The organism is Mucilaginibacter sp. (assembly GCF_028288105.1).
In the GTDB taxonomy this organism is placed as follows: Bacteria; Bacteroidota; Bacteroidia; order Sphingobacteriales; family Sphingobacteriaceae; genus Mucilaginibacter.
The window spans coordinates 1-46,901 of the sequence record NZ_JAQBOI010000301.1 but is presented as its reverse complement, the minus strand read 5'-3'; the positions used below and the strand labels follow the sequence as shown (position 1 = coordinate 46,901).

Sequence of the window (46,901 nt, the reverse complement as noted above, 5' to 3'; positions counted from 1 at the left end):
CAATATTGCCATCCCTGGTTACTTTGCCCTTTATTTCTTGTTTTTGTCCATTAGCTATTACCTTAAATGTTGGCAGCTTTTTATCATCCATACGCGCAATTACCAGGCGGCATGTCAGCCGGTTATCACCTAAAATAGTAAAGGTTATTGGCTTTCTTTTTTGGCCAATAAATGATGAGGTTGGATAATCTACATATACCATAAAGTTTTCGTTGGGTACACGCAAATAGTGCCGGGGCAATATCCCAAATGCATTACCTGCACCGTAAACTTCTTGGCCAACTTCGCCGTTTTTCTCCCAACCATCGTGCATATCTTCCAACGCTATCCAAAGCTTAGGGTCAACCTCCCCTGTCTTTACCTCGTCTGACAGCATTTCTTTTGGCAGCATAGGTGGATAATAATATATGGCACGGTCCAATAAATATTTAATATACTCGGCCACTAACATCGAGATAGATGGCAAAATATCTTCGCCCTCGGCATGCCTTAAATAATCATGCAGGGCGCAAAAAACCTCCTGTTCTTCATAAACCGCGGTATAAGGCGCATCGCTTAGCGGGAACAGGCAAAAGAACGACGGAAAATTTTTACCGTATCCATAATTACATTCCCACAATTTTACATTCTTAAATATATTGGCAAGGCACAAATAGCTTAGTTCTTTATATAATTTATTCCCGGTAATTTTTGATAACCGAAGCAAGGCACCGGCAGAAAAAGCGGTATTATTTGCCTGATAAAATAGATCGAAACCTAATCCCTGCAGCTTTTTAGCGGCTTTTTCGGCTTCGTTCAGGTAGCGCTTCTTACCGGTTAGTTCATAAGCCTGCAGCATAACATGCGCGTATAGGCCAGGCACATCATGCTCGCCGCCTTTGCCCGGTGCGGTTTCGGCCTTAATAACTTCCAGGGTATCCATTTTGTAAAATACAGGCCAGTCATATTTAAAATGATGTGCTACTTTAATAGAATATTCCAGCGAATCTAAAAAGAGCTGCTTGGCCACCTTCTCGCCTTTTAACGCTAATCGCGATAGGTTAAGTAAGGGGTGATGCAGGTACCAGGAATCCATAGTGAGTGGTTCTTTTTGCTCTTCTTCACCTTCCAGCTTATCAGCCGCGGCAGGCAGCCATCGCATAATAGTTTTTAACTTTTCATCATAAAAAGTTGGCAAAGCTTCCTTTATGATCTTGGTTACATCCATTTTTTTACCGCCCCAATCCACATAATCCTGCAGGGGGAGCAATACAGCTAACTGCACCATAATTTCTGGTGGGGTAACATAATCGCTTACATAGGCATTAAAATAAGAATGGCCCGCCACCTGGCTCCAGCAACCCGGGCTTTCAATTAAATCATGCAACCCCTTCTCCAAAGTTTCGGGCCAGTCCTGGTACTTCGTATCTGGCTTAGGCAATTGCAGATAGGCCTGGGCAAGCAGGTTAAAGTATTGCTCAACCATAGCCGCTTCTTTTGCAGGCACTTCTTCATCAAACACTACAATGGCATCTGATATGGTTATCTCTTTATCAGCCTGCAGCGGTTTATCTAATGTCGGCGGCAATGCAAATCCAAGTTCGGGCCATTCGCCGCCTACGGTTTCACCGGCAGATGTTTGGGTTTGCTGGCAATAATCGTTTAGCGCAGAAAGATTTTGCAGATATAATACTGAACCAGATTTAGGCCCTGTTATGCTAAAATAAACCATGCCCGAGCGTGTGCCTATTTGTTTTGCCCATATTTTACCGGCGGTATTATCCGGTTCACCATCCCTGCCGGGGATAATTATATCACGCGGCCAAAATGGTATCAGCAGATCGGTGCGGGGTTTTAAAGTGGTGGTGTATCGTAAAGTGGTTTGAGCATCTACAGGGAATTGAATATTAACCGTTATATCGCCAATAACAGAATTAAGGAATAACTTTATGCCATTATCATTCTCTCTCTTGTTTCTAACTTCTAAACCGCCATCAGGGGAATAAGCGGCACGAAAAGCTATTAAATTTCCTTTTGGCCATATTACCAATACCCAAAGCGAATCGGTTGTGCAATGAATGCTAAATGCAAAAGCACCGCAATTTTTTGTGTAGATGCATGGCAGCGTGTTATCTGTAAAAATACGATTAGCTGCTACTACCCAGGGTGATATTCCGTTCATGAGTGATATTAGGTTGTTCCATCAAAAAACAGTCTTTATTTATAATTGTTTTTAAATTATCGTATTAATTAAAATGTGAATCTAAATTAAACATCTAACGCTTTCAATATTTCTTTAATGGATAAATGCGCCCCGCAAACAAACTCATCGGCAGCACCATAATACATGGTTATAGTATCACCATCGGGCTCAACTATGTGGCCGTTAGTAAATACTACGTGGCCAAAAAAGCCACTTACTTCATAAGGCTCGCTGGGTTCCATTATTGGGTCAATGGTTCTGGCCAGCACTATTGACGGATCATTAAGATCTAACAAAACCGCGCCTAAACAATAACGGTGATTTTTAGTGGCGCCATGGTATATTTCCAGCCAACCCTTTTCGGTTTTAATGGGCGCTGCCCCTGCGCCTACCCGGGCGCCATCCCACATGCCCTCGCGGGTTTTAACAATGCATTTGTGGTTGCCCCAATGTTCGCCATCAGGTGATTGTGCAATCCAGATATAGTTACCACCAATATCCACGCTGCTTGGGCGGTGCAGAGCATAGTATAAGCCGTTTATTTTTTCTTCAAAAATGGCAACATCCTTATTATGCGGCGGCAATATCATACCATGAGATTGAAAGTTTTTCCAATCGGTAGTAGTGCGCATACCAACACCTACGCCACTATCACTTACGGCGGTGAAAGTGAGATAGTACTGCCCTTCCAGATATGTTACCCGGCAATCTTCAATCCCAAATGTTTGTAAAGGGCCTGTACCAAACAGCTTGTTGTAACCTTCCGGTTCATGAAAATGTACACCATCATCGCTGCAAAGTAAGCGCAGGTGCGATAAGGTGGTTAAATAATCTACACCTTTATACCTTACCACCCGGGCATCGGTAGCAATAAGGTCAGAATCATCGAGGGCAATTTCCATTATTTGTGTTTCGCCGGTAGCGGTAAGTATAGGGAATGATACATGTACCTTACTTTGCTGTGGCCGCTCGGCAACGCGTATCAGCAGCCATATTTTACCATCAAACCTGAAAACACCTGGGTTTAACAAACAGGCAATATGTAAGCCTTCGCTGGTAGCTTTTAAATCTTTTGGGGATAGTAGGGGGTTCTGCGGAAAACGTTTTGCAATATCTGCCATAAATATATTTGTTACATTTTTATAACATTTTAGCTTTGTAATAGTTTATACGTAACTTTATTTGTTAGGAACACTGCCTCTGCCGTTCCCTATATTATCCGTAGCTGTCTAAAGTTTCCTGATAGATAATTATATTACACTTATTAATTAATTTCACCTTTCCAATATAAATTAATGGATGCCGTAACTACCAATGCAGAAGAAATAACACATCTGATAGCAAACACGAAACTGCCTTATGAATTATTTGACAACTTACCTGTTGCTATTTATACCTGCGATAAGGATGGTTATATAACTTCATTTAATAATGCGGCAGTAAAACTGTGGGGAAGAACCCCCGAAACAAATAAAGAACTATGGTGCGGTTCTTGGAAAATATTTAAACCAAACGGGCAGCCATTACCACTGGATACCTGCCCTATGGCACGCACTTTAAAAGAGGGGATTGCTATTGAAGGTGAAGAAATAATTATACAACGGCCCGACGGCGCACTGATTAATGTATTACCCTACCCTATTCCGATATTTGATGCTAATGGCACTATTACGGGCGCGGTAAATACGCTTATTGATATTACCGAGCAAAGAAACAGCGAGCGCAAGCAGGCTATGCTGGCTTCGATAATAACAACATCAGAGGATGCTATAATCAGCAAAACCCTTGATGGGATTGTTACCAGTTGGAACTATGGCGCCGAACAGCTGTTTGGATATACGGAAAGCGAAGCTATAGGGAGATCAATTACCATGTTGATACCCCAGGATAGGTTGATGGAGGAAACAGAAATTCTTAGTAAAATAAGAAAAGGTGAAAAGGTAGAACACTACAAAACATTACGGATGACTAAAAATGGCGTGGAGATACCCGTCTCTTTGGCTATATCACCCATGGTAGATACTAAAGGAAATATTATTGGCGCCTCAAAAATTGCCCGTAACGTTTCTAAACAACAATTGGCCGAACAAACCCTTCAGCAATATGCAGAAAACCTGGAAATACTGAACACTGTGGGTAAAGTGATATCAGAAAAGCTGGACGTACAGGAAATATTACAAAATGTTACCGACGCTACCACTATGCTGTCAGGCGCGGCATTCGGCGCGTTCTTTTATAATAAGCTGGATGAGGAAGGTGAATCATATATGCTTTACACGCTATCCGGCGCGCCGAGGGAGGCGTTTGAAAAATTTGGTATGCCACGTAATACAGATGTATTTGCGCATACTTTTAATGGCTTGGGCATAGTACGGGTTGATGATATAACAAAAGACCCGCGTTACGGCCATAACCACCCACATTACGGCATGCCTAAAGGCCATTTACCAGTGGTGAGTTACCTGGCAGTACCGGTTGTTTCTAAATCGGGCGCTGTTATAGGTGGTTTATTTTTGGGGCACCCGGAACCCGGGCGATTCACAAAAGAGCACGAAATATTGATATCTGGTGTAACATCGCAAGCAAGTGTGGCACTTGATAATGCCAAGCTGTATGAAGAGATACAGGTACTTAACTCTAAAAAAGATGAGTTTATTGGGCTTGCCAGCCACGAGCTAAAAACCCCTATGACCAGCCTTAACGGCTACCTACAAATTATAGACCGCAGCCTGCCTGCTGATGATAAAAATAAACTATTTATACAAAAGGCCTTATCACAGATAAATAAATTATCAGGCCTGATATCAGATCTGCTTGATGTTTCAAAAATAGAAGCAGGCAAATTACCATTTACTTATGCCGCATTTAACCTGCCTCAGCTTATTGAGGAGGTGGTTGACCTGATGCAGTATTCTACAAAATCGCACCGGATAATTATTTGTTCGGATATTAGTGACTTGCTTGTTAATGCTGACAGGCAACGTCTTGAACAGGTAATTATCAATCTAATTTCAAACGCTATTAAATATTCGCCACAGGCCGATCACGTAAATATATCTGTATCCAGGCAAAACGATAAAGCCGTTGTGGCAGTACAAGATTTTGGTATAGGCATCAAAAAAGAACAGCATGACCGCATTTTCTCGCGTTTTTATAGGGTAGATGATGTAGCCTCACATATATCCGGCCTGGGCATTGGCTTATATATTAGCAACGAAATTATAACCCGCCACCAGGGCAAATTTTCTGTAGATAGCGAAACGGGCAAAGGGTCAACGTTTAAATTTGAGATACCATTAGAGTAATAATAAACTTGCTTACAAGACCAGATTGATCCGGATTTAACAAATTCGGATTTTTTTTACCTTTTTATTTGCGTAACCAAATGGTATCATATATATTTGCGTAACCAATAGGTTACAGATTAATATGAGAAGAGATGTATTCCAGGCCATTGCCGATCCTACCCGTCGCCAGATCATCAATTTGCTTGCAGGGCAGCAACTAAATTTGAATGCTGTGGCCGATAATTTCGACATAAGCAGACCTGCTGTATCCAAGCATATTAAAATACTTACCGAATGTGGGCTTGTTATTATTAAACAACAAGGGCGCGAACGTTATTGCCGTGCCGATCTTAAAAAGCTGGAACAGGTAGCCAAATGGACGGAGCAATACCGCACATTTTGGACCAGTAAGCTGGATGCACTTGAAAATTTCCTGAATGAAGAACCAATAGAAACAAAACCAAAAAATAAATAAAATGGATGCAAAACCACTGATAGTTGAGCGTACGCTTAACGCACCCGTTAACCGTGTATGGCAAGCCCTTACCGATAACGATAAAATGAAACAATGGTATTTTCAGCTGGAAAGCTTTGAGCCACGTGTTGGCTTTGAATTTAGCTTTTCCGGCCAGGGAAGCAAGGGCGAAAGCTATAAACACAATTGCCGCATAACCGCAGTTGAACCCGAAAAAAAACTAAGTTATACTTGGGTATATGAAGGCTTTGAAGGTGCATCAGAAGTTAGTTTTGAGCTTTTCCCCGAAGATGATAAAACGCTTGTACGCATAACCCATACTGGGTTGGAGAGCTTTGCAGGGCACGGACCCGACTTTGCCACATCAAGCTTCACACAAGGTTGGAACCATATATTGGGCATAAGCCTTAAAGAATTTGTAGAAAAAGAAAACTAACAATAAAGCCCGGCCATAACCGGGCTTTATTGTTAAAAAAAAGACCAGCGAAAGCTTACGCTTTACACTGGTCTCGCATTTATATGATTTGCTTTATTATCTGCCGGTTGTACGTGGCACAGTTGGTGCTGCCGGCGGAGTTGTAGTTGGCGTTGTAGGCGCTGCTTTTGGCGTAGCCGGAGGTGTGCCTGTTGGTGTTGTAGGTGTGGTCGGCGGCATAGTTGGTGCAGTCGGCGTGGTTGGTGTACCGGTTGGCGGCACACTTGGATTAGGGCTTGGCACAGTCGGTGTGGTTGGTGTTGGGGTTGTTGGTACCGTAGGGTTAGTAGGACTGGTTGGCTCTGTTGGATTTGTTGGTGTTGTAGGGTAACTTGGTACTGTTGGTGTAGTAGGTGTTGTTGGCGTAGTTGTGGTAGGTGTGGTTGTGGTAGGTGTAGTCTTTTTTGTTTTAGACTTTTTAGGCACAGTATCCTGGTTAACAGTTAAGTTACCTGTTAGTAATAAGGCTTTATCCGTATTATGGCTGGTGTTATTTTTTGCCGTGGCATAGTTAAAGGCGCATGCAGCAATTGCCGTCGCCATTATTAAACTTATCCTTTTCATAATATTTTATTATTTAATGGGTTATATTTATTAACTATTGAATAACATTTTTACCGGCAAATAGTTTCGATCACCATAAAAAAGAAAGCCCGAACCTGGTGGTACGGGCTTATCTAACCTTCTAAAAAATAGTTAATTATAGGTAAAACCTTCTTCGATAGCGGTTGAAATGGTTCACGTTATTAATAATATTTATCGCGCAGCCACATCGCCACTTTCACCAGTATTATTAACGCTGGCACCTCCACCAGCGGCCCAATAACCCCGGCAAATGCCTCGCCGGAGTTGATGCCGAAAACCCCGATAGCAACCGCGATAGCCAGTTCGAAGTTATTCCCTGCAGCAGTAAAGGCTATGGACGCGTTCTTGGAATAATCGGCCCCCATAAATTTGCCGGCAAAAAAACTTACCAAAAACATGATAGCGAAATATATTATTAGGGGTATGGCAATTCTTATTACATCAAACGGGATCTGAACAATTAACTGCCCTTTTAGGCTGAACATTACCACAATAGTAAACAACAATGCAATGAGTGTAATAGGTGATATAACCGGCAGGAATTTTTGACTGAACCACTCCGCTCCTTTTAGTTTAATAAGCATGTACCTGCTAATAAGGCCTGCCGCGAATGGTATCCCCAGGTATATCCCTACAGATTTTGCTATTTCACCAATAGTGATGTTAACTACCTCGCTTTTCATCCCAAACAAAGGCAGCAATACCGTTATAAATACATAGGCATAAACGCTATAAAGCAAGATCTGGAAGATGCTGTTTAGCGCTACCAAACCCGCCGCATATTCACGATTACCCTCCGCCAGTTCGTTCCATACAATAACCATGGCTATACAGCGGGCAAGGCCTATAAGTATTAGCCCCACCATATAATCCGGCTTATCGTGCAGGAAAACAACGGCCAAAACAAACATCAGTATGGGGCCAACTATCCAATTCAAAAAAAGCGACAAGCTTAATACTTTGGTATTACGGAACACCTCACCTAAACTTTCATATTTTACTTTTGCCAAAGGCGGATACATCATTAATATCAACCCAATGGCTAACGGGATATTAGTAGTACCACTGGAGTAAGAATTAATAAATACCGGGGCCCATGGTACAAGGTAGCCTATGGCAACCCCAACTCCCATTGCCAGGAAGATCCATAAGGTAAGGTAACGGTCTAAAAAACTAAGCTTTTTCCGGTTAGCTGCGGGGGCGCAATTACTGGCGGTCATGTTATGTAATATGTTCTTTTACAAAATCAGCGGTATAACCCTTTATCATATCACGCACACGCTTAAACTCGTTCATTACTTCTTCGGTTGTGCCGGTTGACTTTGCAGGATCGGGAAAGTTATAATGAAAACGCTGCACATTCCCCGGGAAATACGGGCAAGCCTCATTGGCATTATCGCATACCGTTATCACATAATCAAACGGAATAACCAGATACTCATCCACATGGTTAGATGTATGTGCCGATATATCTATGCCATCATTCGCCATTACCTGTATGGCTTTTGGGTTAACGCCATGCGTTTCTATTCCGGCACTGTAAACATTCGCTTTATCGCCGGCAAAGTATCGCAGGTAACCTTCTGCTATTTGGCTGCGGCAACTGTTGCCGGTGCACAATACTAAAATATTTTTCATCGTAATTTTAATTAGCAGCAACCAGAGCCCGGTTCACAGCAGGCAACTGTAGCAGCCAGGTTTTGTAATTGTATTTTGGGTTTAACTTCCGCTACAGGGGTGCAGCATTCTTCACCTTTATCGTTAGTACCACAGCTGCCGCCACGTTCAATAGCCTTGCATTGTACAGCATCCGGGCGCAGGTCAACAATCAGGTTATCGCCATCAATAATAATATCTTTAGGAAACATTTGGCGGGTATCAAACTGCGAATTGCCAAACTCAATTTTAACAATACCGTTGGGGTTTAACGGCAATGCCTTTTCTACCAGTTCAACAATTGATAGTGCTTTGCTTACCTGCATAGCCCTATCCTGCTGCTGGCCTTGCGGTTCCCATAGCTGAACAATTATCTCTGTCCAGGCATTCATAACACCACCACAATCAACAGATGTTATTGGGGCTTGTTTAATTTCGGTTATGTGGTAAGCCGCATCTACCCATTGGTTTTCGGCATATTGAAACTGTAAAATAAGCCCAGGGCTGGCCTGTAATTGTTGCTTAAAAGCACTCCATTTTAAGTATTCCATCGTCATGTGTTTTAGCATACTCTATCGCAATATTACGATTGATTTGGTTAAAAAATTTTAGCAGCACTTATTCACGTCCTTGTACGACGCGAACATGGTATTTATTTCCTTTTGTAAATTGTTCCAGGCTTTGGGCTCAATGCAATAACACACGCTCACCCCTTCTATTGTGCCCTGTATAAGGCCGGCATTTTTCAGCTCTTTTAAATGCTGAGAGATAGTGGCTTGTGCCAGGCCCAGTTCATCTACCAGATCGCCGCAAATACAGGCATTAGCTTTTATAATATGTTGCAAAATGGCAATACGCGCCGGGTGTGCAATCGCTTTTAATTGCAAGGCCAGCTTATTTTGCTCATCGTTAAATATATCCGTTTTGGTAATGCCCATGTTATCTATCGCAATATTACGATTAATATTTAAAATACAAGATTTTTTCTTTTTTTTATTCTGATGTCTATTGTTTATTAGGGTTATATTGATTAGTTACAGTATATTTTTACAGGTAATGTGGGCGTTGCCTGCGGCCCGGGCTTTACGCTCATACTGCACGGGCATTAGCCACAGGCCGGTATCCGCTTCAATCCCTAACGCTTTTTATATCAACAATTTAGCCTTATTTCAAAATAACCTTTGTAGCGCCATAGCCAAACTTCTCTTTACGTGCATCCATAAAGGTTTGCACTTTAGGGTGTTTGCTTAACAGCTTATGCAATTCGTGTTTTAAGATCCCGTTGCCTGTACCGTGTATAAAAGTAATATCGGGCATCTGGTGTACAATGGCAGCATCCAAAGCTTTTTTAAAGTGATCTGTTTGTATATTCAAGATCTCGCTGCTGCTTAAAAACTGGTGGTCATCGCGCAATTTTTCTATATGCAGATCAAGCTCGCTTACCGGTTTGGCAACTGTTTGCGGCTTTTCTTCAGCTGGTTTAAAAAAGCTCTCTTTTAGTTTCTCGGCATCAATAATAAGTTCCGGCTCATCAAGCTGTATCATCCAGCCTTGTTGTTTTATATAAGGCACCAGCTTTTTAGCGCCCGAAAAATCTTTGGCTTTAAATTGCTCGCTAACATTTAGAGGATTTACCGATTCCTGGTTCTGTTTAGTAAAAAACAATACCTGGAATATAAATTTTGGCCACAGCTGCAGGTCGGATAGTTTTGCTGAATAAATTTTTGCAACCCCATTCGGCTCAACAATACCTGCAAACTCTCCTTTAAACTGCTTTTGCTGCTCGGTAGTAACAGATGCAAGTAACTGGTACGATGTTTCGTTTATGATATATAAATGCACAAGCGCGTTTGCTTTTGCATCGGCCACTACAGCAATATGCACGCCTTTGCTTTTAAATTCGCCTGCAGGCACTTTAATATCGGCAACATATTCTTCGTCGTGGCTTTCGGCACCATGGCCGTGTACATAAGTTACCTTACTGGCCAATACAGGTATTTCAAAATCATCCTCAACAGTAACGCCTATCATTTGCTCATCAATAATGCGGGTTACATAGCCTTCCAGCTTTTCATCAACAAACCGTACAAAATCGCCTAACTTATATCTCATTTTACAATAATAAGGAGCATTTATTAATATACCATAACACTAAGAATTAAACTTACATTTACTTAAAGAATCCTTTTTTAACAAAGAAAATTGATACTGTGTTTTCCATGTCACCATTAATTTTTATGCTATGGCACCTATTACCCCTCCCGCTCCTGACAATAATTATTTAAAGAAAATTTTCCTGCATCATTTAACCAGGATATACAATGGCAAACGCTTTTTACAGGAACGTACAAGCAGCCTTTTCAATCTGGCATCTTTTAAATCCCTTGAATTGGCTATAGGTGAATTTGGCGGTGACGTTAAAAACCAGATCAAACGCATGGAAGCTATTTATAAGCTAATAGGCGAAACACCATCCCCGGAGGTTTGTAACCCAATTAAATCTATAGTTAGAGATGAATTTTGTTTAGATGATGGCCAGGATATACCCTTACTGAACGATCTGGATATTATGCTTTACCTGCAAATATTGGAACATATTAACATCACATCGTACCGAATGCTGATAATGATAGCTAAGCTGTTAAAGTATAATGAGGTAACGCAACTGCTGACCGAGAACTTTGATGAATCTGCCGATAACGACATGCTATTTACGCTGATAGCTAAGGAATATATTACGAAGGATTAAAAGGATTGCTATATAAATACGAAACCGGACCATAAGCCCGGCTTCGTATAGTTATTTAATACCCCTACTAAAATAACTTACACAAAGGAAAATAATTTATGCCCCCCAAGCAAGCATTCCTTGTAACAATTCGTTTACCTAAGCAGTCTAAGGTTTACTGATATATATTCTACATTTGTTCTGTTGATCTTACAAAAAACTTATCATTTATTATGTTCAAAAAAATTCTGTTAACTGCAGCGTGTAGCATAGCGCTGTTACAATTACATGCGCAAAGCCTTTACATGCCACGTGATATTAAAAAGGCATACAATAATGGCACCCGCAGCGCCGATGGCAAACCCGGGGCTAAATACTGGCAAAATCACGCCCGTTACAACATCTCAATAACCGCGGCACCTCCGCTTAGCACAGTAAAAGGTATCGAAACCATTACCTACTTTAACAACAGCCCTGATACCCTAAAAAGGCTGAACATGAAACTGATACTAAATATTCACCGCCCGGGCTCTGCCAGGATGGGCGATGCCAGCCCGGATTATTTAACATCGGGCATTCAAATAGATAGCTTTATAGTTAGTGGCCAAAAAAAGGCGTGGAATAACGCGCAGGCAGCTACAACTAATCAGCAGGTTACCATACCAAAACCTTTAATGCCGCACGATTCGGTTAAGATGACCATTGCCTGGCATTTTGATGCTTCAAAAGAAAGTGGCCGCGAAGGGCAGATAGATTCGACAAGCTATTACCTGGCTTATTTTTACCCCCGTGTATCTGTTTATGACGATTACAATGGTTGGGACAGGGTAGCATTTGTTGATGCACAAGAGTTTTACAACGATTTTAACGATTACACCCTTAACGTAACCGTACCAAAAAACTTTGTGGTTTGGGCTACCGGTACTTTGCAAAACCCAACACAGGTACTGCAAAAAGAATTTGCTGATCGCCTGCAAAAGTCAATGACCAGCGACAGCACCATACATGTGGCTACTATTGAAGAAATTACCGGCAACAAGGTTACCACCCAAAACGCCATGAACACCTGGACATGGACTGCTACCGATATCAGTGACGTAGCTGTAGGCTTAAGCAACCATTACATTTGGGATGCAGGCAGTGTTATTGTTGATAGTAAAACCGGCAGGCGCTCGAGCATGCAGGCTGCTTACTCTGTTAAGGGTACCGATTTTAAACAATCTGTACAATATGGCCGTAATGCATTAGGTTGGTTCAGTCATAACTGGCCGGGTGTACCTTATCCGTTCCCTAAAATGACGGCTTTTCAGGGCTTTGCAGACATGGAATACCCAATGATGGTGAACGATAGCCAAATGGGCGACCCAAGCTTTGCACAGCTTGTACAGGACCATGAGATAGCACATACCTGGTTCCCTTTCTACATGGGTATCAACGAAACCCGCTATGCCTTTATGGACGAAGGTTGGGCTACTACTTTAGAATACCTGATTGGTACTGCCGAAAAAGGCAAGGAGAAAGCCGACGCGTTCTACAAACAGTTCCGTATTAACAGTTGGATCAACAACCGGTCGAGCAACCAGGATATTCCTGTTATTACCCAAACAAGCGAATTAACAACCGGTTATGGCAATAATGCTTATGGCAAGCCATCGTTAAGCTATTTAGCATTAAAAGATATGCTTGGCGATGACCTATTCAAAAAAGCACTGCACGGTTATATGGACAGATGGCATGGTAAACACCCCATCCCATGGGATTACTTTAACTCGATGAGCAATGTATCGGGCCGTAACCTTACCTGGTTCTTTAACAACTGGTTCTTTACAAATTACTATAACGATTTGGCCATTAAAACAGGTGTTACCGGTAAAGATGGTTATACCTTAACCGTTGCCAATATTGGCGGTTTCGCTATCCCGTTTGATGTGGTGATCACTTATACTGATGGCACTACTAAAACTATCCATAAAACCCCTGGGGTTTGGGAAGCCAACCAAAAACAAACACTGGTTACTTTTGCATCCGTAAGAGGTAAAAGCCTTAAATCGGTAACGTTAGATAACGGCATATACATGGATGCCAATACCAGCGATAATACCTGGGCACCTAAAGCTAAATAAGGCAGCCTGCTTTAATATTGAAACGCCCGCCGAAAGGTTGGGCGTTTTTTTTATTTTAATAAACCATGTCATTTCGAACGAGGTACGAGGAGAAATCTTGTTACTCCGTGCTTTTTCGTATGAACGGTCGGCAAGGTGCATTGAACAAGATTTCTCCTCGCCCTACGCTCAACCCCTGCCCGTGCTCGTTCGAAATGACATAGTTTGTTATAGCATGGTGGTTATAGATCCTTCGTTATCACTCAGGATAACAAAGTGATGCACAAAAAAAGCCCGGCTAATAGCCGGGCTTTTACACATGTATATTTAAATACCTTACGCGTTCTGGATAGAATTATTCCAGTCGTTAGCGGTACCTTTTACTTTTGATTTTGCGCTATCAGCGCCACTTTCAGCATAATCAGCAGCTTTTGATTTCGCGCTATTAATGGCATCTTCAGCATTACTTGCCGCGCCCGAAAACTTTGATTTTACCGAATCAACCGCATTACTGCCGTATTCTTTAATATTATCTGCAGTAGATTGCGCTTTGTTCTTTGCTTTGTCAACAAGGTCATTTACATAATCAGCAATATCGCCTCTTAGTTCTTCACCTTTTTCTGGGGCCAATAATAGTCCTAAAGCGGCACCCGCCGCAGCACCCACTAAAAGTGCTGCTATAATTTTTGCTTGATCTTTCATATTATTTACTTTTTAGTAGATGTTTTGTACCTAAGTAACAAATACCATACCGCTCTGTTTAAATAATTTACAAATAGTTTAAAGCCAAACCATCCGCATTGGTATAAACTTACAAGCTACACAAAGAGGTAGTATTTGTATTTTTGGTGATATGAGTTTGGAAATATTATCGGATCTACTACGATTAATATACTTCAGGAAAATATTTTACCTGGTAACGATTGTACTGGCTGCTATACTAATCGTACTTAAATATAAACTACTAAGCTATACAGACCGGAAGGAGAATTTACCAAAACGGATACTAAGGCATATGTTAGATACCTTAATACCTTTTGTGCTGGCCTTAATTGCAATAGCATCGATAATGTTTTGGATAAGCGGAAACGACTGATGGTTCAACCATCTATAAGACAAAAAAAAACATCCGCCTTAATGGGCGGATGCTTTCTGTAACATTTAGTGGATTAATATATAATTAAACAACTTTTACGTTTACTGCGTTTAAGCCTTTTCTTCCGTTTTCTACTTCGAACTCAACTTTATCGTTTTCACGAATTTCGTCAATCAGACCTGTTGAATGAACAAATACGTCGGCACCACCACCATCTGGGGTAATAAAACCAAAACCTTTTGTTTCATTGAAAAATTTTACTGTTCCTTCTTTTTGCATTATTTTATTTATTAAAGTGCGCAAGGTAGTTATAATTATCCACATTAAGTGCAAAAACCCGCAAAATGCAGGTGGCATTAGAATATAGCTGCATCATATTTACTTAAATATTAATATAGATTTTTTAATTAAATAGTGATACTTTGTATCATTATTTAATTACCTGCGTATAGATATATAACATATCTTACCAACTAAGCCTTAACATTTGAAACCTATCTACATTTTTTTGACTGTGATCTTCTGCCTTGGCTTGTCATCATGCGCCAGGCGTGTTTATTTCCCGGCTATTTATCAAAATGATATCCAATACATGGTTAAACCACATTCTACCGATTCTGTTAAAACAGGTATTTATGCCGCGGGTACTTATTTACTTCAGGAAACCTTGAGTTCCGGGGGCAGTATAAATAGTGGATTGCTTAATATATACCGTTCTCATACTGTTCCTAATTTCAACTTCAGCTATGGCATATTGGGCTTTTTTGGAAGCTATGCTAAGGACAGCTCCGACACCCATATTACCGCCGGAAGTAAATCATTTACAGGCTTTGGTGTAAATGGCTCTGTATCTTATTACAAAAACTTTGGTGAAGTAGACTGGCGAATAATTGGTACCGACCTGGTTTACACGCATGAGAGTGGTAATTATCTCAATTTTCGCAGGGCTATTGCACACGACCCCGACGTGATCAGTGCAACACAGGCAGGCTTGTTTACCTATGGCATATTCAGTGAATTAGCCATAAAGCCAAACCAGAACTTAAACGTGGGGGTAAAATTGTTCTTCAGTAAAACGGCAGGTAAAATTACCCGTACAGATTTGTATGACAATCAATATTTCGATTCCATAATAGGGACTACCGGTTCTTTAGGGTACAAAAAAATAACAGGCCACGCAACGCTTGCTACCACCAGGCTGTTTACAAATGTATCTTTTCAAATGGGCTTAGCTTACCGGTTCTGAATAAACAGATTGCACATGATCGCGCAGGTTATAGTTAGATGCCATCACCTCGCCATAAGCACCCGCTGTGCGGATGGCTATCAGGTCGCCACGATATGATTGCGGCAGGTCAACATCTTTCCTAAAACAATCCGTACTCTCACAGATAGGACCAACAACGTCGTATTTTATTTGAGGTGCGGGGTGCGGGGTGTCCGGTGCGTCTGCTCCTTCACTCTTCGCTTCACTGTCCCTACTCAAGTTCTCAATAGTATGATACGCCTGGTAAAGCATCGGCCTCATCAGCTCCGTCATACCGGCATCTAAAATCAGAAAGTTCTTTTTCTGCCCGTTCTTTACATAAAGCACCCTTGATATCAACGACGCTGATTGTGCAACCAAAGCTCGGCCCAGTTCAAAATGCACCTCCTGTCCCGGTTTAACATTCAAAAACTTGCTGAAAACTTTAAAATAGCTTTCAAAATCGGGGATGGTGTTAGTATCAGGGTTGTAATAATCTACCCCAAGACCACCACCGGTATTTAATATTTTAATGGCAAAGCCGTGGTTTTCAAACCAGTCCTGCATTTCGTTAATGCGGATGCACAGGCTGCGGTAAACTTCCATATCGGTAATTTGCGAACCTATATGAAAGTGGATACCTAAAAATTTCAGATTAGCACATTTGCGAAGCATCTCGGCAACATCATTTAGCTGCCAGGTATTAATGCCGAACTTATTCTCGTCCAGCCCTGTAGTAATAAAGTGGTGGGTATGCGCGTCAACATTAGGGTTAATACGGATAGCGATACCGGCAACCTTATTTTTGGCTTTCGCCAGATCATTAATGATCTCCAGTTCCTGTACCGATTCTACATTGAAGCAAAAAATATCAGCATCAAGCGCTAAATTGATCTCTTTATCAGACTTACCTACCCCCGCGAATACCACTTTGCCCTTATCAAAGCCATGCTCCATTGCCGATTTTACTTCGTTACCGCTTACGCAATCGGCACCAAAACCAAAAGACTGGATCATATCAACCACTTTGGGGTTAAAGTTAGCCTTCATGGCATAATGCACATGGAAACCATATTTTGATGATGCATCCCTGCAGGCATCAAGGGTATTGCGCAAAACACCCATATCGTAATAATAGAATGGGGTTTCTGTATCGTTAAAGCGCTGTATTGTATTGTTATTGAACATCTTTTGTTAAGTCAAAATTAAAAAGTCAAAAGTCAAAAATTGACTGTCTAAAAAACCGCGTTATTGCGAGGAATTAGCTTCACCCTGCCCTTTCCAAAGAAGAGGGTTCTAAAAGCTTTTCTCCTGCAATACGCCGGACGTATTGTATATTAAGCCCTCTCCTTGGAGAGGGTTGGGTGAGGCTCTTAAAACAGCCTGCTGTGCAAGCTTCTTAGCACCTCTGTTTTTTCTTCTGTTTTAACCAGTAGCGACATATTATGATCGCTGCCACCGTATGATATCATCCTAACCGGGATATGTTTAACAGCCTCTAAAACGCGGGCTGCGTAACCATGCTTTTCGGCGCCAAAATCACCTACCACACAAATAATAGTATGGTTCACATCAATTTCAACCGAGCCAAAAGCGCCCAGTTCGGCAGTTATCTCACCTAAATAGGTAGTATCATCAATAGTTAAAGATACCGCCACTTCAGATGTGGTTATCATATCTATCGATGTACGATACCGCTCAAACACCTCAAATACGCGGCGTAAAAAGCCATGTGCCAGCAGCATACGGCTACTTTGTATCTTAATAGCGGTGATGCCATCCTTAGCGGCAATAGATTTTATTTTATCCTTTTCGCTGGTATTAGTTATCAGCGTACCGGCAGCCTGCGGGTCCATTGTATTTAACAAACGTACAGGGATCTTATATTTTTGCGCCGGGAAAACACTTTGCGGGTGCAGTATCTTGGCACCAAAGTAAGCAAGCTCGGCAGCTTCATCAAATGATAGCTGGGCAATCGGTTTGGTATTGCTCACAATACGCGGATCGTTATTATGCATACCGTCAATATCTGTCCATATCTGCACTTCCTCGCTGTGGATACCCGCCCCTATTAATGACGCGGTATAATCGCTGCCGCCACGGCGCAGGTTATCAATTTCGCCAAAAGCATTACGGCAAATAAAACCCTGGGTAATAAAAAGGTTCACATCCGGGTGTTTATCCAGCAGTGGTGTAAGCTCGGTAGTGATGTGGTCAACAATAGGCTCGCTATCCTCATCCGTTTTCATAAACTCCAGCGCTGGCAGTAATACCGATGGTACACCAATTTCTTTCAGGTAAATATGATACAACGTGGTTGATAACAACTCACCCTGTGCCAGTATAATTTTATCTTCTATGGGGGTAAACAGGTCGTTAGCAAAACTGCTTAATAACCTAAAGTGATAATCAATAACTTCTTTACCCTGTTCTAATGTTTCGGGCTTCTTTAAAAGCTCCTTTATAACAACCTCGTACTTATCCTTTAATGTTGCAATTAAAGCTGCCGCCTTTGCCTTATCATTTGTAAGGTAGGCATGGCCAATTTCTACTAAATTATTGGTAGTGCCCGACATGGCCGATAACACTACAATTTGCCTTTCCTGGGGGTTTATTATATCCAGTAGCTTCTGCATACGAGCGGCACTTCCGACCGATGTTCCGCCAAATTTTAAAACTTTCATTATTTGTTTCCGTTTACCATAAAACATTAATATTCTTGTATGAATATTGAGGCGCTAAAAATAGGATTTTAAACCACTTATATCTAAGATGAGCAAAATAAAATTTGGAACAGACGGTTGGAGAGCGATCATTGCTGACGACTTTACTGTTGAAAACGTAAAACGGGTGGCCTATGCAACTGCATTGTGGCTAAAGCAAAACTTCGAAAACCCAAGCGCCGTGATAGGCTGCGACCCGCGTTTTGCAGGGCCACTATTTGCCGATGTAACCACAACTGTGCTTGCATCGCAGGGCATTAAGGTTTTCCGTGCCGAAAACATGTTTATATCTACCCCAATGATATCGTTGGGTACCGTGCGCAAACAGGCATCGGCAGGTATAATAATTACGGCAAGCCATAACCCGCCTGCATACAATGGATATAAGATAAAAGCATTTTACGGTGGCCCGGCTACCCCCGATGATATTGAAAAAGTAGAATCGCAGATCCCGGAAACCATTAACCTGGAGCTAAAATCGGTTACCGATTATGTAACCGAAGGCCTGGTGGAATACATCGACCTGGAGGATATGTACGTAGAACATGCCGAAGCCAACTTCGATATCCCTGCCATTCGCGATAGTGGCTTACAGTGGGCTTACGACGCCATGTACGGTGCCGGGCAAAATGTAATGCGCCGCCTGTTCCCGGATATTACTTTTCTGCACAGCGATTATAACCCAAGCTTTGATGGCCAGGCCCCCGAGCCTATCCAGCGTAACCTGCAGGAGTTTGAGCAGTTAATTAAACTATCTGAAGGTGAAATTGCATCTGGTTTAGTTACCGATGGTGATGCCGATCGTATTGGCTTATATGATGGCGAAGGTAACTTTGTTGATTCGCACCATATACTTTTATTGCTGATACATTACATGCACAAAGTAAAAGGCGAAAGCGGCGAGGTATATTCTACCTTTTCGTGTACCAGCAAAATTCAAAAACTTTGTGATGCTTACGGGCTGAACAATACGGTTACCAAAATTGGCTTTAAATATATTTGCGACCTGATAGTGAATAGCGGCAAACCATTTATGGTTGGCGGCGAAGAATCTGGCGGTATAGCGGTTAACGGTCACATCCCAGAGCGCGACGGCGTTTGGATAGGGTTAATGATATGGGAATTTATGGCAAAAAGCGGCCGCAGCTTAAAAGACCTTGTACAGGAAATTTATGATGTGGTAGGTAAATTCGCGGTAGAACGTTACGATTTGCATGTTACCGAAGAGAAGAAACAACAGATCATCAGTAACTGCAAAAGTGGCTATAGCGCCTTTGGCAACCTAAAAGTTGACAGAACCGAAGACCTGGATGGTTATAAATTCTTCTTTGAAGATGAAACCTGGGTAATGATCCGCCCATCGGGTACCGAGCCTGTACTACGTGTATACGCTGAAGCACCAACCACTGCCGAATCTATCCGCATACTGGATACCGTAAAAGCAGAATTGTTGAAATAAACCGGGATTTACCCGATTTAACGGATTTATAGATTTTAAAAGGCTTGCTTCGGCAGGCCTTTTTTGGTCTCACCCTGCCCTCTCCAAAGGAGAGGGTTCTAAGCCAATCATCTTCAGCTCCCTCTCCTTTGGAGAGGGTTGGGGTGAGGCTTCGTCGCAATGCAAAAACTTTTTCCTAACTTCATGGTGATATATCATCCAATCCGCGCACTTATAATAAAACGCAGGTATCATGGTAAAAATGATTAATAGGGAACAATTACTGATGGAGCTTTATAAAAGCGCCTTCCCCCCGGTGGCTAAATATGTGGCCAGGCTGGGCGGCACGCTTGATGATGCTAAGGATGTTTTCCAGGATGCACTGGTGATCTATTACGAAAAAGCAGTTGCCGGGGATTTAGTCGCAAAGGATAATAAAGCCTATCTACTGGGCATTGCCAAACACCTTTGGTTTAAAAAGTTCCGGGAAGATAATAACACGCTGCCTTTACAGGATGACCTGCTAAACATAACTGATGAAGCCGACCAGCAGATCTCATCCAACAAAGTTTTACAATACCTGGAAACCGCCGGTAAGCGATGTATGGAGCTACTTAGCGCATTTTATTATCATAAGCTACCCATGAAAGATATTGCAGGTCTGTTTGGTTACGCCGGTGAACGCTCAGTAACCGTGCAGAAATATAAATGCCTGGAAAAAGTAAGAGAAACCGTTAAAGAACAATCATTGACTTATGCGGACTTCATTGAATAACATAAAAGAGGTAGACGACCACCTGCTTGGCCTTTCTGCTCCGCAGGATAGCCTACTGTTCGAGGCGAAGATTATTCTGAACCCCGAATTGCAATTGAATGTGATGTGGCATAAGCAAACCCTTAACCTGGTGCAGCAATATGGCCGCGAACAGTTATGTGCCGATATTGAGGCCGTTCACAACAAGCTTTTTACCCGGCCCGAGCACCTAATCTTCAGGCAAAATATACTGCGCTTTTTTAAACGCTAATCTAAAATTTATAAAAATGAATACTAACGAGTTCCGCAAATACGCGGTAAGGCATTGCTATGTCCAAAGTTTACATGTGGATAGATTTATAGCCCAGGTAAATAACACCCGTATTACCAGCCAAACACCCGCCATTATGGAAGAGCGACAAATGAATATCACCCAAATGGATGTGTTCTCGCGCCTAATGATGGACCGGATCATATTCCTGGGGACAGCGGTGGACGACCACGTGGCAAACATTATACAGGCGCAGTTGCTCTTCCTGCAATCTACCGATGCTAAACGCGATATTCAGATCTATATCAATTCGCCGGGTGGTTCGGTATATGCCGGATTGGGCATTTACGATACCATGCAGTTCATCTCGCCCGATGTGGCAACCATTTGTACGGGCATGGCAGCATCCATGGCGCAGGTATTACTGTGCGCAGGCACACAGGGCAAGCGGGCTGCTCTGCCCCACTCCAGGATAATGATGCATCAGCCGTCAGGTGGAGCGCAGGGCGTGGCATCAGATATCGAAATAGCTGCCCTGCAAATTGCCAAAATGAAACAGGAACTTTCCGAAATCACCGCCAAACATACCGGGCAGGATTACGAAACCGTTTACCGCCTATCCGACCGCGACCATTGGATGATAGCCGCCGAAGCCCAGGAATTTGGAATGATAGATGAGATTTTGGGTGCTAAGGAGTAATTAAACGATTATAGATTTGACAACTTTTAAAAAGTTGTCAAATCTTCCCTGTTCAGGATGACAAAAAAGCGAGGGGTGTCATCCTGAGCTTGTCGAAGGACGCGCGGTATGCATAGTCCGCCAATGGTTCGACAGGCTCACCATGACATCGTTCCCGCATGCAAAGTAACGCAAGGTCCGCGATGCTATACCTTGTAGCGACAACAATTAAATCATAAATAATGGTGGCGATATTTTGTCAGTAGCCAATTTCAATACAAGTGATTAACAGCCGTTTACAGGCGTTCAGGGGGCGGCCACGGCCGTGAACATGAACACTTCTCACCTTCACTACGTTCAGGATGACAAATAAATCAGCCATGCCAATTTCCCTTAATAATTTAACAATTACCTTTACTTTCTCTTCAAAAAATAATCGCTTACTTTGGGTTTAACAACAGTGTTCCCATGAAGAAACTTCTTACCGCTGCCCTCCTGCTAACTTGTATCATTTATAAAACATCGGCGCAAAACAACAGTGTGCTCACCACAACCGCTAATTACTCCGAACTACAGCAAAAATTTGTCGACCTAAAATTCGGCATGTTCATCCATTTTAACATGCCTACCTATATGGATGCCGATTGGCCTGATCCGGAAGCAGCCGTGTCCAACTTCAACCCTAAAAAACTAAATGCCGACCAATGGGCTAAAGCGGCAAAAAGCGCTAACATGACCTACGGTTGCTTAACTACCAAACACCACAGCGGCTTTTGTATTTGGGATACCAAAACAACAGATTATAATGTGATGAACAGTCCGCTGAAACGCGATGTGGTAAAGGAATATGTAGATGCGTTTCGTAAGAACGACCTTAAAGTGATGCTGTATTATAGCATACTGGATACGCATCACAAATTGCGCCCGCATACCATCACCCAAAAACATTTTGAGATGGTGAAGGCCCAGCTTACCGAATTGCTTACCAAATACGGCAAAATAGAAGCTATTATTATAGATGGTTGGGATGCCCCATGGTCGAGGATCAGTTATGATGATATCAATTTTGAGGATGTGTACCACCTGATAAAATCTCTCCAGCCGGATTGTGTGCTGATGGACTTGAACGGCGCCAAATATCCTGCCGAAGGCTTGTTTTATAGCGATATTAAAACCTATGAAATGGGTGCCGGTCAGCGTATTTCCAAAGAGAATAACATTATGCCATCGCTAGCTTGTTTGCCGCTCCAAAGCAGTTGGTTCTGGAAAACAAACTTCCCTACCACGCCTGTAAAAGATGCCGCCAAAATGGTGACCGAGCTAACTACATTGAATAATGCAGATTGTAATTTCATCCTGAACGTTGCACCAAACCGCGACGGGTTATTTGACGATAATGCTTTAGCCGCACTTAAAGAGATAGGTAAACTTTGGAAAAACGACGGCCCGGCACCAAAGCTGGCCGCTACGGGTTCGCCTATTATCTCTTCTAACCTGGCTAAAAACAAACCGTCAAACTCCAGCTGGAGTGATGATATGAACATTATGGATTTTGCCAACGATGACGACTTCACAACATCGTGGACATCAAATGCAAGTGTTAAAACCCCATGGTACGAAATAGATTTTGGGCATGACACTGAGTTTAACGCTATTGCTTTAACCGAGGCAAAACCAAACATAACCAGTTATCATTTAGAATATCTGCATAATGGTGTTTGGAAACCAATTTTGAACGGCAATACTATCTGCCGCGTAAAGATCCACCGCTTTAACCGCGTTTGGGGTACTAAAATACGGGTAACTATTGACAAGGCCGACAGCCGGGTTTCTATAGCCGAGTTTGGGGTTTATAACGAGAGAAGATAGGTTTAACCTCTTAAGACGCGAGGTATCGCGTCTCTACGAAGAAATTTAATGTAGAGACGCGATACTTCGCGTCTTTTTTTAAAAGGAATAAGTAACAATTACATCATTTAAATGCCTTATTTAAACCCATTACGGTATATTAAGTCCTGCATCAAAAAATTTAAAGGATTGCCCGGCATCTTCAACAACCACACTACTGATATATCCCGGTTGAATACTAAAGCTATTTAATATCCAGTTTTTATCGGCCCCTGTTAGCTTATGCTGAAGCGGATGTTCGCCGTTAAGCGCCGGGGTTATTTGCAAATGCTCGCCTAAACCCTGCCCGGTTGCCTTCAAAATGGCTTCCTTGCGTGTCCATAGGGCGAAGAACCTTTCTGCAGCGTTTTCCTGGTTGATGTAAGTGGCTTCTTCTTCGCTGAAATTATCCGGCAGGATATCCTGAAATTTAAAAGTTTCATCAATAAACTCCACATCGGTTCCTACCTGTGATGTAGCAATGGCCAATACTATCCAATCGCCGGAATGTGAAAGGTTGTAATGGAAGGGATTGCCATCTTTACTAAAAAGATGCGGTTTCTTATTATCACCCAAAACAAATTCGAGCTGTTGGGGTGGTGTATTTAAATACCAACCCAATATTATCCGCTGTGCGCCCCTGCTAACAATAAACCTATCGTGATCTTTCCGCTGCAGATATTTACCCGCACGTACAAGCTCTGCGGGGTTAAGCAGTGCTTTAAACTTATTTAATGAACTTAAGTTCTGGCTGATATTGATGCGCCATATGTGTACCTCGCTGTTATTGATAGCAAGGCTTTGCAAAGCCTTTTGCCAATTAACATCACTTAAATATTGGTTATTTATTTTGCCCAAAACCTTTTTGTTACAGCCTTACTGCCCCTGTTTTAATTGATCTTATCAAGGCAATCTTGTAATATTTGCGCGAATACCTTATCGTTTGGCTCTTTAAATATGGTGTTATGCTCACCCGGAACCTTATGAATATTCACCCCGTTTAAGGCATAAGGTTTCCAGCCCATATACTCATAATCATCCAGGTAGAACGATCTTACTTCGGCCCGGAAAAGCTCGATAGACGTATTATATGGTTGTATCTTATAATGCTTTTGCGCGATGTTGTTCATCTCGTCTATTTTATTGGCATAACCAAAAAAGCCGGTCTGTTGCTGTTCCTTACCAAATTTCAACTTCCATAACAGCCTGGTTACACCGCGCTTAACAGCCTTTGTACGGGTTTTAATGGTCTTTTCAAACCCATCCTTAAACAACAGCGCATGCCATACCTTACGGCCAAAATATAACCCGCGTTTAACATTCTTCACCAGCCAGGGGTCGTAAAATGGGGTACGGTAAGCATAGGTATCAAACATGGCCAGCATCCTTACCTCTTTATTAAGCGCTTCCAGCTGCCTGGTCATCTCATAGGCAATTATCCCCCCAAAAGAGAAACCAGCCAGCGCATACGGCCCATCCGGGTTTTGCACCCTTATGGCTGATATGTAGTGCGCTGCAATGTCTTCTATCCTGCTTAGTGGTTCGTCAACACCGTTAAGGCCTTTAGCCTGCATACCGTAAACCGGCTGATCTTCATCCATATGTTTGGCAAGTGTGTTAAAAAGCAGCACATTTAAGCCGGCACCATGCACAATATATATGGGCACTTTAGTACCATTTGGCTTTATCGGCACCAATGAATCCCAGGTGATAGATTTGCCATCCATCTCCAACATCAGCGACAGCTTTTCTACCGTAGAATTCTCGAACAAAATAGCCAGCGGCAGGCGTTTACCTGTCTCTTTCTCTATCCGCGCCATAACTTGTACAGCTATCAGCGAGTGCCCACCCAGCTCAAAAAAGTTATCGTGGATGCCAACCTTTTCAATCTCCAAAAGCTCTATCCATATATCGGCAACCAGTTTTTCAATATCTGTACGCGGGGCAATGTATTTTACAGTTTCAACCGATGCGATATCCTGAGCGGCCAGCGCTTTTTTGTCCACTTTGCCATTGGGGGTCATTGGCATGGCATCTATCAGTACAAAATTATCAGGCACCATATAGTCCGGCACCGACGAACGCAAGTTGCTGCGCCACTGTTGTACCAGCTCGTTATCATGCTGGCTATGAGTATCTTTTAGAATAATATAAGCCACCAATTTATCAACGCCATTGTTATCGGCACGGGCAATAACAACTGCTTGTTTTATGGCATCTTCTTTAGCCAGGTTAAATTCGATCTCGCCTGTTTCGATGCGGTAACCACGGATCTTCACCTGCGCATCGATACGCGACAGGTACATCAAATTACCATCCGGGGTGAACGTCCCGAGGTCTCCGGTGCGGTACATTTTCGCCCCTGGTTCGTCCGAAAACGGATCTGAAACGAACTTTTCTGCCGTCAGTTCGGGCTGGTTCAGGTAGCCATGGGCAATGCCTTCGCCGCCTATATAAATTTCGCCGACGGCACCGGGTACCAGCGGGTTTTGGAACTTATCTAAAATGTAGATCTGCGTATTATTAATTGGTTTACCAATGCTGATAAAAACATCGTTCGCGGTGATCTGTTTCAGTGTGGACCAAATGGTGGTTTCTGTTGGACCATAAACATTCCATAACGAGGTTGCCCTGTCCAGTATACGCTGCGCCAGATCCATTGGTAAGGCCTCGCCCCCGCAGATCACTTTTATTTTCTCTTTATCCCAACCCGCTTCCAGCATTATGCGCCAGGTATATGGCGTGGCCTGCATAACGGTAATTTTTTCTTTTTTGATGATGCTCAGCAACGCGTTACCATCTTTAGCGGTTGCGGCATCGGCCAGCACTATTTGCGCGCCGGTTATCAGCGGCAGCCAAAGTTCCAGCCCGGCAATATCAAAGCTGATGGTGGTTACAGCAAGCAATTTATCAGCAGGGGTAAGCCCCGGTTCTTTTTGCATGCTGCACAAAAAGTTAACCACGTTATGGTGCTTTATCTGCACCCCTTTTGGTTGCCCGGTAGAACCCGAAGTATACAAGATATAGATCAGGTCTTCCCCTTTTACTTTAACGTCAGGGTCGATGGCTGGATAGTTATTGAGGCCCGCCCAAATATCATCCAATATAATTTCTTTGGCGTTTGATAAATACTGACCTTTATAAGTTTCGGAGGTAAGCAATACCACCGCGGCCGAATCTTCCAACATGTAATTAATGCGGTTGATAGGGAATATCGGGTCGAGCGGGATATAGATGGCGCCTGCTTTAATAATGGCCAGCAATGCCACCACCAACTCAACCGATCTATCCAGCGAAATGGCAACTTTATCATTCAACTTTACGCCGTTCTCTATCAGCACAGCCGCCAATTGGTTAGCCTTTTGGTTTAGCTGTGTATAGGTAAGTTCTTCGTTATTAAACTTAAGGGCGATGTTATTTGGATATTGCGCCGCGGTTTCGCTGATGATCTGGTGAAGCGATTTCTCTTTAGGATAGTCAACCCTGGTATCGTTCCATTTATTCAGCTGCTCCTTTATCATGGCAGCATTCATCACCGGGATCTTGCCAATAAGCGTATCCGGCGACCTTACTACCTCGCGCAGCAAATGCTCCAGCTCATCCATAAAACGTTTTATGGTGGCCAGTTCAAACAGTTGTGTATTGTACGACCATTCAAAGGTCAGCGTGCCTTTATGGTCGGTAATATTCAGGAAGATCTCAAACGTTTCGTACTCGCGCGGATTATTGATGTAACGGTGTTTAAGGTTATAGAAGCCTATCCCCTCGTCCATCCCGATATCGATATTAAACACTACCGGCACCAGCGGCAGGCGCGATGGGTCACGGGCGAGGTTCAGCTTTTTAAGCAGGCTGCCAAAGGTATACTGCTGGTGGTCATAGGCATCCAGTACGGTACTTTTACGTGCCTTCAGGTACTCTACAAACGATTGGTCGCCTTTGGGGAAACTTCTTAAGGGCAGCAAGTTTACGCAATGCCCAACCAGGCCAAAATTACCGGTAGCTGATTGCCCGGCGGCTGGTAAACCAATAATTATTTCTTCCTGCCCGGTTATCTGATGCAGAAAAACTTCGAACGAGGCTAAAATAGTGGTAACAAAGCTGCTGCCGGCTTTGCGGGCCAATAACTTCAAATCATTAACCAATGCGGCATCAAGGCTAAAATCGGCGCGGTTACTTTTGTAGGTTCGTGGCGACGGCCTTGGGTTGTCTGTAGGCACATCCAGCAGGTGGTTGCTGCCTTTAAATTGATTTATCCAGTACCCTTCGGTTTCCCGATGCTCAACACCATGCGAAGCTTCAATTTCTTCTATGGCGTACTGACTAAACTGCGGTGCGGCTGCTAATTCCGGCGTTGTATTTTGCGCGAATGCAGAGTATAGCTTACTCAAATCCTGCATAATAATCCCTACCGACCAGCCATCGCACACAATATGATGCATCAGCATTACTACATGATGCTCATCGTGGCTTAGTTTTAATATAGCGGCCTTGTATAAGGGGCCGTTGATCAGGTCGAGCGGGGTAATTGCCAACTGGCGGTTATAGTTCTTTATGAAAAGCTTGTTCTGCTCATCGTCTTGTAAGGATAGGTCGTGGTACTCAACGTTTATTTCGGGATTGTTGTAAACAATTATATTCGCGCCATCGGCACTAAAAACGGTACGCAATGCTTCATGGCGGTCTGATAATGCCTGCAATGCCTTAAGCATGGCTTCTTTATCAAAATTGCCGGTTAGCACAATGGATGCAGAATCGTTATAAGCACAATTGGCATCGTTACCCCCTATAAGGCAGGATGTCCAGATCTCTATCTGCGGCTCTGTAGCCGGGGCAACCAATAAGATCTCGGGCCCTGCAAATGGGTCAAATTCATCGTGACTAACAGGAGGGATATATGTAGCAGTCTGATCCAAATTATTCGCCGTTTAATTTAAATTGTAAATACTTGCCCGGGGCATTTTCATCTTTTATAAACCATGCAGGGTTGCCATCTTTATCGCGGCCAAGCTTAGCACCTTCTATAGGCGGCTGGTTCGCGTTTATTATTGCCGGGGCTGCCGGTGTAGCCAAAGTTATAACAGGCATGGCAGTTTGCGCTTTAAAAAATCCTGCTTCTATCATTTCGGCAATGCTCTCGTTAAATTTCGAGATCATGGTGTCTATATCCCCTTCGGTATGCGCATCCGTCATAAAGCAAGGGAAGCCATCCAGGATATGAATACCTTTTAAACGCATTAGCGTAAATAGTAATTCGCTGTAAGGGATATCTTCTAAAAATTTCAATCGCCATAATGAACCATAGCCTACCACCGTTAATGGCAGGTTCTCCTTTTTACAGATGGCATCCATACCATCTTTTAAGCGGGTAGCCAAACGGGTTAGCTTTTCCTGCAAAGCAGGGCCCCGATCCTTCATGTATTGTAAGGAGGCTTTTGTTGCGGCAAGGGCAAGCGGATGGCGCACAAATGTTCCTGCAAAGTAGGTTACCCCTACTTCCGGCACAGAATCATCACCAAACTCCCAGTAACCGCCGTCGAGCGCGTCCATATATTCGGCTATGCCGCAAATAGCGCCAACGGGCATTCCCCCGCCAATAACTTTACCATAGGTGCCAATATCGGCTTTAACGCCAAACAGCGCCTGTGCCCCACCCGGATGGAAACGAAAACCGCTTATCACTTCGTCAAATATCAAAGCTATTTTGGTATCAGCCGTAACAGTTCTTAATTTTTTAAGGAAATCTATAGGCTGAAATTCCGGTCTGCGGCTTTGTACGGGCTCTACCAATACAGCGGCAATTTCGTCCGCTCGTTCTTTGATAATACGCAGGGATTCATCGGTGCCATAATCCAGGATCAGCATGTTCTGCACGTTAGCGGGCAAGATGCCTGATGCAGCGGGAACAGTTTTTAGCTTTTTGGTACCGCGAACAATTACCTCGTCCATAATGCCATGATATGAACCGCTAAAGGCAACAATAAGCGACCGGCCGGTTACCGTCCTGGCGATACGCATAGCGCCCAATACAGCTTCCGAGCCTGTATTACACAAACCGGCACGGTCAAAATTGGTAAACTCGCACATCATTTTGCAAACCTCGCCTGCCAGTTCATGCTGCGGACCTATCTCGTAACCCAAATCTATTTGGGCTTTTACAGCTTCTTTCAAAATATCGGGCTGATAACCTAACATATTGGAACCGAATCCGTTTAACGCGTCGATGTATTCGTTACCATCTAGATCCCAAAGGCGGCTGCCTTTAGATCTATTGATAACTATTGGGTAAACCACTTCTTTGGTCAGTGGCCTAAAGCCGCTTACCACGCGCGGGTCGGCCATGTAGGCACGATGCTGCTGGGTTTGTTCTTTGCTTTTTTTGGTTTTAGCGTTATATTTTTTTGTCAGATCGGCAAGGAAGGCCATTTGCTTATCGTCCAGTTCCTGTACCTTTCTTTCGATACGGGCGGTGGCGCCAAATGGTTTTTCTATCTCCACCATTTCTTCCGGCGTTATATCCGATTCCTGCTCTAATGTACGGGGCGCTATCGGTGCACCCTTCATGTCATTAAATGGCGGCGGCGAAAGGATAATCTGAGCAATTTTTACATCTGCTCCCTGCAAATAGGCGATCTGGTGCGCTAGAGATTGCAGTTGCTGCGATATGTTATGTAATGTAATGCTACTGTTTCCGTTTGATGCAAACAATGGAGGAGGTATTTGTGCCGGGCGCTCAGCCTGCTGTGGTTCAAATTGACCCGCAGGCAGGTTCTTATCCAGGAAATCAGCTAACAGATTAATAGAATTATACTCTTCAAAAAGTTTCCTGAAGGTGATAGCTACATTGAATGTTTTTTTAAGATTAGTGGCAATTTGCGTTAGCAATAACGAATCGAAACCAATCTCGGGGAAGCTCAGATCTGCAGATGCTTTATCTATTTCGATACCCGAAGCATCTTCGAAAATTTCATGCAGTTTATCGGCCAGCAAATCTTTTCTCATTATATTATTTGGGGTAATATTTTCTTGTGTAAGGGTTTGTGGTGCATCCGGCACTATTTCTTCCGGCTGGTAGTTCACTGTTCCTGTTTGATTAAATACGACAGGTTCAACCCAATATTTTTTATGATCGAACGCATAAGATGGTAGCCTTAATTTTTTACGCCGATCTGTGTAAAACGCATTCCAATCCGGCTCTACACCGTTTAGCCATAGCTGGCCAAGGGCTTTTATTACCGATTGATACTCGGGCTGATCGTTACTAACTTCGATACCTGCGACAGTAGCAGCAGGGTTATCTACCGTTTGCTGGGCTGTTAGTGTAGCCAGTGTACGGCCGGGACCAACTTCTAAGAACAGCCGGCCGCTGTCTTCTGTTAATGTATCGATAGCATCAGCAAAACGGACTGTTTTACGTAAATGTGCTGCCCAATATGCAGGGTCGGTAGCTTCGGCTTCGCTTAGCCATTTACCTGTGGCGGTAGATACAACGGGCTTAACAGGCGCGTTTAGCTTTACCGATCTAACAATCGCCTCAAACGGTGCCACAATATCATCCATCATGGCCGAATGGAAAGCATGGCTGGTTTGCAACAATCTGCCGGGGATCCCTTTTTCTTCGATCGTTTTGGCAAAGGCTGCAACAGCATCTTTTTCGCCGGCCACAACAGAGAGTTTATTGCTGTTGATAACGGCTATAGAAAGGTTATCCGGTAAGATCTTCTCCAACTCGGCAGCGGTAATACGTACCGATAGCATATCGCCTTCGGCAACCTCACTTACCAGTTTGGCGCGTTCTGTAATTAGTTTCAAAGCATCCGGCAGGCTGAATATCCCCGCAAAATGCGCGGCTACAAACTCGCCAATACTATGCCCGGTAAATACCGATGGCTCGATGCCCCAACTCATCCACAGCTTAGCCATAGCGTAAGAGGTGATGAAGATAGCGGGCTGGGTGTAATATGTATTCTTTAGTTTCTCAGTCGCATCGGCGGAATTATCAGCATAAATAACATTGAGAATATCCTGGTGACCTGTACCTTCCAGCAAGGCAACGCACTCGTTTATTGCATCGGCAAAAACAGGTTCCTGTTCATAAAGCTCACGGCCCATGTTTAGATACTGCGCACCCTGCCCGGGGAACATAAATACGATTTCGGTAGCTTTTTCTTTTAGTGTTTTTGAGTTGAATGGGTCACGCTTAAACTTAGTTAGCTTATCCAGCAGGTCTTGCCTGTCGGCAGCAAGTATAAAATTTCTTTCTTTAAAATCTGTACGGGTGCTGTGCAGGCTATAGGCGATATCTGCTATCTGTGCTTCCGGATTTTCCTGTATATAGTGGAATAGCCTATCGGCCCATTTAGATGCGCTGGTTGCTGTTTTAGCCGACCAACTGATCAATTGCACCGGGTGACTATCGCCTACCGGTTGTTCTTCCCTGTAATACTCTTCCAGTATGGTGTGCACGTTTGTACCACCTACCCCAAACGAACTTACCCCTGCCCTGCGTTTACCGTTGCTTTGCCAATCGGTAAGTTTGGTATTCACATAAAACGGACTGTCCTCAAAATGAATGTTAGGGTTGGCTTTGGTAAAGTGCAGCGTAGGCGGAATCTGTTTATGGAACAAGGCCAGCGTAGTTTTAATGAAACCAGCCACACCCGCCGCTGCCACCAAATGGCCCATATTACTTTTTATAGAACCTATGGCGCAGTACTGGTTCTTATCTTGTTTGCCAAAAGCAAGGTTTAATCCTTCAATTTCTATCGGGTCGCCTAACGATGTGGCCGTGCCGTGGGCTTCTACATAAGTTATTGTCGACGGGTCGATATCCGCATCGGCAATAGCCATTGCAATGGCTCCTGCCTGCCCTGTTGCGCTTGGTGCAGTAAAGCTACCTTTGCCGCCGCCATCGTTATTTAAGCCAACGCCTTTTAAAACGGCATAAATGGTATCGCCGTCACGTTCGGCTTCTTCAAGGCTTTTTAATACTACAACACCCGCGCCATCGCTAAACACTGTACCGTCGCTTTCGGCATCAAATGATCGGCAATGCCCATCGGCGCTAAGCATAGTGCCCTGCTGGTACAAATGCCCGCTTTTTATTGGCGAATTGATAGATGCACCACCTGCCAGCGCCACATTACACTGCCCGTTACGAATGCTATCAGCAGCTTGTGCAATTGCTAACAATGAGGTAGAACATGCGGCATGCACACTCACTGCCGGGCCATTCAGGTTAAGCTCGTAAGCGGTGCGGGTGGCTATATAATCTTTTTCGTTTATGGTTGATACCAGGAAACTGCCAATGTTCTCAATTTTTTCGGTATTGGACAGTACGTTATTAGTGTAATAAGTATTGTTACCTGTACCCGCAAACACCCCTATCGACCCTGAATATTTAGCCGGCAAATGCCCGCTGGTTTCTAATGCTTCCCAGGCCAGTTCAAGAAACACCCGGTGTTGCGGATCCATCAGTTCGGCCACTTTGGGGCTGATACCAAAAAATGCGGCATCAAACCCTTCCGAGTTTTCTACTATACCACGCGCTTTAACATAGTTTGGCGCATTGCGAATAGCAAACGGGATGCTTTGATCGAGCTCTTCATCAGTGAAAAAGGATGTAGTTTCACGCCCTTCGGTCAGCACTTTCCAAAGCTCATAAATATTATCGGCGCCGGGGAAACGGGCTGCCATGCCTATTACGGCTATATCGTTGTTGTTTTTATCTTTTTTGGGTTTGTTGGCCATTACTTTGGCTACTACCTTGTTGCCGTCAATGTAACCGGCTATACCGTTAACTGTTGGATATTGGTATAGCTTGGTTATGGGCAGGGTATAATTGTGCTGCTTTTTTAGGCTCGCAACGGTTTTAAGCGCCAGTATGGAGTTACCGCCCAGCTCAAAAAAGTTATCGTAAATACCCACCTTATCCAACTGCAGCAGTTCGGCCCATAGGGCAGCGATATGTTTTTCGGCAGCGGTTATGGGGGCTTTGTACAGTACAGAAAGCTCGGGCCTTTGCAGATCCGGGGCGGGCAGGGCGTTGCGGTCTACCTTACCACTGGTTGTTTTAGCAAAGCCATCTACCCAAACAAATGCCGATGGCATCATATAGTCGGGCAGTTTTTGTTCTATGCTATCGCGAAGAAAAACAAGATCTTTTTTAACACCTGATGATATCAGGTAAGCCACCAGTCGTTTTTGACCGGGTACATCCTCGCGGGCCACTACAACAGATTGCTGGATACCTTCCAGTTGGTTTAGCAATACTTCTATCTCGCCAACCTCTACACGGTTACCACGAATTTTAACCTGTGTATCGCGGCGGCCAAGATATTCTATAGTGCCATCGGGCAGGTAGCGGCCTAAGTCGCCGCTGCGGTAAATGCGGGTTGGTTTACCTGAATCATCTGCCCATTTAATGAATTTTTCGTCGGTCAGATCGGGGCGGTTAAGGTAACCATACGCCAAATTTATACCGCTGATGCAAAGTTCGCCCTGATCGCCTTTGGCGACTTCGTTAAGCTGTTCATCCAGTATATGAATGGTTACATTATCCATCGCTTTGCCAATGGTTGGCAATAAAGGCCAGTTTTCGGCGGGGCCTTCCATTTTTAGGGCCGTGCTGCAAACGCTGGCTTCGGTTGGGCCATACATGTTGTAGAACACGCAGCCCGGCAATGCCTGGAAGAATCTTAATACCTGCGGTGTTATTTTTAACTGCTCGCCTGCGCTTATCACTTCCTGTAACGATTGCGGGAAGTACTGTTCGGCATCGGCCGCTTCGGTAAAATATTGCAGGGCTACAAAAGGAACGTTTATACGGTTCACCTTTTGCTCGTCTACATAACGTAAAAGCTTTAATGGGTCAATACGGGTTTCGTCCTCTACCAAAACTAAGGTACCGCCTATGCACAGCGTACAAAAGATCTCCATTACCGAAGCGTCAAATATCAGTGGAGAAAATTGCAGTGTTTTATGCCCCACACCCAAATATGGCGAGATGCGTTTATGCCAGTTTATTAAGTTAATCACACCTGCATGCCCAACGCAAACCCCTTTCGGTTTACCTGTTGAACCGGATGTGTAAATGATATAAGCTACTTTGGTTTTAGCACATTCGCCCACATATGCAGACGAGCTTACCGACTTATCGGAGACGATAACATTTTTAATTATCGGCTCGAAAATCGCGCTATCCTTTTCAGGTACCAAAATGGTATCCATACCACAATCGGCAACAATGTCCTGCAGGCGATCGGCCGGGAAGGTTGGGTCGAGCGGTAGGTAAGCTTTACCGGCTTTTAAAATGGCAAGCAGGCTAATAATGGTTTCTATAGAACGGGTGGAGCTTACACCAATAACAAGCGAGGCTGGGGAAACTGACAGGATAGTTTTGGCCAATTCATCAGCTTTGGCGTTTAGCCCGGCGTAGGTAATTTTACTATCGCCAAATTGTACTGCTGTAACCGCCGGGTATTGCTGCGCCTGCTGTTCAAACAAATAATGAATCAGCACATCATCAGTTGAAATATTATTATACTTATTATCAGTAAGAATGTCCATTAAGCTAAATAAGTAGGTTAGGTTTCATCTAACCTTATAGTTACTGCTACGCAGGTTTAAAATCGGGTATAAGTTATAAAATTAAACTTTATGGACTTGTAACGGGAGTCAAAAAAATTCATTTAATTTTCATTTAAGTGAATTTTATTATTTGATCGTATAGCCCATAATTACATAACCATGAGTTAATATATAGCTAATACTGGTGGGGAAATTATCCTTTTGTTATTTAAATACTATCTGGTCGGGTTGTGCCGCCACAATTTCAGGACGATTTTTGTGCATTTCGAACACACCGGTAACGCACATATTCTTCCCTTTTAAATTAGCCCAATCCAGCGTTATTTTATTTCCTTTTACGGCTATAATATACTTTTGGTTTGGATAATTACCACCCATATTTATTAGGGTAAGTGTATCACTGAAGATCTTTACAGAAGATACTACATCACAAAGGGTTTTGGTTTTACCCAGATTGCTTTTAAACTCTTCGGCATTAAAGGTTTGTGCCGATGCTTTAAACGCAAAAGCAGAAGATAAGATGAAAAGAAATAGTAGTTTTTTCATGCCTTAAGATAATACTAATTATTACAAAACAGAAAACTTAATGTTTGCTTAAAGATGATACCTTCCTGCTTGAAGCAGCTCAATTAATGCATAAAAAACAATCTGATTAGCCGCTATGTTATTTAGGCATGAGCAAAAAGCACCAGACCATACCCAACGAACCGGAGGAAATGCCTGTAAAAAAAGACAAACCCGAAATAGAGCAACCTATTGACCCCAAAATACCCGAGGTGCCTCAGGAAAACCCTGATGAATTACCGGATGAAGTCCCGCCTGAAGAAAATAAATAGTACAAGAGTCATGAGTACGCCCAGCTTTATCCCGGGCCGCATATCCGCGCCGGTTGAAGAAGTCGCAAGTAATATTTTTTTTAAAAAAAAGCATATCTAAATTGCATAGAGGGTCTTTTATAGCGTCCTCATCAAGACGATGACTTAGTTAATATCCAATAACAACAGACGATGAAGGCAGTAGTATAACCAATATTTTTTACTATAGATTATCTATCTCGCTTATACTGACAATTTATTGTCACCACTAAAGTAACTTTAGCTCCCTAACTTTGTACCCATCATATGAGAAAGTTGAATGGCACTATTCCTTTTACCTTGGAAGCACCCATGGTAACTGCTCCCTGCCCACTGGCTGCCTCAACCGCTTGTTTCTGTCCTATATTTTAAGGGCTATCCGTGGCACTTTCGCATATTACTCTAACTCTACAGCAAACCCTTCCTGTAATTACATTCAGTAAAAAAAGATTGCTCTTAAGGTACCCAGCGATTATTCTGCGCTGTGTGCCAAATAGCGCATAGTGGGCAATGATACGGATAGAGACACACCTGGCTAAACAGGTTTTCCGTGGGGATCGGCAGTACCCCGATCCTCATCGTCACCACATCTAAAAACTTAAATTAATAAATCTTAACAATCATAAACAACATTTAAATTATGTACACACTAACCGAACTTGAAGAGTATTTCTACTTAAAGGGATTAACTTTTAACCGCGATGAAATAATGGCCCTGTTGCCGGCAATTGCCAGTGGCGATCTTGGCCCGGCTTTGCCAACAACCATTCCTTCCGAATTGGTTGCGGGCAAATCCTATTCATTCACTCAGAGCGGGACCTACGAGAATTTCCTCGACCAATCAGGAAACCCCATAGTTATACCGGAACCAGCCGACAATGAAGTGATCATGAACGGGAGGCTTTATTCCAATGGAACATACTGGATCCCGTCATATTCTGTACCAACGCTTCCTACTACTACCGTTGCAGCCGGCTCTGTTACACCAGGTAAAACATCGTTTGTTCTACCCAAAAAGAACCTGTTTAATCTTGCTGACCCAGGTGTTGTGCTTGGCAGTTTAATTAACTATGTTACAAGTTTACCGAACGCGAATGCTTCGTATAATGTAACCGCACCAATACCTGTTATCGGTTCAACATCTTATACCATGAGTTATAAAACTCATTTCTGCTGGTATGATAGCAACCATGCATTTATAAGCGGAGAAACTTCAACAGGTGTTGCAAACTATAATGTTGTTAGCCCGGTCAATGCTGCCTATTTCCGGTCATCAGTTCAGGTATCAAAATGGCCCACCTGGCAGTTTGAAGCCGGAGGTGTCGCTACAGCATTTGAAAGGTTTACATACATGGTACATGCTACAGATAATATCCCCTTCGATTTCGCAAGCTATTTACCCGCCATAAAAGACGATCTAACATCTATCAACCCAACAGAAGTGTTATCGGCCAAACAGGGTAAAGTATTAAATGATAAAATAGCGGCAGTTGGTATAGTGAATCCCTGGGCAGTTTATGCTGGGGCAAACACCGCGAATGAGTTGCTTATTAAAGCCGCTGTTAAAAAGATTGCTTTAGCGGGGCCTGGTATAGTACCTGCCAAAACATACTATTTAGCCCGGATGGCTTATAAGCTTACAACCGGAGTTAATGATATCTATTTTCGGATACAGGATCAGGACGGGGTTATCGTTGCATTCTATCAATTTGCGTCAACCGCCGGCGACGTTGGCCTAAAAGAATACACATTTACCTATACAGGAAACACAGCCAAAATTACAATTGACTGGACTAATATCCCTTTAAACTTTACTTATATCACCGGCACAAATGTGACCATGCAGCTTTCTGCCGGAGCATACGTTTTCAGCAATCTGTTTATCGGTGCAAAGGTTACAGGTGTTTTACCTGCTACCGCAGCCGGCGATGCTGTTAATTATGAACAATTTTTGGCGGCATCCAACCCAATACAATTGAAGCAGACTAAAAACTCTTACAAGCGGGTTGGAGATGTATTATATATTGGTGCTAAATGGGATGATGCCAATGATATCATTATAAAGTTTGCCCTGTCAATGCTTAACAACCTGATGACATTTAACAGTGTGGGGCTCACGGCAAATGCTACTAAAACACCACTATTAACCGCCGATAGGTCGACCACAACCATATTGGTCAGTGACTCATCTGATTATATCGGGCCTATTCAGATAGATGGTGTATTTGTTGGAGGTGGTCACCTGCAGGACGAGAGCGGCATTACTACAGCCAAAAACAATTCTTTCTCCTTTTTCGCTGATGGTTACGAAATATTAGACGGTGATAATTTTTTTGCAGATGAACTTGTCATTAATGTTGTTAATGAGATCTACAATCCAAACACCTTAAGCGCGGTCGTTAAAGATGTCAATGTAATTGAAAAGGTCACATACAAAGTAAAGAACGGTAACATAGATATTTTTTTAAGACATGACTTTCCAATTGCAACCCATATAACAACGTACTACGGTATGCAGAGTGTTGGTCAGCTATGGCAGGATAAAATATATTTTTCTCATTCTGCACTGCCCGATGTAACCGACAAGGTCGCAAATGTGAAATCGGGTGCAAGACTTGCTTACCCCAACGTTGAGAAAATAATATTATGTAACGCAGATAAAAGCATCTGTCAATCTATGTTTTTGGATAAAACATTGGGGTTGGGGTCTAAATGCTCTACCAATGCTTTCGTAACTGCCACTGATAGCCTGGCCTTTACTACTGACAAAAACAAAACTTATTTCCGTTTGATCAGTGATGCCCGTATCTGCGCCGGCGAATTTCGCACCTGGCGGGGCACTTATACCTGGTTTAAACAATTGCCATTAACCAACGCCAATACGCTTTTTGGTTTTGTTGTAAAAAGGGGGAATGACACACTGGTTATAGCGGATTTTAAAGGTGCATCACCAAATGAAAAAATAACCGTCCCCGAAAAATACAAGCTAAACGATGTAAATATCTTACAGTCAAATGAAGGGTGTAATATGGAATTAATAGTTGGCCCTGATGGTGTTGATATCTCAACTATTAACGCCGGTACCGTGGTTGCCAAAATTTCCTAACTAAGTACTTATGTAAACTATCCGCCATATAAAGAGGGTGTTTCCAATGGGGCAGCCTCTTTTCTTAATTAATCAGGTAAGATAGGTATAGAAATTGAGGCAATTACAAAGGTATCGATAACGAGACATGTGGTTAAAAAGCCTAATTAGCGTTATAACCCCGAAAATTATAACTTTCTTAGTATATAACATATTACTTAAACATGTGCTCAAGTAGGACGCTGGGATAGCGGACATGGGAACTCTTTTCATCAAACCGACAATAAATCTAATAACAAAAACAAAAAAAGCCCCTCTAATTGCTTAGAAGGGCTTCCTGGGTGATCCCATCAGGATTCGAACCTGAGACCTACTGATTAGAAATCAGTTGCTCTATCCAGCTGAGCTATGGGACCATCGCGATTTTTTCGCGGTGCAAATATGCGAATTTTGGATGAAATAGGCAACAGCTATCGTATTAAACTGAAATTACGTTTTTTTACCCTTAAAAGATCTTAATTATTAAAGCTGATAAGCTATCGGCCGGTCGCCAATGATTGATTGTAATTGCAGTTTTTAAACAGGTTTTATTGCCCGTAAATATATTTAGTGCTACAAAAAACACCATCAATAAATTTTTGTTAAAATATTACATATAATTGTATCTAATTATAAACCGGCGCTAACAATTTAAATAGTGCCTTATATGTACAACAGACAGATATTATTTTATTGAATAACTTATTAATTACACTTTTTAGCTAAATTTTATTTTAGGGTAAAAAAGTTGAAATCTATATATAAAAACGTGGTTTTGGCTTGCTAAATATTGCTTTTTTACTTTTTAAAACTAAGAAGTGTTTTTTTTACAATAAGTTAATCATACTTTTAACCCAATTTTTTTTTAAAAACTTATTTTATGATCATAATTGCTGACGGTGGCTCCACCAAAACAAACTGGTGTTTAGTTACCGAAGATGGTAAAAAGGTGTATTTTAACACTGAAGGCTATAATCCTTATTTTTCAAGCACTGATTACATCATTCAATCGTTAAAGGAAAGCCTGCCTACCGATTTGGAGAAGGGTAACATTACAGAAGTTAATTATTACGGCGCCGGCTGTTCAACTCCTGAAATGCGAAAGGTTGTTGAGGATGCCATGCAGGCAGTTTTTACAAAATCGAAAATTTATATTGGCCACGATCTGCTTGCTGCAGCACGTGCCCTATTGGGTAACAACGAAGGCTTTGCAGCCATTTTAGGTACCGGCACCAATACATGTTTATACAATGGCCGCGAGGTTATTAACAACATTGATTCGGGCGCTTACATACTGGGCGATGAAGGTAGCGGTTGCCATATTGGTAAAAAATTACTGGTTGATTATTTACGCGGCTACATGCCAGAGGCTGTACGCAAAAACTTTTGGGAAACCTTTAAGCTTACGCCTGATGATATAAACGAAATTGTTTATACCCAGCCAAGAGCTAACCGCTTTTGCGCAAGCTTCAGCAAGTTTGTTTATGATAACATTGTAAACATTGAATATTCACGCAACCTGGTGCGTACTTCTTTTGAAGACTTTTTCCGCAACCTGGTTACACACTACCCCGATTATCAAAAATATACTTTTAACTGTATAGGATCTGTAGGTTATAACTTCCGTAACGTATTGGAAGAGGTTTGTACTGAAAACGGCATGACCGTTGGTAACATCATCCGCTCGCCTATAGATAACCTGGTTAAATACCACTTAGAATTAGCGCCAAGCCAGCTTTAATAGTTGGCAGTTGTTAGTTTGCAGTTAGCAAACCATAAAGAAAGCCGGTAAGTAACTTACCGGCTTTCTTGTTTATATATTTTAAGTAGCAGGCTGCCAACTGCAAACCGCCTACTGCAAACTACTTATCCAAATTCAGATCATTCTGGAAGATCTTGGTGTATTTGCGGCGATCAAACTTGTAAAGCTTGGCTGCACGGTATGATACACCTTTTTGCTTTTCGTCCAGCTCTTTCAAAAAGCCATAACTCAGCATTTTTTTGCGGAAGTTACGTTTATCCAGCTTTTTGTTCAGCACCGCTTCGTATAACGATTGTAATTGTGTAAGCGTAAACTTCTCTGGTAGTAACTCAAAAGCTATAGGCTGATAGTTTAGCCTGCGGCGGATCTTGTTAAAGCCGGTTTCAAATATTTCGGTGTGATCAAATGCCAGTTTAGGCAGATCATTTACCGGATGCCAGAACGCGTTTTTAGCATACTGCGTTATCGGCTTCACTTCCTTTTGGCCGTTAATGCGTATCAACGCATAGTAAGCAACGGTTATTACGCGCCCCTGCGGGTGTCGGTCAACTTCACCAAAGGTGTGAAACTGCTGCATGTGCAGGTCGCGCAGGCCGGTAAGCTCATATAAAATACGCTCGGCAGCATCATCAATGCTCTCATCCTGTTCAACAATATATCCCGGTAAGGCAAGCCAATCCTTAAAAGGCTCCTCATTACGTTCTATAAGTAATATTTTAAGTTCTCCGGCCTCAAAACCAAATATGACACAGTCTATAGAAAAAACTGAGTTAAATGTAGGTAACTTTACTTCCAAGGGATTGATCTGTTAGGTTAATTGTGTCTAAATATATATCCTTAATTTTTAATGTAAAAATAATATAAATAAATTTAATGGTGTAAATTTGACACAGTATATTCGCAGCTACAAATTTACTTGTGTAAAGATGCATAAAATTTCAAAAATAGCAGTTCTTACTTCAGGTGGTGATGCCCCCGGCATGAACCCATGTATAAGAGCTGTAGTACGTACCGCTATCTATAATGGCCTGCAGGTTGCAGGTGTTCGCCAGGGTTACCAGGGGCTTATCGACAATAACATGTACGAGATGAACACCCGCTCGGTAAGTAATATTTTAAATCTTGGTGGTACCATTTTAAAAACTGCCAGGTGCCTGCCCTTCCGTACAGAGGAAGGAATGGAACTGGCCTACCAGAATCTTAAAGCTGCCGGCATTGATGGTATTGTGGTTATTGGTGGTGATGGTACTTTTACCGGTGCGTTACGTTTTTCAAGAAAATATCCGGATATAGCTGTAATAGGCGTACCCGGCACTATTGATAATGACCTTTATGGCTCTACCTATACTTTAGGATTTGATACCGCTACCAATACTGTGATTGAGGCCATTGATAAAATACGCGATACTGCCGATGCGCACGACCGCTTATTCTTTATCGAGGTGATGGGCCGCGATTCGGGTGCTATTGCCCTGCGCGCGGGTATATCCTGCGGCGCCGAAGCTATTCTGCTACCAGAACGTGACACCGCTATTGATAACCTGATAGAAAACCTTAAAGCGGGCCAATACAATAAAAAATCATCGAGCATTGTAATTGTTGCCGAGGGGGATAAGAGCGGTGGCGCTTATGACCTTGCCGAGGTTGTTAGAAAAGAGGTTAAGTTTTACGATATAAAAGTTACTATATTAGGCCACTTGCAACGTGGCGGTAGCCCGTCTGCATTTGACAGGATTTTGGGCAGCCGTTTAGGATACGCCGCTGTTAATGCCATGATAAATGGCGACACACAAATGATGGTTGGGCTTGAAGCTAATCACATAAAATTAACGAGCCTTGAAGAGGCGCTAACCCAGCATCAGTTTAAACTTGAAGAAGACCTGATGCAGATGGCAGATATATTATCAATTTAAATGATTGCAGTTGTTTATAGTGGATCTAACAATGCCGGCTGGCGATTAGCCGATAAGGGACGAACGATTGCCTCGTTCAATACCAATGCCATTAATCCCTATTTTAACGATGAAAAATACATCGTACAACTGTTCAACAAAAACATTAATCTTATCCACCACGCCGAAGGGATAAAACGAATTTATTTTTTTGGTGCCGGTGCGTCGTCAGACGAGCTTAAGCAGGTTGTATATAATGCTTTTGCCACATTTTTTAAATTTGCTAAAATAAGCATAGCGCATGATATTGATGCTGCCGCAATTGCTTGTTGCCGTAACATGCCGGGTATTGTAAGCATTTGCGGAAGCGGATCAAATGCTGCCTGGTACGATGGAAAAAAGGTAAAACCAAACAATTACGGCTTGGGCTATATATTAGCAGACGAGGGATCTGGCAATTGGCTGGGCAGGCAACTCATAAAAGGCTTTATGAACGAAACGCTTCCGGCAAACATTCGCAAAAAGTTTATACAGCGGTATGATGCCGATCGTAAAACATTGCTGGAAAAGGTTTATCGTCAAAAACAACCGGCGTTGTTTCTTAGCTCGTTCAGCGATTTTTACCTGGAGAACAAACAAGACGCCTATCTTAAAAACATTATCACAACCGGCTTTAGCAAACTGATAGATACTTACCTGGTACCTCTGCATAAACAGCACCCGGAAGCATCAGTACACTTTGCGGGCACGGTAGCAGCCAATTTTCAGGAATACCTGTATGAGGCTGCACAGGGTACCGAAATTAAGATAGCAGATATTATAAAAGAACCCATAAACCATTTATTGACGTATTATTCAAACAAAAATTAGAAAATCATGAAAATAGGAATCAACGGCTTCGGCCGTATCGGTCGCTTAGCATTTAGGGCCGCAATTGAAAGACCAGATGTTGAAGTTGTAGGTATCAACGATTTAGTTGAGCCTGACTACATGGCTTACATGTTAAAATATGATTCAACTCACGGCCAGTTCAAAGGCACTATCGCTGTAGAAGGTGGCCATTTGGTAGTTAACGGTAAAACCATCCGTGTAACTGCTGAAAAAGACCCTGCAAACCTTAAATGGAATGAAGTAGGTGCAGAAGTTATTATTGAGTCTACAGGTTTATTCTTAACCTTAGACACTGCACAAAAACATATTGATGCCGGCGCTAAAAAAGTGGTTATGAGCGCTCCTGCAAAGGATGATACCCCTACATTTGTAATGGGTGTAAATCACAAGCTGCTTAAAGCAGAACAAACTATAGTTTCAAACGCTTCATGTACCACCAATTGTTTAGCGCCTATTGCTAAGGTATTGGATGATAAATTTGGTATCGAAGAAGGTTTAATGACTACTGTACACGCGGTAACAGCTACTCAAAAAACAGTTGATGGCCCGTCTGCAAAAGACTGGAGAGGTGGCCGTGGTGCTTACCAGAACATCATCCCTTCATCAACAGGTGCTGCTAAAGCGGTTGGTTTAGTTCTTCCTCAGTTAAAAGGCAAATTAACCGGTATGTCGTTCCGTGTTCCGGTTGCCGACGTTTCTGTTGTTGACTTAGTTGTACGTTTAAAAACTCCAACTTCATACGAAGGTATTAAAGCCGCTATGAAAGAAGCCTCAGAAGGCGAACTTAAAGGCATTTTAGGTTACACCGAAGATGAGGTTGTATCTGAAGATTTTAAAGGTGATGCACGCACATCAATTTTTGATGCAAAAGCAGGTATCGCGCTAAACGACAACTTTGTTAAGGTTGTATCTTGGTACGATAACGAGTGGGGTTACTCAAACAAATTGATTGACCTTGTTCAGGAAATTGGCAAACTTTAAGTTTAGCTAACCCTAATATTAAAGCCCTGCGATTTATCGCGGGGCTTTTTGTTTAATCCCCTTTCCCCCAATTGGCGGTATCCTCACCACTAATTTAACAACCTTCCCCAATTGGCGGTGTCCCCACCGCCAATATGCCAAGCGATACACTTTTGTCAAAATTATTATATTCGTCTATTTTATGAATTAGATGATAAAAATTTAATTGGTTAACGCATTACATGGATGAGTTTTAAAACAAAAAGTGGCAGTGAGGACACCGCCACACGGTATATTATAGTAGTAGCCTTCTATCCCCCAAAACATTCTCCCCTCTTTCGCACTTATTATACTGCCTATGAAAGATATTATCAACCATTTTAAGATCACCAACACCAAAAATTTCTCGTTAGATAAATTTGATACCTATGAGACTGCTGGTTATCAAAAAGAAAACGCTGAAGAGATACTGGCCGACCTTATTAAAGAAACCGCCAAACTACAAACGGAATTATATGCAGCCAATAGCCGCTCATTGCTGATCATTTTTCAGGCGATGGATGCGGCGGGTAAGGACAGCGCCATAGCACATACCATGTCGGGATTAAACCCACAAGGCTGCCAGGTATTTAGTTTTAAACAGCCAACATCTGAAGATTACGAGCACGACTTTTTATGGCGGCACTACAAAGCACTACCCGAACGCGGCCGCATTGGCATTCATAACCGGTCGCATTACGAAAATGTGCTGATTACCAGGATACACCCTGAATTTATCTTAAAAGAGAATATCCCCGGCATTACCGAAGTGAAAGACATTGGCAAAAAGTTTTGGAAACAGCGTTACGAGAGCATCCGCAACTTTGAAAAACACTTGAGCGCAAATGGAACGGTTATTATCAAATTCTTCCTTAACCTGTCAAAAAACGAGCAGAAAGAACGTTTTTTGAAACGTATTGCCGACCCTGAAAAGAATTGGAAATTTGCCCCTGGTGATATTAAAGAAAGGGCATTGTGGAATGATTACATGAACGCTTATGAAACAGCTATAAAAGAAACCAGCACTGACAATAGCCCATGGTATGTTGTACCTGCAGATAAGAAATGGTTTACCCGGATAGCCATTTCAACCATTATTGTGCAAACCTTAAAAGATATGAAGCTGGAATACCCTGTGTTGCCGAAGGAAGAGATGGATAAGTTGGAAGAAACGAAAAGGATTTTGGAAGAGGAATAATCTTTATCGCATAGCACGGAAGATTTAAAGGATGTCATGGTGAGCTTGTCGAACCATTAGCGAGTCTGCCTCGCGTATAAATCCTTCGACAAGCTCAGGATGACAAACTACCTTACCAGGGAGTAATCCCATAATCACTAAAGTACTTCCCTGTTGGGCCATCTTTATCAATCATGGCGTTTTCTACAATGGGTGCTGCGCCTTCTTCTACCGTTTTATAGCCCTGGTTATTATTAAACTCGGTTTTGGTATAACCCGGGTTTACCATATTTACTTTAAACTTATCTTTCAATTCGTAAGCTAAAGCAATGGTATAATTATTCAAAGCGCTTTTAGAAGGGCCATAAGCCGCGGTTTTAACGTCGTAGTGTCTCCAGGTAGGGTCGCTATGTAAAGTAAGCGAGCCAAGGTCTGATGTTACATTTACTATCCTGGGGTTTGGTGCATTTTGCATCAGCGGTACAAATATCCTTACTACACGTGCTACGCTAAACACGTTCACTTCAAAAACATCTTTAAAGGTTTTATCAGGTGTGTTAGTGGCAGGCTGAGGGAAATCACCGGGAATACCTGCGTTGTTGATCAGCACATCTAAATAATCGATACGTTTAGCCAGCTCATCATAAGCTTGTTGTACAGATTGCTCGCTGGTTACATCTATTAGTACAAGCTCAACATCTTTTAAACCTTCGCTGTGCAGTAGCGACACAGCTTTATCGCCCCTTTCCTTATCGCGGCAACCTAAGTAGATATGATAGCCTGCATGTGCCAGTTGGCGGGCGGTTTCCAGGCCAATACCTTTATTGGCACCGGTTATTAATACGGTCTGTTTTTCCATAAAGCAAAACTACAGCGCTGCAAATACAATACCACTGCACATAGCAGGGCATTAACTGTACATTTCACGGATTTGCTGTCGAAATGCTATTGGAGTACTCTCGGTGACACGTTTAAAGAAGCGGTTAAAGTAAGCCGCATCCTCAAAGCCCAGTTCATCGGCTATTTGTT

General features: G+C 42.7%; 37 protein-coding genes and 1 tRNA gene. 18 read left to right on the top strand and 20 right to left on the bottom strand.

The features are described from left to right. On the bottom strand, nt 1-2,161 hold a 2,161-nt coding region (locus JWQ85_RS20155; protein WP_299471201.1), incomplete at its 3' end, for a hypothetical protein. Nucleotides 2,162-2,247: 86 nt separating this feature from the next. Further along, nucleotides 2,248-3,303, bottom strand: a complete 1,056-nt coding sequence (locus JWQ85_RS20150) for a glycoside hydrolase family 130 protein (protein WP_299471199.1) — start codon at nt 3,301-3,303, stop codon at nt 2,248-2,250. A 174-nt stretch (nt 3,304-3,477) separates the two neighbouring features. On the opposite strand from JWQ85_RS20150, the gene JWQ85_RS20145 reads away from it, so the two are divergent. From JWQ85_RS20145 to JWQ85_RS20135, 3 genes are all read left to right on the top strand, one after another. Beyond that, the gene (locus JWQ85_RS20145) at nt 3,478-5,487 is read left to right on the top strand and encodes a PAS domain S-box protein (protein ID WP_299471197.1); all 2,010 of its coding nucleotides are present in this window, start codon (nt 3,478-3,480) and stop codon (nt 5,485-5,487) included. A gap of 124 nt (nt 5,488-5,611) precedes the next feature. Continuing rightward, entirely contained in the window at nt 5,612-5,944 is a 333-nt protein-coding gene (locus JWQ85_RS20140; RefSeq protein ID WP_299471195.1) for a helix-turn-helix transcriptional regulator, read from the top strand. Nucleotide 5,945: 1 nt separating this feature from the next. Further along, complete coding sequence (locus JWQ85_RS20135) at nt 5,946-6,380, top strand: SRPBCC domain-containing protein (RefSeq protein WP_299471193.1); 435 nt, start codon at nt 5,946-5,948, stop codon at nt 6,378-6,380. Between the two features lie 96 nt (nt 6,381-6,476). Here JWQ85_RS20135 and JWQ85_RS20130 read toward each other — a convergent pair whose 3' ends face one another. The 6 genes from JWQ85_RS20130 to JWQ85_RS20105 form a co-directional block, all read right to left on the bottom strand. Next, nucleotides 6,477-6,983 carry a hypothetical protein gene (locus JWQ85_RS20130; RefSeq protein WP_299471191.1) on the bottom strand — a complete coding sequence of 169 codons (507 nt, stop codon included), beginning with the start codon at nt 6,981-6,983 and terminating at the stop codon, nt 6,477-6,479. A gap of 182 nt (nt 6,984-7,165) precedes the next feature. Next, nucleotides 7,166-8,224, bottom strand: coding sequence for an ACR3 family arsenite efflux transporter (gene arsB, locus JWQ85_RS20125; protein WP_299471190.1), 1,059 nt, complete (start codon nt 8,222-8,224; stop codon nt 7,166-7,168). Between the two features lies 1 nt (nt 8,225). Continuing rightward, nucleotides 8,226-8,642, bottom strand: a complete 417-nt coding sequence (locus tag JWQ85_RS20120; RefSeq protein ID WP_299471189.1) for an arsenate reductase ArsC — start codon at nt 8,640-8,642, stop codon at nt 8,226-8,228. An 11-nt stretch (nt 8,643-8,653) separates the two neighbouring features. Next, nucleotides 8,654-9,211: a DUF6428 family protein gene (locus JWQ85_RS20115; RefSeq protein ID WP_299471187.1), complete on the bottom strand. Its 558-nt coding sequence runs from the start codon at nt 9,209-9,211 to the stop codon at nt 8,654-8,656. Between the two features lie 57 nt (nt 9,212-9,268). Then, on the bottom strand, nt 9,269-9,598 hold the full coding sequence (locus JWQ85_RS20110) for a helix-turn-helix transcriptional regulator (RefSeq protein WP_256539227.1): 330 nt from the start codon (nt 9,596-9,598) through the stop codon (nt 9,269-9,271). Nucleotides 9,599-9,824: 226 nt separating this feature from the next. Beyond that, nucleotides 9,825-10,772: a DUF2027 domain-containing protein gene (locus tag JWQ85_RS20105; protein WP_299471184.1), complete on the bottom strand. Its 948-nt coding sequence runs from the start codon at nt 10,770-10,772 to the stop codon at nt 9,825-9,827. A gap of 130 nt (nt 10,773-10,902) precedes the next feature. Between JWQ85_RS20105 and JWQ85_RS20100 the strand changes: the two genes are divergently transcribed. After that, the gene (locus JWQ85_RS20100) at nt 10,903-11,409 is read left to right on the top strand and encodes a DUF892 family protein (RefSeq protein ID WP_299471182.1); all 507 of its coding nucleotides are present in this window, start codon (nt 10,903-10,905) and stop codon (nt 11,407-11,409) included. Nucleotides 11,410-11,621: 212 nt separating this feature from the next. Then, complete coding sequence (locus tag JWQ85_RS20095; RefSeq protein WP_299471180.1) at nt 11,622-13,511, top strand: M1 family metallopeptidase; 1,890 nt, start codon at nt 11,622-11,624, stop codon at nt 13,509-13,511. A gap of 315 nt (nt 13,512-13,826) precedes the next feature. Here JWQ85_RS20095 and JWQ85_RS20090 read toward each other — a convergent pair whose 3' ends face one another. Together JWQ85_RS20090 and JWQ85_RS20085 are read right to left on the bottom strand one after the other, a co-directional pair. After that, nucleotides 13,827-14,192, bottom strand: a complete 366-nt coding sequence (locus JWQ85_RS20090) for a YtxH domain-containing protein (protein WP_299471178.1) — start codon at nt 14,190-14,192, stop codon at nt 13,827-13,829. Nucleotides 14,193-14,670: 478 nt separating this feature from the next. Continuing rightward, nucleotides 14,671-14,865 (bottom strand): cold-shock protein, encoded by a 195-nt coding sequence (locus JWQ85_RS20085; protein WP_067057762.1) that lies wholly within the window; start codon nt 14,863-14,865, stop codon nt 14,671-14,673. A gap of 208 nt (nt 14,866-15,073) precedes the next feature. Between JWQ85_RS20085 and JWQ85_RS20080 the strand changes: the two genes are divergently transcribed. After that, entirely contained in the window at nt 15,074-15,832 is a 759-nt protein-coding gene (locus JWQ85_RS20080; protein ID WP_299471175.1) for a hypothetical protein, read from the top strand. Here JWQ85_RS20080 and lysA read toward each other — a convergent pair. Beyond that, nucleotides 15,815-17,020: a diaminopimelate decarboxylase gene (lysA, locus tag JWQ85_RS20075; protein WP_299471173.1), complete on the bottom strand. Its 1,206-nt coding sequence runs from the start codon at nt 17,018-17,020 to the stop codon at nt 15,815-15,817. The two genes, JWQ85_RS20080 and lysA, sit on opposite strands and share 18 nt — an antisense overlap. Before the next feature lie 185 nt (nt 17,021-17,205). Further along, on the bottom strand, nt 17,206-18,516 hold the full coding sequence (locus tag JWQ85_RS20070) for an aspartate kinase (RefSeq protein ID WP_299471171.1): 1,311 nt from the start codon (nt 18,514-18,516) through the stop codon (nt 17,206-17,208). An 88-nt stretch (nt 18,517-18,604) separates the two neighbouring features. Between JWQ85_RS20070 and JWQ85_RS20065 the strand changes: the two genes are divergently transcribed. From JWQ85_RS20065 to JWQ85_RS20045, 5 genes are all read left to right on the top strand, one after another. Beyond that, nucleotides 18,605-20,014 (top strand): phosphoglucomutase/phosphomannomutase family protein, encoded by a 1,410-nt coding sequence (locus JWQ85_RS20065; RefSeq protein WP_299471169.1) that lies wholly within the window; start codon nt 18,605-18,607, stop codon nt 20,012-20,014. Nucleotides 20,015-20,246: 232 nt separating this feature from the next. Beyond that, nucleotides 20,247-20,768 carry a sigma-70 family RNA polymerase sigma factor gene (locus JWQ85_RS20060; RefSeq protein ID WP_299471167.1) on the top strand — a complete coding sequence of 174 codons (522 nt, stop codon included), beginning with the start codon at nt 20,247-20,249 and terminating at the stop codon, nt 20,766-20,768. After that, complete coding sequence (locus JWQ85_RS20055) at nt 20,761-21,018, top strand: hypothetical protein (RefSeq protein ID WP_299471165.1); 258 nt, start codon at nt 20,761-20,763, stop codon at nt 21,016-21,018. Before JWQ85_RS20060 ends, JWQ85_RS20055 begins: the two co-directional genes overlap by 8 nt. 10 nt (nt 21,019-21,028) lie before the next feature. Beyond that, entirely contained in the window at nt 21,029-21,718 is a 690-nt protein-coding gene (locus JWQ85_RS20050; protein WP_299471203.1) for a ClpP family protease, read from the top strand. A gap of 447 nt (nt 21,719-22,165) precedes the next feature. Then, entirely contained in the window at nt 22,166-23,566 is a 1,401-nt protein-coding gene (locus tag JWQ85_RS20045; RefSeq protein ID WP_299471163.1) for an alpha-L-fucosidase, read from the top strand. 129 nt (nt 23,567-23,695) lie between these two features. Here the strand turns inward: JWQ85_RS20045 and JWQ85_RS20040 are convergent, their stop codons facing one another. The 4 genes from JWQ85_RS20040 to JWQ85_RS20025 form a co-directional block, all read right to left on the bottom strand. After that, entirely contained in the window at nt 23,696-24,442 is a 747-nt protein-coding gene (locus JWQ85_RS20040) for a 4'-phosphopantetheinyl transferase superfamily protein (RefSeq protein WP_299471161.1), read from the bottom strand. Between the two features lie 32 nt (nt 24,443-24,474). Next, nucleotides 24,475-28,500, bottom strand: a complete 4,026-nt coding sequence (locus tag JWQ85_RS20035) for an amino acid adenylation domain-containing protein (RefSeq protein WP_299471159.1) — start codon at nt 28,498-28,500, stop codon at nt 24,475-24,477. Between the two features lies 1 nt (nt 28,501). Further along, on the bottom strand, nt 28,502-35,152 hold the full coding sequence (locus JWQ85_RS20030) for a polyketide synthase (protein WP_299471157.1): 6,651 nt from the start codon (nt 35,150-35,152) through the stop codon (nt 28,502-28,504). Nucleotides 35,153-35,377: 225 nt separating this feature from the next. Beyond that, nucleotides 35,378-35,719, bottom strand: a complete 342-nt coding sequence (locus JWQ85_RS20025) for a hypothetical protein (RefSeq protein WP_299471154.1) — start codon at nt 35,717-35,719, stop codon at nt 35,378-35,380. 128 nt (nt 35,720-35,847) lie between these two features. Here JWQ85_RS20025 and JWQ85_RS20020 point away from each other — a divergent pair, with 128 nt between their 5' ends. Then, nucleotides 35,848-36,009: a hypothetical protein gene (locus JWQ85_RS20020; protein WP_299471152.1), complete on the top strand. Its 162-nt coding sequence runs from the start codon at nt 35,848-35,850 to the stop codon at nt 36,007-36,009. A gap of 658 nt (nt 36,010-36,667) precedes the next feature. After that, nucleotides 36,668-39,133: a hypothetical protein gene (locus tag JWQ85_RS20015; protein WP_299471150.1), complete on the top strand. Its 2,466-nt coding sequence runs from the start codon at nt 36,668-36,670 to the stop codon at nt 39,131-39,133. Nucleotides 39,134-39,454: 321 nt separating this feature from the next. Here JWQ85_RS20015 and JWQ85_RS20010 read toward each other — a convergent pair. Continuing rightward, a tRNA-Arg gene (locus JWQ85_RS20010) sits at nt 39,455-39,528 on the bottom strand. Between the two features lie 503 nt (nt 39,529-40,031). On the opposite strand from JWQ85_RS20010, the gene JWQ85_RS20005 reads away from it, so the two are divergent. Next, nucleotides 40,032-40,892 (top strand): N-acetylglucosamine kinase, encoded by an 861-nt coding sequence (locus tag JWQ85_RS20005; protein ID WP_299471148.1) that lies wholly within the window; start codon nt 40,032-40,034, stop codon nt 40,890-40,892. Nucleotides 40,893-41,013: 121 nt separating this feature from the next. On the opposite strand, the gene JWQ85_RS20000 is transcribed toward JWQ85_RS20005, so the two are convergent. Next, nucleotides 41,014-41,709: an NUDIX domain-containing protein gene (locus JWQ85_RS20000; protein ID WP_299471146.1), complete on the bottom strand. Its 696-nt coding sequence runs from the start codon at nt 41,707-41,709 to the stop codon at nt 41,014-41,016. A 130-nt stretch (nt 41,710-41,839) separates the two neighbouring features. Between JWQ85_RS20000 and pfkA the strand changes: the two genes are divergently transcribed. The 4 genes from pfkA (at nt 41,840) to JWQ85_RS19980 (ending at nt 45,893) form a co-directional block, all read left to right on the top strand. Next, the gene (pfkA, locus tag JWQ85_RS19995; protein ID WP_299471144.1) at nt 41,840-42,826 is read left to right on the top strand and encodes a 6-phosphofructokinase; all 987 of its coding nucleotides are present in this window, start codon (nt 41,840-41,842) and stop codon (nt 42,824-42,826) included. Continuing rightward, nucleotides 42,827-43,675 (top strand): hypothetical protein, encoded by an 849-nt coding sequence (locus JWQ85_RS19990; RefSeq protein ID WP_299471142.1) that lies wholly within the window; start codon nt 42,827-42,829, stop codon nt 43,673-43,675. A gap of 6 nt (nt 43,676-43,681) precedes the next feature. Further along, on the top strand, nt 43,682-44,677 hold the full coding sequence (gene gap / locus JWQ85_RS19985; RefSeq protein WP_256539204.1) for a type I glyceraldehyde-3-phosphate dehydrogenase: 996 nt from the start codon (nt 43,682-43,684) through the stop codon (nt 44,675-44,677). 337 nt (nt 44,678-45,014) lie between these two features. Continuing rightward, nucleotides 45,015-45,893, top strand: a complete 879-nt coding sequence (locus JWQ85_RS19980; RefSeq protein WP_299471139.1) for a polyphosphate kinase 2 family protein — start codon at nt 45,015-45,017, stop codon at nt 45,891-45,893. Nucleotides 45,894-46,005: 112 nt separating this feature from the next. Here JWQ85_RS19980 and JWQ85_RS19975 read toward each other — a convergent pair whose 3' ends face one another. Together JWQ85_RS19975 and JWQ85_RS19970 are read right to left on the bottom strand one after the other, a co-directional pair. Then, nucleotides 46,006-46,731: an SDR family oxidoreductase gene (locus tag JWQ85_RS19975; protein WP_299471137.1), complete on the bottom strand. Its 726-nt coding sequence runs from the start codon at nt 46,729-46,731 to the stop codon at nt 46,006-46,008. A 51-nt stretch (nt 46,732-46,782) separates the two neighbouring features. Beyond that, nucleotides 46,783-46,896, bottom strand: a complete 114-nt coding sequence (locus tag JWQ85_RS19970; RefSeq protein ID WP_299471202.1) for a hypothetical protein — start codon at nt 46,894-46,896, stop codon at nt 46,783-46,785. Nucleotides 46,897-46,901: the final 5 nt, after the last annotated feature.

Bases quoted from the DNA above. Each gene is read 5' to 3' on its own strand.
- JWQ85_RS20150 (WP_299471199.1), bottom strand. From the start codon at position 3,303: ATGGCAGATATTGCAAAACGTTTTCCGCAGAACCCCCTACTATCCCCA.
- JWQ85_RS20145 (WP_299471197.1), top strand. From the start codon at position 3,478: ATGGATGCCGTAACTACCAATGCAGAAGAAATAACACATCTGATAGCA.
- JWQ85_RS20140 (WP_299471195.1), top strand. From the start codon at position 5,612: ATGAGAAGAGATGTATTCCAGGCCATTGCCGATCCTACCCGTCGCCAG.
- JWQ85_RS20135 (WP_299471193.1), top strand. From the start codon at position 5,946: ATGGATGCAAAACCACTGATAGTTGAGCGTACGCTTAACGCACCCGTT.
- JWQ85_RS20130 (WP_299471191.1), bottom strand. From the start codon at position 6,983: ATGAAAAGGATAAGTTTAATAATGGCGACGGCAATTGCTGCATGCGCC.
- arsB (WP_299471190.1), bottom strand. From the start codon at position 8,224: ATGACCGCCAGTAATTGCGCCCCCGCAGCTAACCGGAAAAAGCTTAGT.
- JWQ85_RS20120 (WP_299471189.1), bottom strand. From the start codon at position 8,642: ATGAAAAATATTTTAGTATTGTGCACCGGCAACAGTTGCCGCAGCCAA.
- JWQ85_RS20115 (WP_299471187.1), bottom strand. From the start codon at position 9,211: ATGGAATACTTAAAATGGAGTGCTTTTAAGCAACAATTACAGGCCAGC.
- JWQ85_RS20110 (WP_256539227.1), bottom strand. From the start codon at position 9,598: ATGGGCATTACCAAAACGGATATATTTAACGATGAGCAAAATAAGCTG.
- JWQ85_RS20105 (WP_299471184.1), bottom strand. From the start codon at position 10,772: ATGAGATATAAGTTAGGCGATTTTGTACGGTTTGTTGATGAAAAGCTG.
- JWQ85_RS20100 (WP_299471182.1), top strand. From the start codon at position 10,903: ATGGCACCTATTACCCCTCCCGCTCCTGACAATAATTATTTAAAGAAA.
- JWQ85_RS20095 (WP_299471180.1), top strand. From the start codon at position 11,622: ATGTTCAAAAAAATTCTGTTAACTGCAGCGTGTAGCATAGCGCTGTTA.
- JWQ85_RS20090 (WP_299471178.1), bottom strand. From the start codon at position 14,192: ATGAAAGATCAAGCAAAAATTATAGCAGCACTTTTAGTGGGTGCTGCG.
- JWQ85_RS20085 (WP_067057762.1), bottom strand. From the start codon at position 14,865: ATGCAAAAAGAAGGAACAGTAAAATTTTTCAATGAAACAAAAGGTTTT.
- lysA (WP_299471173.1), bottom strand. From the start codon at position 17,020: ATGTTCAATAACAATACAATACAGCGCTTTAACGATACAGAAACCCCA.
- JWQ85_RS20070 (WP_299471171.1), bottom strand. From the start codon at position 18,516: ATGAAAGTTTTAAAATTTGGCGGAACATCGGTCGGAAGTGCCGCTCGT.
- JWQ85_RS20065 (WP_299471169.1), top strand. From the start codon at position 18,605: ATGAGCAAAATAAAATTTGGAACAGACGGTTGGAGAGCGATCATTGCT.
- JWQ85_RS20060 (WP_299471167.1), top strand. From the start codon at position 20,247: ATGGTAAAAATGATTAATAGGGAACAATTACTGATGGAGCTTTATAAA.
- JWQ85_RS20045 (WP_299471163.1), top strand. From the start codon at position 22,166: ATGAAGAAACTTCTTACCGCTGCCCTCCTGCTAACTTGTATCATTTAT.
- JWQ85_RS20030 (WP_299471157.1), bottom strand. From the start codon at position 35,152: ATGGACATTCTTACTGATAATAAGTATAATAATATTTCAACTGATGAT.
- JWQ85_RS20025 (WP_299471154.1), bottom strand. From the start codon at position 35,719: ATGAAAAAACTACTATTTCTTTTCATCTTATCTTCTGCTTTTGCGTTT.
- JWQ85_RS20020 (WP_299471152.1), top strand. From the start codon at position 35,848: ATGAGCAAAAAGCACCAGACCATACCCAACGAACCGGAGGAAATGCCT.
- JWQ85_RS20015 (WP_299471150.1), top strand. From the start codon at position 36,668: ATGTACACACTAACCGAACTTGAAGAGTATTTCTACTTAAAGGGATTA.
- JWQ85_RS20005 (WP_299471148.1), top strand. From the start codon at position 40,032: ATGATCATAATTGCTGACGGTGGCTCCACCAAAACAAACTGGTGTTTA.
- pfkA (WP_299471144.1), top strand. From the start codon at position 41,840: ATGCATAAAATTTCAAAAATAGCAGTTCTTACTTCAGGTGGTGATGCC.
- JWQ85_RS19990 (WP_299471142.1), top strand. From the start codon at position 42,827: ATGATTGCAGTTGTTTATAGTGGATCTAACAATGCCGGCTGGCGATTA.
- gap (WP_256539204.1), top strand. From the start codon at position 43,682: ATGAAAATAGGAATCAACGGCTTCGGCCGTATCGGTCGCTTAGCATTT.
- JWQ85_RS19980 (WP_299471139.1), top strand. From the start codon at position 45,015: ATGAAAGATATTATCAACCATTTTAAGATCACCAACACCAAAAATTTC.
- JWQ85_RS19975 (WP_299471137.1), bottom strand. From the start codon at position 46,731: ATGGAAAAACAGACCGTATTAATAACCGGTGCCAATAAAGGTATTGGC.